47 protein-coding genes (1 of these 47 running past the window's edge) are annotated in these 57,671 nt (G+C 61.1%); 30 read left to right on the top strand and 17 right to left on the bottom strand.

Going from position 1 to position 57,671, the window contains the following annotated elements:
* Together A477_RS0111235 and A477_RS0111230 are read left to right on the top strand one after the other, a co-directional pair.
* Positions 1 to 309, top strand: partial view of a hypothetical protein gene (locus A477_RS0111235; RefSeq protein ID WP_020372817.1) — the final stretch only. Its footprint begins 987 nt before the window's first position; the window shows 309 of its 1,296 coding nt (coding positions 988–1,296); its start codon lies off the left edge, out of view; its stop codon occupies positions 307 to 309.
* Positions 310 to 451: 142 nt separating this feature from the next.
* Positions 452 to 1,699: a glycoside hydrolase family protein gene (locus tag A477_RS0111230; RefSeq protein ID WP_157367079.1), complete on the top strand. Its 1,248-nt coding sequence runs from the start codon at positions 452 to 454 to the stop codon at positions 1,697 to 1,699.
* 69 nt (positions 1,700 to 1,768) lie between these two features.
* Here A477_RS0111230 and A477_RS0111225 read toward each other — a convergent pair whose 3' ends face one another.
* The 3 genes from A477_RS0111225 to A477_RS0111215 form a co-directional block, all read right to left on the bottom strand.
* Entirely contained in the window at positions 1,769 to 2,689 is a 921-nt protein-coding gene (locus A477_RS0111225) for a GGDEF domain-containing response regulator (protein WP_017199087.1), read from the bottom strand.
* On the bottom strand, positions 2,686 to 6,120 hold the full coding sequence (locus tag A477_RS0111220; protein ID WP_017199086.1) for a hybrid sensor histidine kinase/response regulator: 3,435 nt from the start codon (positions 6,118 to 6,120) through the stop codon (positions 2,686 to 2,688). The genes A477_RS0111225 and A477_RS0111220 overlap by 4 nt, the downstream gene beginning before the upstream one ends.
* Positions 6,121 to 6,280: 160 nt before the next feature.
* Positions 6,281 to 7,948: an alkaline phosphatase D family protein gene (locus A477_RS0111215; RefSeq protein ID WP_017199085.1), complete on the bottom strand. Its 1,668-nt coding sequence runs from the start codon at positions 7,946 to 7,948 to the stop codon at positions 6,281 to 6,283.
* Between the two features lie 411 nt (positions 7,949 to 8,359).
* On the opposite strand from A477_RS0111215, the gene A477_RS0111210 reads away from it, so the two are divergent.
* Positions 8,360 to 9,370, top strand: coding sequence for a LysM peptidoglycan-binding domain-containing protein (locus A477_RS0111210; RefSeq protein ID WP_017199084.1), 1,011 nt, complete (start codon positions 8,360 to 8,362; stop codon positions 9,368 to 9,370).
* An 11-nt stretch (positions 9,371 to 9,381) separates the two neighbouring features.
* Here the strand turns inward: A477_RS0111210 and A477_RS0111205 are convergent, their stop codons facing one another.
* Positions 9,382 to 9,978, bottom strand: a complete 597-nt coding sequence (locus A477_RS0111205) for an arsenate reductase/protein-tyrosine-phosphatase family protein (RefSeq protein WP_017199083.1) — start codon at positions 9,976 to 9,978, stop codon at positions 9,382 to 9,384.
* A gap of 200 nt (positions 9,979 to 10,178) precedes the next feature.
* Between A477_RS0111205 and paaA the strand changes: the two genes are divergently transcribed.
* From paaA to A477_RS0111175, 6 genes are read left to right on the top strand one after another with little or no spacing between them, the layout of a single operon-like run.
* Complete coding sequence (gene paaA, locus A477_RS0111200; RefSeq protein ID WP_017199082.1) at positions 10,179 to 11,174, top strand: 1,2-phenylacetyl-CoA epoxidase subunit PaaA; 996 nt, start codon at positions 10,179 to 10,181, stop codon at positions 11,172 to 11,174.
* Positions 11,174 to 11,602, top strand: coding sequence for a 1,2-phenylacetyl-CoA epoxidase subunit PaaB (gene paaB, locus A477_RS0111195; protein ID WP_017199081.1), 429 nt, complete (start codon positions 11,174 to 11,176; stop codon positions 11,600 to 11,602). The genes paaA and paaB overlap by 1 nt, the downstream gene beginning before the upstream one ends.
* A gap of 11 nt (positions 11,603 to 11,613) precedes the next feature.
* Positions 11,614 to 12,531: a 1,2-phenylacetyl-CoA epoxidase subunit PaaC gene (paaC, locus tag A477_RS0111190; protein WP_026005541.1), complete on the top strand. Its 918-nt coding sequence runs from the start codon at positions 11,614 to 11,616 to the stop codon at positions 12,529 to 12,531.
* 5 nt (positions 12,532 to 12,536) lie between these two features.
* On the top strand, positions 12,537 to 13,124 hold the full coding sequence (gene paaD, locus A477_RS0111185) for a 1,2-phenylacetyl-CoA epoxidase subunit PaaD (protein ID WP_192812002.1): 588 nt from the start codon (positions 12,537 to 12,539) through the stop codon (positions 13,122 to 13,124).
* 8 nt (positions 13,125 to 13,132) lie between these two features.
* A complete protein-coding gene (paaE, locus tag A477_RS0111180; protein WP_017199078.1) occupies positions 13,133 to 14,338 on the top strand; it encodes a 1,2-phenylacetyl-CoA epoxidase subunit PaaE in 1,206 nt (401 codons plus the stop codon).
* Between the two features lie 9 nt (positions 14,339 to 14,347).
* A complete protein-coding gene (locus A477_RS0111175; protein ID WP_017199077.1) occupies positions 14,348 to 15,127 on the top strand; it encodes an enoyl-CoA hydratase/isomerase family protein in 780 nt (259 codons plus the stop codon).
* 92 nt (positions 15,128 to 15,219) lie between these two features.
* Here A477_RS0111175 and A477_RS0111170 read toward each other — a convergent pair whose 3' ends face one another.
* The 3 genes from A477_RS0111170 to A477_RS0111155 form a co-directional block, all read right to left on the bottom strand.
* Positions 15,220 to 16,734 carry an outer membrane protein assembly factor BamB family protein gene (locus A477_RS0111170; protein ID WP_237715783.1) on the bottom strand — a complete coding sequence of 505 codons (1,515 nt, stop codon included), beginning with the start codon at positions 16,732 to 16,734 and terminating at the stop codon, positions 15,220 to 15,222.
* A 359-nt stretch (positions 16,735 to 17,093) separates the two neighbouring features.
* Complete coding sequence (locus tag A477_RS0111160) at positions 17,094 to 17,543, bottom strand: hypothetical protein (RefSeq protein ID WP_017199074.1); 450 nt, start codon at positions 17,541 to 17,543, stop codon at positions 17,094 to 17,096.
* Between the two features lie 12 nt (positions 17,544 to 17,555).
* On the bottom strand, positions 17,556 to 19,121 hold the full coding sequence (locus A477_RS0111155) for a chitinase (protein ID WP_017199073.1): 1,566 nt from the start codon (positions 19,119 to 19,121) through the stop codon (positions 17,556 to 17,558).
* A gap of 218 nt (positions 19,122 to 19,339) precedes the next feature.
* Between A477_RS0111155 and A477_RS0111150 the strand changes: the two genes are divergently transcribed.
* Positions 19,340 to 21,700: a glycosyltransferase family 2 protein gene (locus tag A477_RS0111150; RefSeq protein WP_026005538.1), complete on the top strand. Its 2,361-nt coding sequence runs from the start codon at positions 19,340 to 19,342 to the stop codon at positions 21,698 to 21,700.
* 90 nt (positions 21,701 to 21,790) lie between these two features.
* Here the strand turns inward: A477_RS0111150 and A477_RS0111145 are convergent, their stop codons facing one another.
* The 8 genes from A477_RS0111145 to A477_RS0111110 all read right to left on the bottom strand — a co-directional run bounded on the left by A477_RS0111145 (position 21,791) and on the right by A477_RS0111110 (position 35,194).
* Complete coding sequence (locus A477_RS0111145) at positions 21,791 to 24,256, bottom strand: choice-of-anchor L domain-containing protein (RefSeq protein WP_017199071.1); 2,466 nt, start codon at positions 24,254 to 24,256, stop codon at positions 21,791 to 21,793.
* Between the two features lie 436 nt (positions 24,257 to 24,692).
* Entirely contained in the window at positions 24,693 to 26,399 is a 1,707-nt protein-coding gene (locus A477_RS0111140; protein ID WP_044568734.1) for a sigma-70 family RNA polymerase sigma factor, read from the bottom strand.
* 11 nt (positions 26,400 to 26,410) lie between these two features.
* The gene (locus A477_RS0111135) at positions 26,411 to 28,762 is read right to left on the bottom strand and encodes a thiamine pyrophosphate-binding protein (protein ID WP_017199069.1); all 2,352 of its coding nucleotides are present in this window, start codon (positions 28,760 to 28,762) and stop codon (positions 26,411 to 26,413) included.
* Between the two features lie 105 nt (positions 28,763 to 28,867).
* Positions 28,868 to 30,148 carry an amidohydrolase family protein gene (locus A477_RS0111130; RefSeq protein ID WP_017199068.1) on the bottom strand — a complete coding sequence of 427 codons (1,281 nt, stop codon included), beginning with the start codon at positions 30,146 to 30,148 and terminating at the stop codon, positions 28,868 to 28,870.
* 1 nt (position 30,149) lies between these two features.
* Entirely contained in the window at positions 30,150 to 31,244 is a 1,095-nt protein-coding gene (locus A477_RS0111125; protein WP_017199067.1) for a threonine aldolase family protein, read from the bottom strand.
* A complete protein-coding gene (locus tag A477_RS0111120; protein ID WP_017199066.1) occupies positions 31,241 to 32,344 on the bottom strand; it encodes an ABC transporter ATP-binding protein in 1,104 nt (367 codons plus the stop codon). The genes A477_RS0111125 and A477_RS0111120 overlap by 4 nt, the downstream gene beginning before the upstream one ends.
* Entirely contained in the window at positions 32,337 to 34,091 is a 1,755-nt protein-coding gene (locus A477_RS0111115) for an ABC transporter permease (protein WP_017199065.1), read from the bottom strand. The genes A477_RS0111120 and A477_RS0111115 overlap by 8 nt, the downstream gene beginning before the upstream one ends.
* A complete protein-coding gene (locus A477_RS0111110) occupies positions 34,088 to 35,194 on the bottom strand; it encodes an ABC transporter substrate-binding protein (RefSeq protein WP_017199064.1) in 1,107 nt (368 codons plus the stop codon). Before A477_RS0111110 ends, A477_RS0111115 begins: the two co-directional genes overlap by 4 nt.
* Positions 35,195 to 35,569: 375 nt before the next feature.
* Between A477_RS0111110 and A477_RS0111105 the strand changes: the two genes are divergently transcribed.
* From A477_RS0111105 to A477_RS0111015, 18 genes are all read left to right on the top strand, one after another.
* The gene (locus tag A477_RS0111105) at positions 35,570 to 36,745 is read left to right on the top strand and encodes a TetR/AcrR family transcriptional regulator (RefSeq protein ID WP_017199063.1); all 1,176 of its coding nucleotides are present in this window, start codon (positions 35,570 to 35,572) and stop codon (positions 36,743 to 36,745) included.
* 223 nt (positions 36,746 to 36,968) lie between these two features.
* Complete coding sequence (locus A477_RS0111100; protein ID WP_017199062.1) at positions 36,969 to 38,324, top strand: MFS transporter; 1,356 nt, start codon at positions 36,969 to 36,971, stop codon at positions 38,322 to 38,324.
* A 100-nt stretch (positions 38,325 to 38,424) separates the two neighbouring features.
* Complete coding sequence (locus A477_RS0111095) at positions 38,425 to 39,279, top strand: TauD/TfdA dioxygenase family protein (RefSeq protein ID WP_017199061.1); 855 nt, start codon at positions 38,425 to 38,427, stop codon at positions 39,277 to 39,279.
* Between the two features lie 131 nt (positions 39,280 to 39,410).
* Positions 39,411 to 40,298 carry an FAD binding domain-containing protein gene (locus A477_RS23860; protein WP_026005534.1) on the top strand — a complete coding sequence of 296 codons (888 nt, stop codon included), beginning with the start codon at positions 39,411 to 39,413 and terminating at the stop codon, positions 40,296 to 40,298.
* 6 nt (positions 40,299 to 40,304) lie between these two features.
* Positions 40,305 to 40,838, top strand: coding sequence for a (2Fe-2S)-binding protein (locus tag A477_RS0111080; RefSeq protein WP_017199058.1), 534 nt, complete (start codon positions 40,305 to 40,307; stop codon positions 40,836 to 40,838).
* Positions 40,835 to 43,174: a xanthine dehydrogenase family protein molybdopterin-binding subunit gene (locus tag A477_RS0111075; RefSeq protein WP_017199057.1), complete on the top strand. Its 2,340-nt coding sequence runs from the start codon at positions 40,835 to 40,837 to the stop codon at positions 43,172 to 43,174. The genes A477_RS0111080 and A477_RS0111075 overlap by 4 nt, the downstream gene beginning before the upstream one ends.
* Complete coding sequence (locus A477_RS0111070; protein ID WP_017199056.1) at positions 43,167 to 44,321, top strand: XdhC family protein; 1,155 nt, start codon at positions 43,167 to 43,169, stop codon at positions 44,319 to 44,321. Before A477_RS0111075 ends, A477_RS0111070 begins: the two co-directional genes overlap by 8 nt.
* A 146-nt stretch (positions 44,322 to 44,467) precedes the next feature.
* Positions 44,468 to 45,955, top strand: a complete 1,488-nt coding sequence (locus tag A477_RS0111065; protein WP_044568755.1) for an aldehyde dehydrogenase — start codon at positions 44,468 to 44,470, stop codon at positions 45,953 to 45,955.
* 41 nt (positions 45,956 to 45,996) lie between these two features.
* A complete protein-coding gene (locus A477_RS0111060) occupies positions 45,997 to 46,341 on the top strand; it encodes a RidA family protein (RefSeq protein ID WP_026005533.1) in 345 nt (114 codons plus the stop codon).
* 6 nt (positions 46,342 to 46,347) lie between these two features.
* On the top strand, positions 46,348 to 47,349 hold the full coding sequence (locus tag A477_RS0111055) for a PDR/VanB family oxidoreductase (RefSeq protein WP_017199053.1): 1,002 nt from the start codon (positions 46,348 to 46,350) through the stop codon (positions 47,347 to 47,349).
* Positions 47,350 to 47,381: 32 nt separating this feature from the next.
* The gene (locus A477_RS0111050) at positions 47,382 to 48,374 is read left to right on the top strand and encodes a VOC family protein (protein WP_017199052.1); all 993 of its coding nucleotides are present in this window, start codon (positions 47,382 to 47,384) and stop codon (positions 48,372 to 48,374) included.
* A complete protein-coding gene (locus A477_RS0111045; protein WP_017199051.1) occupies positions 48,367 to 49,197 on the top strand; it encodes an alpha/beta fold hydrolase in 831 nt (276 codons plus the stop codon). The genes A477_RS0111050 and A477_RS0111045 overlap by 8 nt, the downstream gene beginning before the upstream one ends.
* Positions 49,194 to 49,937, top strand: a complete 744-nt coding sequence (locus A477_RS0111040) for a 3-oxoacyl-ACP reductase family protein (RefSeq protein WP_017199050.1) — start codon at positions 49,194 to 49,196, stop codon at positions 49,935 to 49,937. Before A477_RS0111045 ends, A477_RS0111040 begins: the two co-directional genes overlap by 4 nt.
* Before the next feature lie 72 nt (positions 49,938 to 50,009).
* Complete coding sequence (locus tag A477_RS0111035; protein WP_017199049.1) at positions 50,010 to 50,798, top strand: SDR family oxidoreductase; 789 nt, start codon at positions 50,010 to 50,012, stop codon at positions 50,796 to 50,798.
* A gap of 33 nt (positions 50,799 to 50,831) precedes the next feature.
* A complete protein-coding gene (locus A477_RS0111030) occupies positions 50,832 to 52,502 on the top strand; it encodes a thiamine pyrophosphate-binding protein (RefSeq protein WP_017199048.1) in 1,671 nt (556 codons plus the stop codon).
* A gap of 16 nt (positions 52,503 to 52,518) precedes the next feature.
* The gene (locus A477_RS22275) at positions 52,519 to 53,145 is read left to right on the top strand and encodes an alpha/beta fold hydrolase (RefSeq protein ID WP_017199047.1); all 627 of its coding nucleotides are present in this window, start codon (positions 52,519 to 52,521) and stop codon (positions 53,143 to 53,145) included.
* Complete coding sequence (locus A477_RS0111020) at positions 53,138 to 53,356, top strand: recombinase-like helix-turn-helix domain-containing protein (RefSeq protein WP_017199046.1); 219 nt, start codon at positions 53,138 to 53,140, stop codon at positions 53,354 to 53,356. The genes A477_RS22275 and A477_RS0111020 overlap by 8 nt, the downstream gene beginning before the upstream one ends.
* A gap of 3 nt (positions 53,357 to 53,359) precedes the next feature.
* Positions 53,360 to 54,460: a Rieske 2Fe-2S domain-containing protein gene (locus A477_RS0111015; RefSeq protein WP_017199045.1), complete on the top strand. Its 1,101-nt coding sequence runs from the start codon at positions 53,360 to 53,362 to the stop codon at positions 54,458 to 54,460.
* Between the two features lie 166 nt (positions 54,461 to 54,626).
* Here A477_RS0111015 and A477_RS0111010 read toward each other — a convergent pair whose 3' ends face one another.
* A complete protein-coding gene (locus A477_RS0111010; protein WP_011774625.1) occupies positions 54,627 to 55,145 on the bottom strand; it encodes a cupin domain-containing protein in 519 nt (172 codons plus the stop codon).
* 198 nt (positions 55,146 to 55,343) lie between these two features.
* Between A477_RS0111010 and A477_RS0111005 the strand changes: the two genes are divergently transcribed.
* On the top strand, positions 55,344 to 55,901 hold the full coding sequence (locus A477_RS0111005; RefSeq protein WP_017199044.1) for a MarR family winged helix-turn-helix transcriptional regulator: 558 nt from the start codon (positions 55,344 to 55,346) through the stop codon (positions 55,899 to 55,901).
* 49 nt (positions 55,902 to 55,950) lie between these two features.
* Positions 55,951 to 56,748 (top strand): aspartate dehydrogenase domain-containing protein, encoded by a 798-nt coding sequence (locus A477_RS0111000; protein ID WP_017199043.1) that lies wholly within the window; start codon positions 55,951 to 55,953, stop codon positions 56,746 to 56,748.
* On the opposite strand, the gene A477_RS22270 is transcribed toward A477_RS0111000, so the two are convergent.
* Positions 56,745 to 57,650 (bottom strand): glucose-6-phosphate dehydrogenase assembly protein OpcA, encoded by a 906-nt coding sequence (locus A477_RS22270; protein WP_044568751.1) that lies wholly within the window; start codon positions 57,648 to 57,650, stop codon positions 56,745 to 56,747. The genes A477_RS0111000 and A477_RS22270 overlap by 4 nt on opposite strands.
* Positions 57,651 to 57,671 lie beyond the last annotated feature (21 nt).

The following is a 57,671-nucleotide window of genomic DNA, read 5'->3' as shown; positions in this document are numbered from 1 at the left end:
ACGGACGACGTATCACAATGGTCCTCCCACAGGTACACGAGCGCCTTGGCTCGGCGAGCAGGGCTGGGACTGGTCGGTGAAAACCCCGGTCCTCCCGAGTCACCTTTCACCGGCGGCTCACCGCAGTCGCACAGCCTTGCCGAACAATTGCGGACTGCTCCGGGGTACGCCTTGGAATGTGGGATGACAATGTTCCTGTTCGGCTTCGAAGAGAACCTCTTTGAGGAGTACGCCAACGTCCTAAACAAAGTCAGCACTGAGGACTACAAAGAAGTCATCCAGCAGCTGCACACGCCACTTTCAGCTTGACACCGACGAACTCAGAAAGAGCTAGACGGCTGCGGCCCCAACAAAGATCCAAAGTAAACGTCACGACCGTCGAGGTGCGCCCACTAAACCAGTGGACGGCCTCATCGCATCCAGCCCGAAAACAAAGAGGAGACTGACACCCTTGACCCACTTCAGCGGCAACCTTAACTTCGGCGCGCCCTCTTCGGACGCTACTCGTCACGCATTGCCCACGGCCGGATATGCAACAGGCGGTGAGCGTCGGAAGGGATCCGCTGCCCGCACCGCTATGGGCAGTGCTGTGGTTGTTCTTTGTGTTCTTGCCTCAACCGCTGCCCCAGCGGCAGCTAGGTCCGCTCAAAATGCCGCAGCCCTTACGGTCACATCGTCGTCGTGTTCAACAAGCGGTGCCACTGGTAGCAGTTCGACCAGCATCTACAACGTCACTGCCATTCCGAACGATTCCATCGACGATACTGCAAGTATCCAAGGCAGGATAAACGCGGCCGGAAATGCTGGCGGCGGAGTGGTAAAAATCCCTGGGGGCACGTTCATTCTTAATGGCAAGCTGCGCATGTTGAGCAATGTAAAGCTTGAAGGTGTTGGCCCTGAAACGATCCTGAAAGCTGGTCCTTCCTTCACGAGTAACACTGGCCCCGCTGGCGGATATCCTATCGTTACGACAGCCGGCGCCGACAATACGACGCTCTCCAACTTCACGGCAGATCAGTCAGGTGACACACTGAACGGCAATGTGCCGGGCCGCTTGAATGAGTACGTGATTGACGTACGCAATTCGATGAATTCGCTAGTACAGGGTGTTCATACTAGGAACCCGTTTACGTACTCAATCGCGTTTGTCGGCGGTGTGAAGTGGTGTGTTAAGGACAGCAGCACAGAGTCGGTAACCAACGGAAAGTACGTGGAACTGGATGGCATCCATGCGATGAACACGAGCAACGGAGACATTGTTGGAAATGTTGTGGACCAGCGCAAAGGTACTGACGGCGACGACGGTATCGCCGTTCACACATACGGCGATGAGGACGTTCACGACATCAGGATTGCCAATAACAATGTGCGCGGAGGCCGTCACGGCGCCGGGATCGACCTTGCGGGAGGATCCGGGGTTGTCTACAACATCGACCTTACCGGTAACACCGTCTGGGGTTCGCCGCGGGGGTTGCACGACGCCTACTACGACGGCACGAAGCAAATCCATCACATCCAGATCGTGGGGAACACCTTCAAAGACAACGACATCAAGACCACGGGCGGGGCAGTCGACTTCGAGCGTCCGGTGACGTATGTGACCATGACAGACAATACGGCATGCAACTCAGGCGATTACCGCCTTCCGGCGGGCATCGGGAATGTAAATGCCCGCAACATTCAGAGCTCAACGTGCTGATACAAGTTTGGCTCTCGGGTGGTGAGCCGGGAAGCTGCTGAAATCACCTTGACCCGTGATGTGGCAAGCTCACTCTGAGCGGAGGGCATCGGCCAGGGTCACCCGGTTCCGGCCGGAGGCTTTCGCTGCGTACAGGGCAAGATCGGCTTCACGCAGGAGTTGCTCGGTTCCTGCACGGCGCCCCTCGGTGAACGCCGAGATGCCCGCACTGATGGTCAGGACGCCGTCGGGATCGCCGGAGTGCTCGATGCGCAGGGACTGCACTGCAGAGCGGACACGCTCCATGACCATACGAGCGCCGGGAGCCTCCTGATCCCGCAGGACCAGCAGGAATTCCTCACCGCCGAACCTGTAGACGGCGTCGGATTTCCTGACTTCGCTAGCCAGCGTCGAGGCGATGGCAACCAATGCGGCGTCGCCCGCCTGATGGCCATAGATGTCGTTGTAGCTTTTGAAGTTGTCCACGTCCACCATGGCCAGGCAGTAGTTGTGCCCGGTCACGCCCCCGCTATGCAGGGCACCCAGGTCTTCGGCCAGTTTCAGGCGGTTGTGGAGTTTTGTCAGGGGGTCGGTACGAGCCTGCTCACTCAGCGCGGAACGGTACCGGGCCAGGTCTGCATGCAAAGAGGTAATGCGTTGGGCAGCCAGGAGCCTGATGTGCAGGCTGAACGGATCCAGGGGCTTGGTGACATAGTCGTCTGCTCCGGCTTCCATTCCGGCCAGTACGTCTTTCCGGGAACCGTGCGAGGTCACCAGGATCACGTAGGTATACCGGTCCTCCTCGGCCGCCCGAATGGCGCGGCAAAGGTCCAGCCCGTTGAGGCCGGGCATCATCAGGTCGGTCACAACAGCTTCCGGGCTGTGCTCCTTATAGAGTTGCCACGCCGAGTCGCCGTCAACTGCCACGATGCACTCATGGCCGGACTGCTCGACGGCGGCCTTGGTGATCATCCGGGAGATCTGGTCGTCGTCGGCGATGAGGATTTTCACGGTGCTCCCGGTGAGTGTGCTTCAGTAAGTGTGCGCTCTAGTGCCTCGTCCACGCGGGCGAGTTCAGTGTGCAATTGGCCCAGCAGCAGTGCTCCGGAAGCTCCCAGTTCGGGTCCTGCATCGCGTCCGAGCCTTTCCAGTTCCTTGCAAAGGCCGGCAGCGCCCACAGCTCCGATATTGGCGGCCGCGCCCGCGAGTTTGTGCGCTGCCGCTTCCAATTCCGCGGCTTGTCCGTTTTCCAGTGCAGCACGCAATGTATCCAAGGCTCCCTGGGAGTCCTGCCGAAAAGCCCTGACGGCTTCGGGCAACAGGCCCAAACCGTCGGCGGGTCCAAGTTCGCGCAGGATCTGCAGCCGCTCGAGTTCAAGAACAACAGAGTTCGACGCCGGTGCTGCCGCCTGCTGTTGCGGGACGTCCGCCGCAGCCGCGGCATCCACCCCGACGTCCGCCGTCGACGTTTGCGGTACCCAGCGCGAGAGGACTTCAGCGAGTGTGGCGAGATCCACGGGCTTGCTGATGTAGTCGTCCATGCCGGCAGCGAAGCAGCGCTCGCGGTCCTCATCCAATGCACCGGCCGTCATGGCGATGATGGGAATCCGGGCGGAGTGGCCGTTGCGGGCTCGGATGGCCCGGGTTGCATCGAAGCCGTCCATGACGGGCATGTGGCAGTCCATGAGCACTGCTGCGTATGTGCCGGTCAGCGCGGCGGAAACGGCCAGTTCGCCGTCGTCCACTATGTGCACTTCATAGCCGAGGCGGTTTGCCATGCCGCGTGCCACCAACTGGTTGACTTCGTTGTCCTCGGCCACCAAGAGCTTGCCGAGCCGCGGCACAGGATCCGCCGCTTCAACCGGGTGGGCCATTGGCGGCGGGGTAGGCATGCCAGCTGTCTTTGTGGCCAGCACACGCAATAGACGGTTGTAGAGTTCGGAGCTGCGGACGGGTTTGGTGAGGTACTCGCGAATTCCCGCCGAGGTGAGGTCGCTCCTTTCCACCTGCATAGTGGAGGTCAGCAGGATGATCCCCGGGCTGCCGGAGCCGTTGCTCTCGTCCCTGATGTTGCGGGCAAGCTGGAGGCCGTCGATATCGGGCATGCACATGTCCACCACCGCGATGTCGTAGGGGTGGCTGGACAGGGCCGCGGACCGGTACTCGTCCAGTGCGGACGCGGCGTCGGCAACCGAAAGGGGAAACATTCCCCAGCTGGCCAGTTGTGTTTCGAGCACCAGGCGGTTGGTTGCGTTGTCGTCCACCACCAATACCCGGCGTCCGGACAGGCTGGCTGGCAAAGATTCCGTGTCCGAGGCTGCCGGGCCAACGGGGAGATCAAGGTCAAACCAGAACCTGCTGCCAACTCCAACCTCGCTGTCCAGGCCGATCCTGCCACCCATGACTTCCGTGAGGCGCCGGGAGATGGCCAAGCCCAGTCCCGTCCCTCCATAGCGGCGTGTGGTGGAGGCGTCCGCTTGGGCGAAGGATTCGAAAAGTCTCTGGTGATTTTCGGCGGTGATGCCAATGCCGGTGTCCCTCACCTCGAAGCGCAACGACGCCTTGCCGGCGTCCTGGGCAAGAACGGAGACCTGGACTTCCACCTCACCGGAGGGAGTGAACTTGACCGCGTTGGAAGAGAGGTTCAGCAGGATTTGGCGGATGCGGCCGGCGTCGCCCAGCAGGCGAGCGGGAACGTCCGGGTGGCAGTAGGAGATGAGCTCCAGGTTCTTCCCCTGCGCAGCTTCCACAACCAGCCCTGCTACTTCTTCCACCAGCGCCCGGGGGTCGAAGACGTTGATGTCCAGGTCTACTTTCCCGGCTTCGAGTTTAGAGAAGTCGAGGATGTCGTTGATGAGGGTCAGCAGTACTTCGCCGGCGCCCTTCACTCCCTGGGCGTACTGCCGCTGGCCCTCGCTCAGGGGCGTGTCCATCATGAGCGAGGTCAGGCCGATCACCGCGTTGAGGGGAGTCCGGATCTCGTGGCTCATGGTAGCCAGGAACTCGGACTTGAGGCGGCTGGCCTCCAGGGCCGCTTCGCGGGCGGCGAGGAGTTCCTTCTCGGCGGCTTTGCGTTCGGTGATGTCGCGGGAGATGGTGGCGACGCCGCGAATGCCGGAGTCACCCCGAACAGGCGAGAGTGTCACGGACACCGGGATAACCTCTCCGTCACCGCGTAGGCGCATGCTTTCGTAGTTCTGTACGTCGCCGCGTTGGGCGGTAACTTCCAACGCCTGGCGTTCGCTGTTCATCAGGTCCGGCGGAACGAAGAAGTCGCCCTTACGGCCAATGGCTTCCGATGCCGGGTAGCCGAAGATGCGTTCAGCGCCAGGGTTCCAGCTGGTGATCACGCCGTCGGGTGTTTCACCGATGATGGCGTCGCCGGAGGAGTTGACGATCGCCCCGAGTCCCTCAAGCTCAGCCGTCCGTTCGGCAACCTTGGACTCAAGTTCGCGGGTCAGCGTGACATTTTCGACGACGATCAGCACCTGCCGCACGATGACGAAAACAATCACCGTCAGGCCGGTGACCAGCAAGATACGGTCTTCGCCGATGGGGCGGCTGCGTGAGAAGAACACAGCACTGAACACAGGCAGGTAGGGGAGGAGCTCCAGGGCCACGGCGTAGGTTCGGCCGTCTTTTTGTGTGGCCCCGGCTTCGGGGAGCAATGGGCTGAGCCCCACCAGCAGGAAAGCGAATACCCAACCAAGGGCCAACGGGGATCCAGTGACACCCGTGATGCCTTGGAGGATGAAGCTCATGTACGCAAGGTCTGTAATGGCGAGGATCCAGAAGCCAAGCCCCAAGCTTAGCCATGGCAGCCGGCGGCCACGGGCTGCGCGCATGGTCAGGACGATCACCACGGAAACCATGAAGACATCTGCGATGGGGTAGGCCATCTGCGTCATGTGCGCAAAGGCGTCCTGGTCCGTAGCTCCTGCCAAGGGGCCCAGCACGGAACTCCATGCGATGAAGAACGTGGCGCTTGCCACCACACCTGCGTCCAGGATGGTGCGGCGCAGTGAAATGCGCAGTCCTTGTCCTTTTGACAGCAGCACTAGTCCGATGGAGGTGGGCAGGGCGTACCAAACGAAGCCGATGTCCGCGAAGGACGGGAACGGGTACTGGTGGTTCAGGGTAATGCCGTTGAAAGTCCACACCGTTTGCCCGGCGCTCCAGATGGCCAGGCCCGCCACAATGAACCAGCGGCCGGGGTTGTTGTCCCGGCGCCGCCGGGCAGCGAGGGTGTGGGTGGTCAGCGCGGTGAGTGCGGCGAGAAGGATGGCTAAGTCACCGGCAAGTTGCGCCGTCGTCGTTCCTACTCCGCTTGCCAGCCCGAAAGCCAGCAGCACCAAACAAACCGCAGCGGACACCAGAAAGAGTGGCCAAACCTTCTGCAACGACGAGCGCTCTGGAAGAACCCCGTGCTTCACTCCTGCCACTGAACCCCTGCCTTCAAAAGTGGCCCCACCCAAAAGCGAACAACGCGTCTAGCCTGCGCTGAGGAGAGCATACGCCGAAACCCAACTAAGTAGCAGTAGATGCCGTTCTGAGGACTCAAAACGGCATTAACTGCGACTCAGTTAAGTACGGCTGCGTGGGTCAGCGCTGCGGAATGAGGGCTTTGGAGTAGATCACCGCTCCCAAGGCGTTGCGCAGGCTCACCGTGAACACCCCGTCCGCGGCGAGGTCCACGTGGCCAAAGTACTGGTTCTCGCCGTCACGCGGCGACTCGCCCGGGAAGCGTCCGGCCTTGGCAAACAGGACCTCGGGTCCGAAAGTTTTGTCCATCTCGCTCGGACCGAAGGAGCCTGCGTTGATGGGGCCGGCAACGAACTCCCAGAAGGGGTCGAAGTCCGTGAAGGACGCCCGCTCGGGAGAATAGTGGTGGGCGGCGCAGTAGTGCACGTCAGCGGTCAGCCACACGGTGTTCTTGACGCCGTACTTCTTGAAGGCGCTGAGCACGCCGGCAATTTCCAGCTCGCGTCCAAGGGGAGCTCCGGGGTCGCGGTTGGCCAGGCTTTCCTGGTTCACGGCGCCATCGGGAACGATGATCCCCAGGGGCAGGTCCGCAGCGATCACCTTCCACGTCGCTTTGGATTTGCGGACTTCCTTGATCAGCCAGTCCACCTGTTCCTGGCCCAGGATGTTGGTGGCGTAGGGTTCCTTGCCGTCGGTGTTGGGGGACTTGAAGGTCCTCATGTCCAGGCAGAAGATGTCCAACTGCGGGCCGCGGGAGATTTTCCGGTAGATGCGCGCGGGCTGGTACTGGCCGGCGTCGTACGTTCCGGGGCGCCAGAGCGCGGCGGCATCGGCGATCGGCATGTTCTCCTGCCATGCCTGCCGGCCTCGCGCTGCCAGGACATTGACGTTCCGTTCGGTGTAGCGGGGGTCGTCCAGGATTTCGCCGGGGTACCAGTTGTTGGTGGTTTCGTGGTCGTCCCACTGCGCAATCACGGGGACATCGGCGAACATGGCCCGCATATTGGCGTCCAGGGAGTTGTAGCGGTGCCGGCCCCGGTACTCCTTCAGGGTTTCGGCCACCTTGGATACTTCCTCGGTGACGATGTTCCGCCACACTTGCCCGTCCTTCTCAGTCACGCTTGCGGCAATGGGGCCGTCAGCGTAAATGGTGTCGCCCGAGTGGATGAAGAAGTCTGGCTTCGTAGCGTGCATGGCTTTGTAGCCTCGCATGCCGCCGAGTTCCTCGTTGATGCCCCAGCCTTGGCCGGCGGTGTCGCCGGTCCACACGAAGGATTGCCCGTTCGACGACGAACTGCCGCCTCCGCGCGCGTCTTCAGTGCCGTCGTCGTGCTTTCCGTTGGTGGAACCCGGCGCTGTGCTGAAGGTGCCGCGAACTGCCTCGCCTGGACCATTCTCGTCCTCGAAGGTCAGTTCCAACGCGAAGCGTGTGCCTGCGGGAAGGCCCTTGGCATGGATTTTGGCGGTGAAGTCGCTGGCGTCCGTGGCCAAGGGGCCGCGGATGGTCCGGCTGAAACCGTAGCGTCCGCGAAGGATCTCACCGGCGCTGTCCACCGCCTGAAGTTGTGCCGTGAGTCGGCCCGGGCCGGAAGCGCGGGACCAGAGAACGGCGGAATCCGTAGTTACGTCGCCGGTGGCAATCCCCGTGGGTAGGGTGAGCCGCTTGCGCACCAGTGGGATGGCAGCTGGGGTAGCGGACGCGGGTGCGGCGGTGCCGGTGGCAACGCCGGCGAGGGCGAGCGTGGCAAGGGAGGTCTTGACGAGTGAGCGGCGCGAGAGGTCAGTCATGGTTCCACAGTGCGTGGCCTGCGTGAACGGAGAGTGAGGGCGAGATGAAGCCCAATTGTCCCGCATTCGCAGCTGCTGCCAGGGCCGGGAAGAGCCACAAATGCCAGCTACTTGGGCGGCTGGCGTGCCCGGGAGCAAGTAGTCCAATTTTGGAAACTGCGTAATGCCCAAGTAACCAATTACGGCACCAGCAGGAAAGTCGAGTAGTTCCTACTCGTGCGGCGGGCATGACCCTATTCCTACCATTGAAATTCCTAGGGTTATAGCAATTCCGTTCCTCCGGCTCAGCGGTGGACCGCACCTCCCATAAATCGTGGGCGGTGCCCCTCCCAATACGTAGCTGCGCTTTCCCACCCAGGTCCGCAGGGGCCTGTTTTGCGCGGTCCAGAGCCATGGAGTCCGGGGTTTCCCATGAACATGAATGACTTAGATCTTCAATCTTCCCTGTCAACCAAGAGCAATGGCGATGTTCGGCGGCCGCACTCCAGTAAATCCAAACTGTTGATTGCCGGCGCGGTGCTCGCGATATTAGCGCTGATCCCACTTCTCTTTGGCGTCGTCAACTGGGCGACGCAACCGGCGGGTGACGCTGACCAAAATGTTTCACAGGAACAAGTGCCTTTTACAAAAGGTGACAGTGCAAAAGCACCCGCAGCTTTGCCGGTCCAGGATGCCGAAGCGGAGGCAGCGCCGGAAGTACAATCAGCTCCGGCAGCTGAAGCGCCGGCAGCTCCCGCTGCCGAAGCACCCGCTCCTGCTCCTGAGCCAGCTGCCGCTCCCGTCGAGGCGGCCCCGCCTGCGCCAGCTGGCGACCCCAATCTCTATACGGTGGCTTCCGGGGACACGGTAGGTGCCATCGCCTCGCGTTTCGGGGTGGATGTCACTGCGATGTTGGCCGCCAACGGCCTTAGTGCCTACTCGGTGATTGTGCCGGGACAGGTTTTGAAGCTCACTGGACCTCCCATTGCTGTGGTCGCTCCCGCACCGGCTCCGGCAGCTCCCGCCGCGCAAGCTGCACCCGTTCAAGCCCCGGCCGCTCCCGCAGCTGCTGCTCCCGCTCCTGCGCCAGCACCGGCACCCGCGCCGGCTCCCGCTGTCCGGACCATTTACGTTGCTGGTGCCGGTGGCCAATCAATGGTGGACGCCTGCATCGGGCCCATCCACTACACGCCTACCAACGCCTACGCAACGTTCATCACGGAGCACGATTTCTGCGGAGGGTGGGGACGGTTCTCGGGAATCGGTGTTGGTGAAACGGTATCGATCCCGGGCTACGGAACATTCACAGCGACAGGCAGGGGCCAGGTACCCAATCCGGGAAGCACCAACGATGTCGCCGCAGTGTTCGGCGGATTCCCTGCAGTTGTCCTGCAGACCTGCATCCCGGGCACCAGCCAGATGCTGGTGATCGCCCTCAACTAAGCAATAAATACCTAGGCCGGCGCCGTCAGGCGCGCGAAACGGAGGATGCCTAGGATGGCCGGGGCCAGCTCATCCTCCATCTGGTGGTAGACCTCTTCCGCTCGTCGGTAGGGGTCTACCACGTCGTTGTCTGCAGGATCGGACGGCAACGCGAGGTGGCGGACTGATGCCGCCCGGGTGGGGAGAGCACGCCAGAATTCCGTGATGTCCCCGGCCGGGGCCGTATCGCCCCGGTTCTCCAGCACGGACAGCATCCGGGCAAATTCCCGCACGGTGAAGGTGCGCTTCAGCAGGGACGCGTCCAGCTGGAGGACTTCGCCGCGGTGCTTGGACGTCATGGCCAGCACCAGGTCGGTTTCCTTGAGAATCCTGGGGGTTAGCTGCCTGGCTGCAAAACCGTCAGGGTTTCCGCGGAAAGTGCTGATGATCCGGGCCGAGAGGGGCTGGATGGGCTCACCCACCATGGCGCGAGTTCCGGCGCTGCGGACTTCGAAGGACCCGGGACTGACCTGATTGAGCCCGGTCTGCAGCAACCGTTCGGCCACAGGGGAGCGGCAGATGTTCCCGGTGCAGACGGTGAGAATCCTGAAGGGCTGGGGCGATTCCACGTGAGGCTCTTTTCTAGCGGTGACTGGGGACAGCTGAGGTCCCACCCCAAGTTAACACGGCGGGCAGCGAGGACCTTGTCAACAACGCAGAGCCACGCAAACAGGTCCGGACGCGTACCTGGGCAAGACACGAACGCTTGACTGAAATCACTCGCTCCGCATATTCTGAACGAACGGTCGGTAATTTATTAGGAGCAACCATGGCATCGCAGAATCTGCAGTCAGTGCCCGCTGAGCTGTCCCCGGAAGAACAGGAGCGGGAGGCGGCCGGACAGGCGTATTTTGATCGCATCATTTCGGAAGACTCGCGCATCGAACCGCGCGACTGGATGCCGGCGGCATACCGCAAGACTTTGCTGCGCCAGATCTCGCAGCACGCGCACTCGGAAATTATCGGCATGCAGCCGGAAGCCAACTGGATCACCAGGGCGCCGAGCCTGAAGCGCAAGTCCATCCTCATGGCCAAGGTCCAGGACGAGGCCGGCCACGGCTTGTACCTTTACTCGGCTGCTGAGACCCTTGGCCAGTCCCGGGACCAGATGATGGAAGACCTGATTGCCGGCAAGGCCCGGTACTCGTCCATCTTCAACTACCCCACGATTTCCTGGGCTGACATGGGAGCCATCGGCTGGCTTGTTGATGGTGCAGCCATCTGCAACCAGGTTCCCCTGTGCCGTGCCTCGTACGGTCCTTACGGTCGCGCAATGGTGCGCATCTGCAAGGAAGAATCATTCCACCAGCGCCAAGGCTTCGAGATCCTGCTGGAGCTTTCCAACGGCACCCCTGAGCAGAAGCAGATGGCCCAGGATGCAGTGAACCGCTGGTACGCGCCGTCGCTGATGATGTTTGGCCCGCCGGACGACGATTCACCCAACTCCAAGCAGTCCATGGCTTGGAACATCAAGCGGTTCAGCAATGACGAGCTGCGTAGCCGGTTCGTCGGCATGATGGTGGAGCAGGTCCGGGTCCTCGGCCTGACCCTGCCCGACAAGGACATCCGTTTCAACGAAGAAACCAAAAAGTGGGAGCACGGACCCCTGGACTGGAACGAGTTCAAGGAAGTCCTGGCCGGCCGCGGTCCCTGCAACTCGCAGCGCGTCGAGCGCCGCCGTGAGGCACACGAAAACGGTGCCTGGGTTCGCGAAGCCGCAGTGGCCTACGCCCGCAAGCAAGCACAGAAAGAGAACGCAGCATAATGGCTCCTCACGGCAACCCGGAAGCACCGGCCAGCGCCGCCAGCGAAATCAACCGCGAGGCCCCCAAGGTTGCGGCAACCAACGCTGAAGGCACGACGACGGCACCCGCCTCAGGCCCGGACGTCGCCTCGCATGGCGCCAAGGAAGAAACACCCTGGTCCCTTTGGGAGGTCTTCGTCCGCTCGAGCCGCGGCCTGTCCCACGTACATGCCGGTTCCTTGCATGCGCCGGATGCTGCCATGGCCCTCCGGAACGCCCGCGATTTGTACACGCGCCGCAACGAAGGCGTCTCCATCTGGGTTGTCCCGGCGGAGGCAATTTCTTCCAGCGATCCCGACTCCAAGGGTTCCTTCTTCGAGTCCCCGCAGGGCAAGGATTACCGCCACGCAACGTATTACACCAAGAGCGAAGGCGTGAAGCACCTGTGACCAGCAAAGATGTGAACACTACAGACACTGATTTCGCCATTGAAGGCCACGGCGACATCTCCGTTGGCGTCCACGGCGCCGGTGCGTCCGGTGACGGCTCGGCCAGCGCCACCCGCATCACGCCGGGCAACGCGCTGCGACCCGAGGACATCGCCCTCGAAATCCAACGAGGCCAGGTCAGGCCCAGCGAGGATGTTGCAGAGTTTGCCCTGCGCATCGGCGACGACGGCCTGATCCTCGCCCAGCGCCTGGGCCACTGGATTTCCCGTGCTCCTGAGCTCGAGGAAGACATCGCCTTGGGCAACATCGCCTTGGACCAGTTAGGGCACGCGCGTTCGTTCCTGACCTACGCCGGTGCCGCTTGGGACAAGTCCGAGGACGACCTCGCCTACTTCCGCCGCGAGCACGAGTTCCGTTCCGCCCACTTGTTTGAGCAGCCCAACGGCGACTTCGCGGTGACCATCGCCAGGCAGTTCATTGTGAGCTTCTACCAGTACGAGCTCTACACCAAGCTCATTGAGTCCACCGACGCCACCATCGCAGCCATCTCCGCGAAGGCCGTCAAGGAAGTCGATTACCACCGCGACCACAGCGCGCAGTGGGTGCTTCGCCTGGCTGGCGGCACTGATGAGTCCCGGGCACGCATCATCCAGGGCTTCAAGCTCGTATGGCCGTACGTGGACGAACTCTTCGAGGACGACGAACTGACCACCCGCCTGGCCGAGGCCGGCGTCACCGTTCAGCCTTCAAGCCTCCGTGCAGAATTCGATCGTCTCACCGGAGAAATCATGGCCGAAGCGGAGCTGGAAATTCCCGGCGTCCCGCAGGCACTGGGCGGCGGACGCAGAGGCAAGCATTCCGAATTCCTGGGATACATCCTTGCTGAAATGCAGGTCCTCGCCCGCGAGCACCCTGGCGCGAGCTGGTGACCAGCATGACCACCTTGGCAAAGACCGCTGAGCAGCGGGCCTGGGACATCGCGTCCACGGTCTGTGATCCGGAGATCCCGGTCCTCACCATCGAGGACCTTGGGATCCTCCGCGGTGTGCGGGTAGTCCCGGCGGTTGCCCAAGCACCCGACTCGACCCAAGCACCCGACTCGACCCAAACAACAGGCCAGCACGACGGCGGCGCCTCAAGTGCCGCCGTCGAGGTCACCATCACGCCCACCTACTCCGGCTGCCCGGCGATGGACGCCATTGGTGACGATCTGCGCAAGGCCTTTGAGAAAGAGGGCTACGCCAGCGTTCACATCAACCTGGTGTTGTCCCCGGCCTGGACCACTGACTGGATGACCGAATCCGGCAAAGCCAAGTTGGAGGAATACGGGATCGCTCCGCCCAGTGGAATGGCTGCCGCAGGTGGCCATTCCGGTCCCGTCCGCCTGAGCCTGGCCGTGAAATGCCCGCAATGTTCGTCGTTGAACACCAAGGAAATCACCCGCTTTGGTTCCACGTCCTGCAAGGCGTTGTTCGTCTGCCAGGACTGCAAGGAACCGTTCGACTACTTCAAAGTCCTCTAAGGAATTCCATGACCACCGAAACCCAGACGGCCAGCCGCCGTCGTGCGTCTTTCCACAATCTGACCGTCTCGGAGGTCCGGCGCCTGACGGACGATGCCATTGAGGTCACGTTCGGGGTTCCCGCCGAGCTTGCCGGGCAGTACGACTACCTGCCCGGCCAGTACGTGGCCCTGCGCACCACGCTTCCGGACGAGCAGGGTGAGCTGCACGAAGTACGCCGCAGTTACTCGATTTGCGCAGAGCCGCGCAGCTTCGCGGACGGCAGCAGCGAGATCCGCGTGGCCATCAAAAAGGACCTTGGTGGCCTCTTCTCCACCTGGGCCAACGCGGAACTGAAAGCCGGAGACGTCCTGGACGTCATGAGCCCGCAGGGTGCGTTCATCTCGCGGCACGGCAAGGACGGTGCGTCGGTTCAACATAACGTCATGAACTCCATGAACCACCCGGAGGAGCTCGCGGGGGAGCCGGGCAACTTCGTGGCGATTGCCGCGGGTTCGGGCATCACGCCTGTCATCGCGATTGCCCGCACGCTGCTGGCGGCTAATCCGGAGACCACCTTTGACTTGGTGTACGCCAACAAAGCTGCCATGGACGTCATGTTCCTGGAAGAGCTGGCGGACCTGAAGGACAAGTACCCGTCGCGCCTGGCGCTGCATCACGTGTTGTCCCGCGAGCAGCGGATCGCTCCGCTGATGACCGGCCGTATCGACTCGGAGAAGCTGCAGGCGCTGCTCAGCAGTGCCATCCGTGCCGAGGACGTGGACGAGTGGTTCCTGTGCGGGCCGTTCGAGCTCGTCCAGCTGTGCCGTGACACCCTGGCTGCACGAGGCGTAGAGCCTGAGCACGTTCGCTTCGAGTTGTTCACCACCGGCCGTCCGGACCGCCCCGAGGGCAACGCCGGCCGACCCGTCGTGGAGGACGAGTCGCAGGACACGTACAAGATCACCTTTACCCTGGATGGTCTCACCGGCGACGTCGCCAGCCCCACCCACGCCCGCGAATCCATCCTCAACGCTGCATTGCGTGTCCGTCCGGACGTTCCCTTTGCGTGCGCCGGTGGTGTCTGTGGCACCTGCCGCGCCAAGCTGATCACCGGTACGGTGACCATGGATGAGAACTACGCCCTTGAACAGGATGAGCTGGACAAAGGCTACGTCCTCACCTGCCAGTCCCACCCCACCAGCGAAGAAGTTACCGTCGACTTCGACGTCTAAGGAGTCCCCATGATCGAGCTCTCCATTGCCAACGGTATTGCCGAAATTGTCCTCAATTACCCCGACAAGCTGAACTCGCTCAACGAGGACGCGCTTGCCGAACTGGACAAAGCGTACGACGACGCTGCTGCCGCCGCCTCACGCGGTGAGGTGCGGGCGCTGCTGCTTCGCGGAGAGGGCCGGGCCTTCTGTGCCGGCCGTGACATCTCGGGAGTGACACCGGAAACAGATGATGCCCAGGCGTACCTTGGCGGACTCGTTGAACCATTGCTGAAGAAGATGGCAGCGTTTCCGGCACCCACCTTTGCTGCCGCCCACGGGGCTTGCCTCGGGGTTGGGCTGGGGCTGTTGTTGGCCACGGACGTTGTGTACGTGGCGGACAACGCCAAGTTCGGCTCGCCCTTCGCCAAGCTGGGTGCCACGTTGGATTCAGGCGGCCACTGGTACTTCACGGAGCGCCTGGGCATGCACCGCACGCTGGACCTGATCTACACTGCCGACCTCATTTCAGGCGCGGAAGCCGTGGAGCAGGGGATGTTCAGCCGGGCAATGCCGGCGGAGTCCCTTTTGCCGGTGACCCGGGAGATCGTTGCCCGCGTGGCGACCGGGGCCACGGGCGCCTTTGTGGCCTCCAAGGAACTGGTGGCCCACATCCGTGACCAGCGCCTGGGCTTGTGGGCATCCATGGCCGAGGAAAACACAGAGCAGGCACGGCTGTGCAAGACCGACGACTACGCCGAAGGTTTCCGTGCCTTCCAGGAAAAGCGGGCGCCGGTTTTCAAGGGCTAGGTTTGTTGCGCAGGCGGGTCCCGCCCTTGTTCGCACCCCTCACCGTTGTACGGCGGGCAGGTCGGACAGAGGCAGGTTACGTTCGGCTCTTTTTAGACGAATTCCTTGAGGAGCTTGTACCCGGCCACTTTTCCCTCCAAGGAGAGGACGGCCATGTCTTGGTCCGGAGTGCTCACATCGGTGAGGGCGCCATAGGTATATGCCGGGGCCGGGGACCCGCTTTTGAGGCATGGAAATGCGACAAGTGAGCCGGCGCCGATGTCGCCGCCAGGTTGGTCCTTGAAGGGCCCGTTCGGCGGCAAGGTGTAGGTGGTTGCTTTCGTGCAAACAAAAGCATCGTCAAAGCTTGCCCCACTGGGCTTGCCGGTGCGGGCGTCCAACAGGGCTGACGAATAGTAGGTGCCGGCAATCACAAAATCACCGTGGCCTGCTGACGGTATAAGGCCGGTGGTATCCCAACTGTGAACTTCCACCGGTTTGCTTTCCCAAGCGGCTTCGCCGGTGATGGGATCGTAGCCCACCACCTTCGAATGTCCGCCCACGTATCTCCCTGAGGGAAATTCAAGGGAGCCATCTACGTACTCGCACCGAACAGGAAAAGCGTCCCCGTCCTCCAGCTTGGAAGAAGCCGTGCCCACGGTCTTGGCGCATTCGAGCTGTGAACCATCAGCAGTCCAGAGAACCCGCCCGCTGGATGCCCGGAAGCCTACCGTTTTGGTGGTTTCCCGGAGGTTCAGGGAAAAGGTTTGTTCCGTAAATTCCTCGGGTGCGAAGTTGGTGGGGTTGATGCCAACGGAGCCAATGTAGAGATCCAATTTTTCCGAGTAGATGAAGTGCCAGCCCATGTCTGTGGTGGCACCCTTCCCGAAAATGCTTTCCGTCTCCACTTCCCACAGGACCTCGCCGTAAGAGACATGGGCCAGCGTTTCAACTCCGCCCGCTAGCACCGAGTACAGTTCTTTTCCGACCGGCCGGAAGTCCCCGCTGAGCGGGTTGATTTCAGGACCGGACAGATCATCGCCGGTTTCCAAGTCCACCCAGTGTTCCACCGTCCCGGACATTTCATCGAAGGCGATAAAGCACATGTCCTGCAACTCGTCGCAAGCAAAGGGACGTGTACTAACTAGTTCTGCCCTCCCGCGGTAGAGCTCATCCCCGGTGCCCAGATCAAAGGCCACCGGGGTAGTCCACCACTCGTAGCCGCTGTTGTTGGGCGGAGGAGCCGTAGCCTGCAGGAAGATGGCGGCACTCTTCCCTGCAGCGGTCATGGTGACAACAGGTTCAAGGGGAACAGAAGGCGCGTCGAGCCCCGGGTGAACAGGCTGGGTCCAGAGCTGTTTCCCATCAGCAACAGAGAACGCATGGGCATTGACACCTGTGGGAGTCGACGCGTAGACGAAGGCAACGCCATCAGCCACCACCGGTTGGCCGATGACATCGAGCGGTACTTCCCATGCCGCCGTCGTGATTTCCGTGCTTCTCTCCACCGGAGAGGGGCTGGGCGGTGGCGTGGTTGCGGCGGGTACCCCCGGAAGGGGAATGATGGTGCACGCGGACAACAGTATGGCAGCACCTACGGCCGCGACGCCGAATCGAGCTGGCTTCAAGCGTCCAAAAAAACGAGCGGATCGGGACTGAATCATGGTTCCCCCAGGAACGTCCATGGTTCAGCACCTGCAGGGCGTAGTTCCAAACCAGAAAAAGGCCAACAGGACGTGGCTCAGATAGAGAATACAAGGCGAGCGGCTTAAAATTAGGCACACGCATGAAACGCGCCTAGCGGGTCAGCGTGCTGAGAACGGAGATTGCCATGCTTCAAATGATCATGTGCAAACTAAACCTCCACCACCACTGGCACGTGGAATCCGCGGAGGATGGCAGCGGTCGATACAGGCGGTGCACCCGCTGCGGCAAATACGACCGCGACTGGGACGGCAGCGGTTTTATGCACTGAGCAGGCGTGGATTCACCATCCAAAGGTGTTTGTCAGGGCGCGGTCGGTCTTGTAGTCGGCCTTATCCGGATATGCCCACCGAAGGATCTTGTACCCGTCTCCCCGCCGTATTGCTTCGATGGCAACAAACTCCTGGTTTCCTGCCCGGTTGAACTCCACTACTATTCCGAGCACTTTTTCTTCTCCGGGCACCAGCTGGTAGATCTTGGGATCCCAGATTATTGGCTGCGGATCGGCTTCCTGCTTTGCCGCCATGTCCGCTTCGCTTTTCTTGCACTCGTCCACGGTTTGTTCACTGGAACTGTCCAGGAGGTCGCAGAATTTGCCGTTGTGACCTGCCAATGAGTAGGCGAAGGTGATTCCGAGGTCACTTGCTTTGGCGTCATCGTGCCCTTGGGCGCATCCGCTCAAGGCCAGCGCGGCTGCTGCAAAGAGTGCCACTGCTGCCAGGTACTTCCTCATGCTGTGCTGCTCCTATTTTGCCGCTTGGCTTGATAGGGCCTTGGTCAGTTCCTCATGGGAGAGTTTCATCCAGGCCGAATCTGTGGACCCCTGCAGCGCGGCTTCCGGACTCTGTGTTTGGACCCACCATTTAGCTTCGAAGACGTACTGACCCAGCATCACGCGGTCGCCCTTGTGATAGACGGCTGTGGCTGACCATACCGGGTATGTTCCGGCGGGAACCGTGACTTCAGGCTTGGGCCGGTCGCCGGGCAGGACAGGGCCGATCAGCTTCCACGGCGCGGCAGCTCTGTCCGGAACGGGATCGTTCGGCACGTCATCCTTGGTCCACCACTTGGCCTCGTAGACGTTGCCCTGCCAAACGATTCTGTCCGACTGCACATACGTGGCCACGGGAGACCAGATGGGGTAAGGGCTGGTAGCGGGGTCGTCCACTACCGGGGTTGCAGTGGTTGTGCCCGTCGGCAGCACCGGAGTGGGGGAGTCCGTGGGTTTGGAGTCAATGTCAGCTCCCAGCACGTCGGAGAAACGTGTGTCACGTTGCGGCACTCCACTGCAAGCGTCGGACACTACGGTCAAAGTGGGATAGTTGGGGCCGCATTCGGCGTCCCGGTTCAAGGACCACATGGACATCCTGCCAATGCCTTTCCCTTGGGCGAAGTCGTGCAATCCTTGGGCGTCGGCGAGGGTGAAGACGTCGGCCACGATGTCGTTCTGGCCGATCATGGGGGTCAAACCAATTTTGCGCCACAGGGTTTGTGCCCCAAGGTTCTGCTGCGCTGCGGAGTAGATTTCACCCAGCTGGGAGTGGGTTGCCTCGGCTGCAGCGATTGACGCCTGCAGCATGGACTGCCCGGCCACGCGGCTTTCGCCGTAGTCCATGGTCATGATGTTCACCCCGGCCAGTTCCACACCGGATGAGAGCATCTGCTCGACGGCGGCCATCCCGTCTGCAGTCAGCCCCGCCGGAGCCACGGGTAGCGTCAGCCAGACGGAGAGGTTCTTGCCCTCGGCCCGCCTTCCTTGCTGCACCGCGACGATCGCTTTGGCTTGACGTGCGATGGCTGCCTTATCCGTCAGGGCGGTTCCCTCGATGTCGAGGTCAATGGTGTTGAGGTCGTAGCGTTCAACCACGCGCGAGTAGGCCTGCTGAAGCCGATCGTCGTCGGTGCACGCGGTGGCGAGTTCCTTGTTCGATAGCCCACCGAAGGAAACGGCGATGTCACCGCCGGTTTGCCGTAGCCTGGCAATGCGCCGGTCCAGATCAAGGTCTGAGGCGGCTGCGTCCATGCTGTAGAAGGAGCCCCAGGATGGTGTGCAACCGTCCTTGGAGTCGGCCACTATGAACGACAAAACCACGGACTTTGCGTTGTCGCTTACCGGTTGCTCGAACGCGTACCGCGGTGTGGCCGTCACATCGACGTACCCTGCGAAGAGTGATGGAGACGCTGCCGCGGCACGGGTATCAGTGTAGTTACGCCAGGAAACGACGCCGGCCCCCGCCACCACCGCTATGACAGCCAGCAGTACGGAGAGCCGAATCCAGGACAGCTTCCGCCCAGGAAAGTGCTTGGACATTAATCCCCCAACATTAAGACCTGAAATTCCAAACGAGCAGACGTAAAGCCCGTGAATGGGGCCAAGAACTGTTCCAACAAATTCCGTGGACCTCACGGGAATCGTAAGGCTCCTGCTATCGATTACTATAAGGGCAATCGGCGAAGCTTTTTTACAGAAGGCGGACGTTCAACCGGCTACAGGGCCGGAAGACGCGGTTCACAGTTTGATGGGGAATAATGACGGACCAGTTGGTTGATTTGTCCGATGTAGAGCGGGATACCAAAGAGCTCCCCGCGGAGCGGCAGGAAAGTACGGGACGAAAGAGACAATGGGGGTCGGAGCGGCGGTCTGAACCGTTGGCCATTGTTCATCCAACGCCGTCATCCCGAAAAATCGTTCTTGGCAGGCTTGCCATGCTCGTGACGGTTGGGGCGTGGCTTTATTACGTTGTCTCCACCATTATTCGGCAGCTTGTTGACAATCCGAACTCAGGATTCCGCTTCGGATTTGAGTCGATTTCGTACCTTATTGTCGTCACGTTCCTGACGTTCTCCGCCCTGATGTACCTTATGGCGCGGCAAGGTGCACTGTACCGGTTCAAGGAACACCGCAGGGTTCCTCGGGGTGAACTTGATAATCACTTCGCCAACTACAAAGAGGCCGTGACGGTGTTGGTTCCGTCCTACGCCGAAGAACCCCAGGTTGTGCGGGGTACATTGTGGTCGGCCGCCCTGCAGGAGTTCCCGGATCTGCGGGTGGTGCTCCTGCTGGACGATCCTCCGTTCCCTACGGAGCCGGAGAAGATTCACCGTCTTGAACAGACCAGGGCGCTGGCGGGCCAAATTGCAGATGCGTTATCAGCTCCCGCAGAGCGCGCCAACAACGCCTTGGCTGCCTTCCGGCAGAGACACGCCTCGCCCCTGACAGCGAAGGCCCCTGCCACGTTCGAAGGGGACGAGCTCCAACTCCTGATCGCTGAGTATGAGGCAGCGGTGGAGTGGCTGGAAGCGATGGCTGAGGCTGAAACCGTGGAAGACCATGTGGACGAATTCTTCGTGGACCTGGTCATCATGGGACTGGCTCGTGAACTGCGCTTGGTTTTGTTGGCGCTGAATGCAGCAGAGGCGCAGAACACGGCCCCAAACCCAGAGCGGATGGAACAGCTTTACCTGAGGCTCACGTGGATTTTCAACGTTCAAACCGAGACTTTTGAGCGTAAGAGGTATGCCAGCCTCTCCCACGAAGCCAACAAGGCCATGAACCTCAACGCCTACATTTCCCTCATGGGCAAACGTTGGCGGCGGGAAGAGACTGCTGGAGGCGCGGTGCTTCGCCCGTCCTTGGTTCCGCGCGATGACGATCTGCTGGTCCCGGATAGTACCTATTTGCTGACCTTGGATGCGGATTCCCTGTTGCTCCGGGACTATTGCCTGCGCTTGGTCTACTTCCTGGAATCCGCGGGCAACGAGCGGGTGGCAGTGACTCAAACGCCGTATTCCTCGTTCCGAGGTGCGCCTACCCGGATTGAGAGGATCGCTGGCGCAACAACGGATATCCAGCACATTCTGCACCAAGGCATGACGTTCTATGGAGCCACATTCTGGGTGGGTGCCAACGCAATTATCCGTAAGCGCGCCCTCGAGGACATTGTTGAAGTTGAGACGGTTGGCGGGTTCGAAATCCGCACTTACATTCAGGACCGCACCGTCATTGAGGATACCGAGTCCAGCATTGACCTGGGCACGCACGGATGGACGCTCGTAAATTATCCGGAGCGCCTGAGTTACAGTGCAACGCCACCGGACTTCGGTTCACTGGTGGTGCAGCGCAGACGCTGGGCCAACGGAGGCTTGCTCATCCTTCCCAAGCTCTGGAACCAACTTTCGCAGCGGCGGAACCAACGGCAACGGATACTCTTCCGTGAAGTTCTCCTTCGTGTGAACTACATGGCGTCGATTACCTGGGCCAGCTTCGGGCTTCTTTTCCTGCTGGCTTATCCCTATGACAGCAGGCTCCTTAGCCCTGCAGTGTTTATAGCTGCCCTGCCGTACTTCCTGTGCATGGGTTCAGACCTTCGCGATTGCGGCCATCGCTTTAGCGACATCTTCCGGATATACGGTTTTAACCTCATCCTGCTGCCGGTCAACCTTGCCGGAGTCCTGAAATCACTCCAGCAGGGCCTGACGGGGGACAAGATCCCCTTTGTCCGAACCCCCAAGGTCAAGGACCGGACAGCCGCCCCCGCGATTTATGTCCTGATTCCTTACGCCATCGTGGCGTTCTCTGTACTGACTGGTTGGAGGGACGCCCAACAGGGCAATTGGGGCAACGTCGCCTTCGCATCACTGAATGCAGTGTTGGCCATGATGTGCATCCAGTCGTACATCGGCTTGTGGAACTCGGTGGTGGATGTCGTCCTGGGGGCAGTCAATTGGCTTTACGTCACACCCAAGCCGAAGGCAAAGCCTGAATCGTTGGTTGTCCCCAAAACGGCCGAGGAAGTCGATTGGGAATCAATCCTCTACCACGGCGACCGCAGGCTCAACCGGGACCTCCGCTGCGGAACCGACCGCCGTCGTCGAATTTCACTTCGCTGATCCTTCCGTTGATCCGCGAACCAAGGCACTGATCAACGAAACAGGGCCCTCCGCCAAGTGGCGGAGGGCCCTGTTTTAATGCTCTAAGCGCTAGTCGGACCAGATGCCTCCGTCGAGCAGCGCTACGGCGCTGTCGAGGATGCCATCACTGGTGTCAGCAACAGCAATTTCCACCGTGACAGGTACGCCCGGCTGCACGGGAACCGAACATGTGAGGGCGGTGGTCATCCCGTCCATGGCGGTGTTGAATCCGTTTGCTCCGGCGGCATTGTCAATGTAATAGCTTTCATTCGTGTGATCGTTAACGCTGTTCACACTGATGGGGCTCTGGGTGCCGGGTACCAACGCGCAGTTGGTTCCGTTGACGAAGACGCCCATGACGTCGTTGTAGGCGCTGCCCACGTATTCGGGGTATTCCTCGCTGGCGAAGAAGTAACGAACATGGAGGGTGTCGCCTGACGGGGTGATTTTGGCCCAGTAGGAGGCTGCATCAAAAGTGGGCAGGCCACCGATGAAGTTGGACAGCGTGGTGTTTCCTGCTGTTCCCAGATCGCTGGAGGCTTCCTGATCGGGTGTGCCTACGGAGTTCTGCATGTTGCCCGTGGACAAGATCCATGCGGCGCCACCCGGACCATAGTCGGTTGCCCTGCCCCACTGGGACGAGTCACCTGCTCCGCCGTCTTCTTGCACGGCGATACCGTCGCCGAATACTTCCTTAGAGACGTCGCCAACGGGTGGTGTGGGCTTGCAGAGGTCACCTTCCCAAAGAACCAGGTTCTTGGTGATCTCCTTCTTCCACTCGTCCGTCAGCTTCATGCCAAAGACCTCGACGCCGGCGATCACACCTATGCGACCAGCCAGGCCTACCTCATGGGCACATGTTTCCGGCCCGGTGGCGTACTTGGCGTATGCATCGAATCCACCCGTAAGGCCCGCGATTCCATACAGCTTTGCGGTCAGCGTCGGCCCGATGGTTACTGAAGATTCGCTGGTCAGCTGAGGGCCTTGGAATGTTGCCTCGGCGTTGCCGCCGTACTCAGCGACGGGCTGGAAGTTGCCGTCTTTGTACGACATGCCAACCGTAGTGGTTGCAGATGCTGCCGCCGTGACGTAAGTATCGGCGGTCCATTCGCTCTTGGCTTTGAGGTCGATCGAGGAAATGAACTGAATGTCCACGGGGACTGGGCCTACTTGGATATGCGCCCAGGTATTCACCGTGCCCAGGTTCTTTTCCGCGGTTCCGGTCAGGGTTCCCGTTGCCCGGGCTGTTGTTTTGGCGGACAAACCAGTGTCCAGTGTGAACTTTGCTTCTTTCAGCGACGCCCAGTGAATATCCACTTCGGCGTTGACAGCAGATTCAACACCGAATTCACTGCTGAGTGCCAGAGTTCCGGTGCCCTCCACATCCACTGTCTTCCATGCCGTTCCTGTTACGGATTTGCTCAGGGTGTCAGAGAATTTGAACGTTTTCTCGAAGACGGGCAGGGACACGTCACTTGGGATGGCCAACTCGTCTGCTGGAATTCGACCGCCATTCCGGTTCAAGGGAGCCGCAGAGGCCTGGCCGTTATCGATGACGTCCACACCATCCGCTGGAATAAACTCCTGCTTGACGATAGTGGTGGTGGGGGTTACCAAGCCGTTGGTGTCGTAAATAGCGTCCGGCAAGGTGGCCTGTTGGACAACAGCTGTCTGTTTACCGTCCGGAGCATTAGTAACCTGCTGAACTCGAACCAACATTCCGTCCGGGGTGAACTCCGAGAATCCGGACACAAGCACGTTGCCGGGGTCGATATCCGGAGCTCCCGCACCCACGGAGTTGAAGGTGATGGTTGTATCGCCCTGAACGTATTCCTGTGCCAAGGCGTTGGTATCGATCACCAGGGTATCCGGTGATGTCACCACACCATCTGCTGCAGGGGGCAAGGATAAACGGTACAAGTATGCCGCCATGGCGTCGCGATTGATGGGTGAGAGCGGGCGGTAGGAAGCAGTGCCGTCTCCGTTATCCCAACCCGTAGCGATTCCCTTCGCATGCAGCCAGGAAATCTCCGTGTAGAACTGCGTTGTGCTGGTGATGTCAGAGAACGGAGGCGTTGCTGGTGCCTGGAAATCAGGCTTGTTTTCAAAGCGGTAGAGGAAGGCCGCCATGGCGTCGCGGTTGATCGGGGCAGTGGGGCGGTACTCCCGTTTTCCGTTTCCTACATCCCACCCGGTGGAGATTTCCTCCTGGTGGAGCCATGCCATTTCCTTGTAGTGCTGCTGGCCGGGACTGACATCCTGGAAGGGCGAAGTGCTCGGTGCCGTGAATTCCGGCGATCCTGCCAGCCGGTAGAGGAACGCGGCCATTGCATCACGATTGATTGCGGTTAAAGGACGGTAGGTTCCGTCGGACCAGCCGGTGGAGATGCCTTCATTTGCCAGCCAGGACATTTCTTTCGCAAACATCATGCCTGCGGGTACATCGGAGAATGTCACCGCATTTTCTGTTTCGCCGGCGGCTGTTGCTGCCGTCTGGCCGGTAAGTACCAAGGACGCACAAAAAATGCCGACCATGACGGTTCGGCTGGATCGGGAAAAGTGGGTCCTTCGGGGGTGCCCCGCTTTGGGGCTGGGCGTGGGTGTATCAGGTGATGTGCTCAAGGGGCGCTCTCTCACGAAACTTGAAGCGGGCAGCCGCCAATTGCCTCATTGGCGGAAGACCAGGGTGCGAACGGAATTATTGCGAGGTATTTACTGCTTCGCGATACTGAGCTATCGCAAAGTAGACAATTTCCTTACTGCTCCAGCAGGCTTCGCATGTTAACGAATTTCGCTGTTGCCGTGATCATAAAGGTCTTTTAGTTATTAAGTCCATATGCACCACGAGTATGAAGCAAGGGGCCTGTCTGTTGCAGTGTCAACCAAGCTGGGGGCACCCGATCACCTCGGTGCGGGCTATGCCGCGCTCGGTGGCCGCAGTCCCGCGGTCCCGCGAAGCCTTGCTGCGGGCTCAGAAGGTGTTGGAGAAGGTGGTTGTGGGCAGTCCCGTTCCTGTGAATTGGTAGTTGAGGGTGGTTGGGGAGGCTGGGTCTTTTCGGGAGATACCCAGCGTGAATTGCAGGTTTCCGGGGTCGACCGTTGTGCTCGTGCAGCGGACTTCTTTTGTGGCGTCGTTCTGTGCTGTGCAGGACCATCCTGGGGGTTGGATGAGTGTTCCCGGGATGAGGCTTGCCGCTTCGGATACGGAGAAGATCACGTCAGCGGTTTCGGTGGCTGTTTGGCCGGCAATGGTGAAGGTGATGGTGGCCTGGAGATCGGCTGCGTTCGAGCCGGCCTCTGTGGTGAGGGTGGCCGTCACCTCCGGTGCTGCGGGCCGGGTCGGGTCCGGGGTGGGGTCCGGCGTCGGGGTTGGTGTCGGGCTCGGGGTGGGGGTTGGTGTTGGGGTGGGGTCCGGGGTGGTTCCCGCCCGGGGTAGTGGCGGCAGGATGTCCAGGGGCTTCGGCTGAGCGGCCGTGGTCGGGGCAGGCAAAGCCACCGGGCGGGGCGGCGGCGCGGGGAAACCCGCGGGGCTGCGTTGGACGCCGTTCAGGGCGGGGAGTTCGGGACCCGCGGTGCGTTCTTCGGGACCCTTGGTGAGTTCTTCAGCGACGTGGCCGGAGGTCCTTGAGGGTTGAGTCGTTGGTGCGGCCGGGGCCGGGTTGATGCCGTTCAGCGGGGACTTCGTGTTCTGGTTCCCGTGGTTGGAAGTCGATACCGGCACCTCACCGGCCCGCGGTGTGCCGGGGTTGTTGGTTCCGGTTCCTGCCAAAGCTATGGTGGCGCCCACAATAATGGCAGCCCCGGTCAAACCCGCCGCCCCGACTTTCACCATCGCAGCCACGGACCGGGGAGCAACCTCGCCGCCGGCACCGGCCCCCACCCCGGCAGTACCCGCGATTCCGGTGATGCCCGCGATTCCAGGGGCGGCCGAGGTCAGTGCCACTCCCGCGACCAGGGGGAAGATGATGGCCCTCATGGCCGACTGCACGTCATGGAGGTCCAGGAGCAGGGCAGTGCATTTTGAGCAGGACTCCAGATGGACCTGGACTTTCTGGTGCGCCCGCCGGCTCAAACCATTGCGCGAGTAGGCCCCCAACTGGTCCGCATACCCTTCGCATTCCTTGCCGGTGGAGCCTTTGATATGGCCCTGCAAATACGCTTGCCGCAGCCCTTCACGGGCCCGGATCGCCAACGACGAAACCCCGTTCGGAGTGATACCCAAAACTTCCGATGCCGCGGCGGGTTTCATTCCCTCAATATCCACATACCACAGCACTTCCTGCCAACGCTCAGGCAAGGACTTGAACGCAGCAGCCACCGTGCTGGACTCAAACCCGACCACCGCCGGGTCCGCAGGATCCTCCACCCGGTCCAGCACAAAACTATCCGAAACCGGCAAGCTACGGGCCGCCATCCGATTATGAGCCTGCGCGATCCGCCGCACCGCCGTCAGCAAATACGCCCTGAAAAAAGTATCAGGACCCTTGCCACGCATCAGAGCCTGATGAATCGAAACAAACGCCTCCGACACAATGTCCTCAATATCGGCCCTGTTATCCACCTGCCCCGCAGCCACATACCGCGCCATATCCCGATGCCGGTCAAAAAGACTCGCAAAAGCCCCCTGATCCCCCGACCGAACCCTCAAGACAAGATCAGCATCACTCACAGTCTCCATCGCCGTTCCTGTCACCGAATCAAGTCCAGGACAGCGCGGACGATGCTGTCGGTGTCCACCCCGTGGTAGCGATAGACGTCGTCGATACCGCCCGCCTGGCCGAAGGTGTCGACGCCGAGGTTTCGGCTTCTGACTTGGTGCACGTTGGCGAGGAACGCCAGTGTGTGGGGGTGGCCGTCCAACACGGTAACCATGGGGACGGCGCGCTCGGAGGGCAGAATTTGATCCAGGATCCAGGACGGTGCGTCCTGGTTCTGTCCATTGCGCCCCTGCAGCGCTTCGTAGAGAAGGCCAGGGCTGGTAACGCAGACGACGTCCACGGGAGCGCCTTGTGCGGCGAGGCGCTCGGAGGCCGCCAGTGCTTCGGGGACCAATGCGCCCATGGCGACGATCGTGGCGTTCGGTGTCGAGGCCGCGCGCAGCATGTAGCCGCCGGCCACCACTTGGCGACGGCGACGCTCACGGGCGGCGGGATCCTCGGGGACCGCGGCCAGTTGTTGGTGGACCGATTTTGTAGAGAGTCGCACGTAGGCGGATTTGCCGTCCGGTCGTCCGAGTTGGGACATGGAGGCGAGCAGCGTCCACTCGACGTCGATGGCGAAGGCAGGTTCGTAGCTGGTGCAGCCGGGCTGTTCCAGGCCGATGGACGGCGTCTTGATGGACTGATGGGCACCGCCTTCGGGTGCCAGCGTCACGCCCGACGGCGTCCCCACCAGGATCGACTGCCCGCCGGCGTAGATGCTATAGGACCATGGTTCCAAGGCTCGCTCGACGAACGGGTCATAGAGCACGCCTATCGGGAACAACGGCTGTCCCCAGCGGCTCCAAGTTGCGCCAAGCTCGCCCAGAAGGCTGACAAGGTTGACCTCGGCTATGCCGAGTTCGATGTGCTGCCCAGTGGGCTTTTCGCGCCAGTGCATGACCGTCTCGGTGTCGTCGCTGAACCAGTTCCGGCGCTCCTCAACTGACCATACGCCCACCTTGTTCAGCCAGCCGGCGAGGTTGGTGCTGGAGCTCACGTCCGGGCTGACGGTGACCAATCGGCGGGCCACCTCGGGCGCCGCACGAGTGAGGTCCAGCAGCGTACGGCCCAGAGCCGCTTGTGTGGTTGCCGTGCCCGAGGGCGTCCTGCCGAAATCTGCCGGTACTGGGGGCGGGGCGACAGCAGGCCGCGCGGAGCGCTGAAGGGTTTCGGCCGTAATTCCCACCAGTTGCCCTTCGGCGCTTGCAGGCTCGAACCGCGTCCAAGGTGCGTCGGGGTTCTCGCCCATTTTGTGGGCGAGTTGGCGGTACTGATCGATAGTCAGCAGCGAGGAATGGTTCTGCGGGTGCCCTTCGGTGGGCAGTCCGTTGCCTTTGACGGTGTAGGCGATGATGACGGTAGGGCGGGTGTCATCGATCTGCGCGTAGGCTTCGCGCAACGCGGCAAGGTCGTGCCCGCCCAGGTTCCTGATGGCCCGGGTCAGGATCTGGTCCTCAACGCCGGCAATAAGTTCCGCGATGGCCGCACCCCCGGCGCCCTCACCCGGGAGCCTGCGGCGCAACTCCTCGGCGGAGCAGCGCAGGAGCCGCTGGTATTCGGGATTGGACATGTCAACAATGCGTTTCCGGAGTGCATCGCCTCCTGGCATCGCCATGAGACTTTCCAAAAGATGGCCGAAACGCACGGTAATGACCTGCCAACCAGCGGCCTGGAAGAGGCGCTCAATCTTGCCCGCGGCAATGTTGGGCACCACCCGGTCAAGGGACTGCCTGTTCAGGTCTACGATCCAGACGATCTCGCCAAGATCCGCAACGTTCGAGTCCAGCACGGCTTCCCAGACGGCGCCCTCGTCCAGTTCGGCGTCGCCGACGAGCGAGTACTGGCGCCCACGGTTCGGTGTGCCGCTCACGGTCTCGATGTAACGCCTCGAGATGGCGCCCCAGATCGGCGCGGTGGCCCCGATCCCGACTGAGCCTGTGGAGTAGTCAACGGGATCCGGATCCTTGGAACGGCTGGGATAGCTCTGCAGCCCGCCGAACTCACGCAGGGTTGTGAGGTACTTTTCATCCAAGCTGCCCAGCAGGTAGTTGATGCTGTGGAGTATGGGTGAGGCGTGAGGCTTCACCGAGACACGGTCCTCGGCGCGAAGCTGCCCGAACCACAGCGAGGTCATGATCGTGGCAATGGAGGCACTCGAAGCCTGGTGCCCGCCCACCTTGATGCCGGATGTGTTGGGCCGCACTTTGTTGGCGTGGTGGATGATGGATGTCGCAAGCCACAGGACACGGCGTTCGATCGCAGCAAGTGCTTCCAGCTGGGGGTCGTCGACGGTCGGGGCGGTCTTCGCCGCCAGGTCATCGCTGACTGGGGTCAGGTTCATTGGATGCCTTAAGGGTGTGTTGGTGGTCATGGGGGGAGGCCCGGATACAGCGGAAATCGGGGCGTGGGTGGGTACTGTGCGCGAGTAGTTATTGGGCGCGAGTAGTTATTGGGCTATTAGTCGTCCGTGCTTGAGGACTCCAAGAGGTGTTGCGAGGGTGCTGATGTCCTGCGTGGGGTCCGCCGCAGTGACGATGAGGTCGGCCCACAGGCCGGGCCGGATGCGGCCCACCTGCGTCTCCAGCCCGAGCATGTCGGCGGCTTCACAGGTGGCAGATTTCAGTGCATGCTGCGCTGCCAGTCCGGCGTCGACATAGCGTTCCAGCTCGCGGGCAAGGAGATCAAAGGTGACGTGGGCAGGGCCCGCATCCGTTCCTGCCACGATTGATACGCCGGAATGGAGGAATTCGGTCACGTTGGTAAACCGCGATTCCAACCGGGCTATCACATTGCTGTCCTGGAGGTTGGACAGTACTGGCTGGCCCTCCCGCAATTGCCGGGAAACGATGTCCGCTGAAATGACGGTGGGCACAACGTGGATCCCGGCATCGGCCGCTCTGCGCAATAGCTCGCGATCGGGAGCGCACTGCTCATCGGGCCCCAGCATGGAGGCGTGCTCCAAGGAGTGCACGCCGGCCTCGATGCACGCGACCATCGAGGAACTGGCGTGGGCATGGGCTGCAGTCCTCATGCCGTAGGCGCGGGCGATGACCACCGCCTCACGGAGCAGGATGGGATCGAATTCAAAGACGCTTGGACTGGTTCCGGGAGTAAATCCGCCGCCGCTGGCCATGAGCTTGATCCAGGTTGCGCCGGCCGCGTGCTGTTCGGCGATGATGGCCTCAACGTCGTGACGGGTGCGTACCTCTCCGCCCATGTCGTGACCGTGCCCGCCCACGCGGCAAACCGGCGCACCGCAATGAACCACTGCGGCGACATCGGACACCATGCCCAGGGCTGCCCTCATGGGAGCAAGCAGGTGCCTGGGTGTCCCGCAGTCCCGCACTGTGGTTATTCCGGCACGAAGCGCAATCCGCGCATTCGCCACAACCTGCGCAACGATCTCGTCATCGCTGCTGCCCTGATAGGTTCCCTTCGGGTCATCACCACCATCGAAGGCCAGATGAACATGGGCATCCATCAGTCCGGGAGCCACGAACCTGCCCTTGAGGTCCAGGACGCTGCCCATGCCCGGTTCAGTGCCGGCAGGAACGATGCGGGAGATCTGCCCTGCCTGTAGCCACACATCGCTCAGGGAACCGGACGTGCCCGACTCGGGATCAACAACACGTGCATTGAGCAGCACGGTGACGTCGTCGCCTGTCCGGGCTGCGCGGCTGACGCTGTACGGTACAGGACGGTCTGTCACATCGAAGGTGATGGTCATGTTAGTTGCTCCTTGTGCGTGCGTGCATCGAGTAGGTTTCGTCCAGCAATTCCCTGAGCGCGTCAGCGGCGAGGCGTACGTCTTCCGTGTCTACGTCCAGATGGGTGACGGCACGAATCGTGGACGGGCCAAAAGCGCCCATCCGGATCCCGCTCTTCTGCAGCAGGCGATCCACCAGCACAGCCGCAATGACAGGGAAGTCGACCAAGTCAAAGAGGACAATATTTGTTTGGACTGACAGCGGATCGATCGAAATATGAGGGTTGACAGCAAGCAGTTCAGCCAGCAGGCGGGCATTCCCATGGTCATCTGCGAGCCTGTCCACGTTGTTTCGGAGGGCAAACGTTCCTGCTGCCGCCACAATGCCTGATTGACGCATGGAGCCACCCCACCGTTGCTTGAGCCGCCAGGCCTCATTGATGAAATCAGCGTCGCCGGCCAGCACTGCCCCGATTGGGGCGCCCAGTCCTTTGCTGAGGTCCAACCAGACTGAGTCAAACGGGGCACAAAAATCGTGGGCAGATACGCCGGTGGCCACCACCGCATTAAGCAGGCGGGCGCCGTCCATGTGGGTTTTGATCTGGTGGGCCCGTGCCACATTCGTCACTGACGTGATGCCCTCCAGCGACCAGCACGTGCCGCCTCCGAGGTTGGATGGCTGCTCTATGGAGAGCACCGCGTTTCGGGCGAAGGACCTGCCCTCAGGGCGGAGCGCCGCTTGAAGCTGGGCAACCGAGAACACGCCACGGTCTGCTTTGATCGGCCTGTAGAAGGCACCGGCCAGGGCGGGCGCCCCGGTTTCCTCATGGCACAGCGAATGCGCGGTCTCATCAACAAGAATCGCGTCTCCAGGGCGGCAGTGCAGAGCATAGGCGATCTGGTTGCACATCGTCCCTGATGGCAGGAAGACAGCCTCCTCTTTGCCCAGGAGCTCTCGTGTCAGGGCAACCAGTTCGTTGGTGGAGGGGTCTTCACCTTTTTGTTCGTCCCCAACTTCGGCGTCTGCCATGGCCTGGCGCATGGCTTTTGTTGGCCGGGTAATAGTGTCGCTGAAGAGGTCGATTCTGATGGGGTGGCTTGATCCGACGGGAATCACTGTGCGGCCTTGGGCGCAGTGGCAGTGCGGGGCCGGAACAACTTGTACCCGTCCCGTGGAATGCCCACGCGCACATGGGAGGAATCCGTGCGCTCACGGGTTTCGACCACGAGGGCCTGCTCGCCGACGCCCACCCTGTACCTGAAATGATGGCCGTGATAGGACCTGTCAAGCACGGGTCCATTGACAGTCATTTCGTAGCCGTCAGTCGACGCATCGTCAGGCAACAACGCCAGCGCTTCCGGACGAACGGCAACCACGACGCCGTCGGAATCAATAGAGGATGGTACGTGGATCGCTTGATCCAACCCGTCGATCTTGATCGTCAGGATCCCGTTTGAGCGGCCAATCACTGTTCCCTCCAGCAGGTTGCTGGTGCCAACAAAATCAGCAACAAAGAGATCGGCAGGATCGTTGTAGATCTGCTCCGGCGTACCAATCTGGCGGACGGTTCCGGTAGACATGACCGCGATTCTGTCGCTCATCGCCAGGGCTTCGTCTTGATCGTGGGTCACAAAAACCGTGGTGACGCCGATCTTGCGTTGCAACTGAAGCAACCAATCGCGGGTACGTTCCCGCAGCTTGGCATCAAGATTCGAGAACGGCTCGTCCAGGAGCAGCAAGCGCGGAGGGAAAGCCAGGGCGCGCGCCAGCGCCACTCGTTGTTGCTGACCGCCGGAGAGCTGATGCGGATAGCGGTCTGCCTGATCAGAGAGGTCAACCAGCTCGAGCACTTCGTCGACGCGTTTGCGTAGTGCCTCGGGCTTGTAGCGTCGAAGCCGCAGAGGGTAGCCCACGTTGTCGCGGACTTTCATGTGCGGCCACACGGCATAGGACTGGAAAACCACGCCGCAGTCGCGGCGTTCCGGCGGCAGGAAGGCGGAGGAATCATGGTTGAACAAGGTCTGGTCGCCCACGACAATGCTGCCGCCGTCCGGCTTGAGCAGTCCCGCGATGGACCAGAGCGTTGTGGATTTGCCGCAGCCGCTTGGCCCCAGCAACGTCAGTATCTGCCCGTCGGAAGCAGTCACTGACACGTTGTCCAGGACCGTCAGACGGCCAAACTTCTTGGTGAGGTTGGTGATGACCAGATCAGACATTGGGGCGAACTCCAAACAGAATGCGTCCTGCGCCCAGGACAGCTGCGGTGATGACGAGTTGGATGACTCCGAGGGCGGCCACGGTGCCGCCGAGGCCATTTGCTGCGATCTGAAGCATGGCCAGTCCCAGAACCTGGGTTTCAGGGGTAACCAGGAAAACTGCGGCGTCGGCTTCATTGAGCATTGCTACAAACAGCAGGACGTATGAAATGCCCATGGCCGGCTTCAGCAGGCTGAGAATGATGGTGCGCATCGCAGTCCACCAATCTGCCCCGGCCGAGCGCGCGGCGCGGTCCAGGTCCGCGCCCAGGGCGGCAAGTGACGGGTAGAACGCGGCGTAACCCATGGCGAGTGCGCGTACCCCGAAGGCGATTCCCACGGCCCAAAGTGTGGCTCTGAAAGTTCCGGACTGGTCCAGGATTGCAAAGGTCCAGAAGAAGGCCATGCCGGTGATCAGGCCCGGGACTGCCCTGGGATAGAGCACGATGTGCTCCAAGGATCCCCGCAACCGAAAGCTGGAACGGTGGGCAACCAAAGCGATGACGGCGATGCAGGCGGTCGCGATAGCGGCGCCAACGGTGGCAATCAGCAGGCTGTTGCCGATAGCTCCGGTGTAGAGCGGGTTGGTCAAAATCGCCGAGAAGTGGTCAAGTGTCAGCAGGCTGAACGGGTTGATCGCCGGGGTCAGAACAGCGGTGAGCGAGGCGAGAACCACCCCGCTGAGCGGAACCAGGGTTGCGCAGCCCAGAACAACTCCGACGCCGGCGGACAGCAGCCAGCCGAAAGGGCCTAATTTGACGACGTTTGCCGGCCTGGATGACTTGCCGCCGGTTGTGGTGAAGCGGGCGAGATCACCTGCCAGGCGGTTGCGCAGCAGCAGCAGCATAGTGACGGCGAGCAACAACATGACGGCACCTGCAGGCAGAACTCCTCCACCGCCGTCGGCGCTTCCGGTCCACTGCCTGTACAGGTAGGTGGACATCATGTCGATGTTCTTTGACGTACCAAGGATGAGGGGAATGCCCAGTGTTTCCAGCGCCAATGCGAAGACCAGCAGCCCGGAATTGAGTAATGCCGGGCGCAGTAGCGGCAGAGTCACCGTGAGCAAGGCACGGAAGGGACCGGCGCCGGCGCAACGGGCGGCTTCCTCAAGTGTCGAATCGCCTGAGGACAGCGTCCCCCGGGCAAAAAGATAGACCACAGGCGAGCCCAGGACCGTACCCATGACCACCATTCCCGCAACACTGTAGAGGTCAAAGGGCACAGTGAACGGAGTGTACTGTTCCAGTAAATGTGTGGCATATCCGTTCTTCGACCACATTGACTGCCACCCGACGATGAGCACTAGTCCAGGCAGGACCAAGGGCAGGACGATCAGTGCTGAGTAGAGCCTCCGCAGCGGGAGGTCGGTGCGGGCTACCAACAAGGCCACTGTGGTTCCAACCAGAACTGACCCGATGGTGGCGAAGACGGCGAACTGCAGGCTGTTGGCGACGGCTGACCACCAGAGTGGATCGGTCGCCAGTTTACGGAAGTTGTCGAGGGTGCCGCTGCCGCCGCCCTCATAGAGCGGAGTGGACCAGAGTGATGACCAGACGATCGGTACGATCGGACCGAGGATCAGCAGGACTGCGAGGATCCAGACACCGTAGTGGATGACCTTCTCCGGCAGCCATGCCCGCTTGATGTTTCCAAACCTCGACGGCGGTGGCGGGGCCTTCGGGTCTGTAAGTGTGGAACTGCTCATCGCCCGAATGCTTCTTTCCACCGGTTCTTGAAGGCCGGTGCATCGTTCACCAAGGCCTCATCCCATGTGGCGATGTTGATGTTCTCCGCGCCCAACTGCTCTGTTACCTTCGCCAGGTTCACCGGGCAGTCCACCCCGTCCAGGTAGGGTGCGAACCCGCCGGCACACCCGGCCGTCTGGCCGGCCTTGTCAATCAGGAAGTTGAGGAACACCTTGGCCGCGTTGGGTGACTTACCCCCGGTTGTTGCTCCGGCACCGCGGGGCATGAAGGGCGTTCCGTCCTTGAAGAACTTGTAGTTCAGCACCTTCGCGGTAGCGCCGGTGAGGAGCGGCCGGGTGGCGCCGGACTGGAAGTAGGACATGGTGTACTCGCCCTGCAGGAGTTTGTTGAACATGGGCCCTGCACTGGCTTCCACCTTGGTGTTCTTGCCTAGCTGATCCAAGACGTTCCATCCGGCCTCTCCCGCCTTGGCTATGTATGCGTGATTAACCGTGTAGCCGAACTCCGTAGTGCCGTCATACGTGACGATCCTGCCTGCGAGCTTGGGGTCGCTGGACATCTTGGCGAGTGCTTCAAGGGAGTCGGGTTGTTCGGATTCAGGCAAGAGGGTGGTGTTGATCAGAGCCATGACCGGGTTCAGTTCCATTGCGAAGACCCCGGGGGCGAGCTTCGCGAAGTCGGGCAGTGGCGCGGCGGCAGGTGGTGTGAAGTCCTGGATGTCACCACGTTTGACCAGATCGAGGAAGTTCGCGCCTTGCAGGCTGACGATGACATCCGCGGTCTTTCCGCCAGTGGCCTTCTCGTTGAGGTAGCGCTGGAAGCTTTCGGTTCCGCCAAGGCTGATGTAACTGGTCTTGATGTCCGGATACTGGTTCTGGAAAGCAGTGAGGACCGGTTTCATGGTGGCCTCATTCGCCTCGCCGTAAACCAGAAGCGAGCCCTCCTTGCGGGCGGCGTCCAGGGTTGCAGGGTCCATTGCTGCTGCCGTCGGAATGTCCGTCTTAACTGCATAGGCGTTGGGGGCGTCATTCCCGGTGCTGCAGCCTGTCAGAGCTGCGAAGCCGCAAAGTGCAGCAACAGCGACTATTGCACGTCGTTTCATGTGGGACTCCTTTGTCACGGCACTGAACTTTGGGTTGGGACGGTGCTTTGGGTTATCGAGTGGATGGGAAACTCGCGGAAGGGGCGCCGCAAGCGCCCAGGAAATCTCGTCCATCGGGGTGTCTCGTTCTTGCGTTGTTTCTCTGGGTCTACGAGCCACCATGGCGTCCCGTAAGTGAATCAGCATCGGCCGCCGAGGTACTCCTGGCCGATGCTTGTGTTGCGGGAACCTTCACGGGTCCGCCGCAGTGAGGCATCACTATCTCGCGTCGACTGGCCTGTTTGTAAGTGAAGTTCAGTGATCCGCGGGTTGTTCTTAAACTTTGGCACGTAGCGGGCTATTGCGCAATAAGTGAATGCGACTAATCTTGAGAACATGAATAAGTCCACCACCGCCCCGGAACGCGGCACTAGGCCGCGGAACCGGCGCGCCTTGATACTTGCTGCGGCAGGTGACCTCTTCGCGCAGAAGGGATACCCCCAAGTCAGCATGACCGACGTGGCCAAGGCGATGGCAGTGCAGCCGTCCGCCCTCTATAGACATTTCCCGGGCAAGGGTGAGCTTCTTCGCGAGGCAGTGGTGGCCAGCCTCCAGCCTGTTTTGGATAGCATCACCCAGACGCCCGACGGCGACCTCGATCAGTTGATCACGTCGCTGGGCCGCGCAATTCTGGTGCATAGGGAGAACGGCGTGCTGTGGGAGCGTGAATCCCGCCATCTCCCGCCTGCAACCCGCTTCGATATTGCCAGTGGTATCAAGTTCGCCATCAGCAGCAAACTGCAGTCCGGCAGCCCCGCGCTGCCCGCTTCCGAGGCCGACTTGCGGGCGTGGGCCATGTTTGCAGCGATGATCAGCGTGTCGTTGGACCCAAATCGGCTTTCGCGTGCGGACGAAGAATCCCAGCTGACCACGCTCGCCCGCACAGTACTGGTCATGCCAATGCCCCCGATTGAAACGGCGACGAATCACCGTAGCGCGGCTATTGACTTGCCGCGCACCCGCCGTGAGGCGTTGCTGGCAGCCTCAATCCGACAGTTCGCGGCGAAAGGCTTTGACGCCGTCAGTCTGGACGACATCGGCGCCGAAGTTGGAGTCGCAGGTCCCAGCATTTACCGCCATTTCGACAGCAAGGCGGAAATGCTTGCCGCTGCACTGCATCGCGCCAAAGAAGTACGGTGGATGGACATGTCGCGGGCCCTCGCTGAAGCCGCTGATGCAGCCGAGGCACTGGAGCGCATCCTTTCCACATACATTGCCTTCTCACTGGGAAGCCCGGAATTCCTGCAATTGGCAGTGTCTGAACGTCCGCACCTTCCCGAGCGGGAGTTGCGGAACTTGATGGAGGCCCAGGGTGACTACATCACCGATGTCGCCTCGCTGGTCCAGGACGTTTACCCCGGCGCGGATCAGGAAGTGGTGAGGACCCGGGTGAAAGCAGCGTTGCATGTGGTCAGCAGCGTTGTCCGCACCCCGTTCCTCCGGGACATCCGTGGCATCCAGGAAATTCTTGAACAGATTGCCAGAGGCCTCATAGCTCCCACGACCCAGTGAGGGGCCGCGCGTCCTCGAGTCCACTGTCTGGCTGAATTTTCCGGCAGCATTCCATGAGAAATGAGATCTTGCGCACAAAGCATCTCAGTCATAAGATAATGACTACTGAAGTAATCTGCATCACTTCACATCTCATTCTGAGACAGGTGCCTTAGGCAGCCCTGATCACCAGGGTCCACGCATAGCGGGGCCGACTGTTCGCAAAATTACCTGGAGGCACAATATGAGTGCAGTGGTCGCACAACCATCGGGCGCGAGTTCTCCGAGGAAGGTCGCCTTCGCGAGCCTCATCGGCACGACTATCGAGTGGTACGACTTCTTTATCTACAGCACCGCAGCGGTGCTCGTTTTTCACCACCTTTTCTTCCCTGGCTTCGACCCGACAACCGGGACCCTGCTTGCATTCTCGACCTTCGCGGCCGGCTTCGTCGCCCGTCCTATCGGGGCCATCGTCTTCGGCCACTTCGGTGACAGGGCAGGCCGGAAGCCGATGATGGTCCTCACCATTTTGATCATGGGCATTGCCACTGTAGCTATTGGACTACTGCCCACATACGACTCGATTGGCGTGTTCGCCCCGATTCTGCTGGTCATACTGCGGCTGACCCAAGGATTCGCACTCGGGGGAGAGTGGGGTGGCGCCGTGCTGATGGCTACCGAACATTCCCCCGAAGGCAAACGAGGCTATTTCGGTAGCTGGCCGCAAGCAGGCGTTGCAGTCGGGCTGATCCTGGCCATGACCTTATACATACCCCTGGAGTCTATGGCGGAGGACGCCTTCATGGCCTGGGGCTGGAGGGTCCCGTTCCTGCTCAGCGCGATACTGGTTATCACTGGCCTTATTATTCGTGTGAAGGTCGCGGAAAGCCCGGAGTTCGATCGCGTCAAGGCTGACCACGGCGTTGTGCGTCTGCCTATAGTCGAGGTGCTCCGGACACACCCCAAGCAAGTGTTCCTGGTAGCCGGCGCCAGTCTGGCACCGGGAATCTTCTTCTACCTGATCACCGTGTACAACTTTGTTTACGCAGGGAAGTCCGGAGACCTGGATTCGACGGCGATGTTGGTCCTGGTGATCGTCACCTCCACGATTGGCTTTGTAGTTACCCCGATCGCCGGTGCGCTCTCAGACAAATTCGGCGGGCAACGGGTGTACTTGTGGGGCCTTGCACTCATCGTCATCGTTGCTTTCCCCCTGTACTTTGCCCTTGATGGGGGCACTTATGGCCTCATCGCCGTGTGCTACGTTGCGGCAACGGTGGCCGTATACATCCCATGGGCACTCTCGCCGGCATACTTCTCCACCGCCTTTGACGCGAAGGTCCGCTATAGCGGGTTGTCCTTGGCTACTACTCTCGGCAATCTCTTCGGCAGCGCAATTGCACCTCTTATTGCCGGTGCCCTCTTTGCTGCGACAAATGCGTCTGTCTCAACCTCGCTTTACGTCTTCGTCGCCGGAACGGTGTCCATCACGTGCGCTGTTTTGCTCGGACGGGTCATACGAAAGAAGGCATTGCGGGTTGGGAGACGCAACGATGCGACCGGGGTTGATGAGGTCCCCGCATCCACCTATTCGGAGTGAGTTGACACAAAGCACTCCTCAGCAGGAACGGCTCGTCTTGATCTGTCACCGATGACAGAGACGGGCGCCATATCAAACGCCACCAAAGGAAGGAACTACCATGAGCGGCAACGATCAACAGTTCAAAACATTCACGCTGGAACGAGCAACACCCACTATCGGGGCGTACATCCATGGACTGGATCTACGTGAAGAGATCACCCCGGAATGCCGGACGGAACTACGGGAAGCTTTCCTCGAGCACCAAGTACTCTTTCTCCGCGATCAGCACATCACGCCGGATGATCAAATCGAATTCGCCAAGGTTTTCGGCGACCCCCAGGAAGTAAGTGCGTTCTTCCCCTCCCTCCCCGACTATCCGCACATTGAGGTGCTGGAGTCGCGTGGCCGGGCTGCGGGGACAGACGTCTGGCACTCGGACTTGACGTGGCAGGCGACACCGAATTCCGCTACATGCCTTCACGCCCAGGAAATTCCGCCGTGCGGCGGGGATACGCTCTGGGCGAGTATGACCGCCGCGTATGACGCTCTGCCAGAGAACGTGAAAAGCGTCATTGACGGTCTTGAGGGAGTGCACGACTGGGAAAAGGAACTCACCGGAGTTGTCCGCCAGGGTCCCGACGGCGACGCGCGCTACGAGGATACCCGGCGGAAGTATCCACCCATGACGCACCCTGTTGTGCGTAAGCATCCGGAAACCGGCCGCAAGCTTGTCTACGTCAATGCGTTGTTCACCACCCGGCTTACGGGTATTTCCACCCAGCTGGGGGACTCGCTGAGAAACATGCTCACCGACCTCGCCAGGACCCCGGAATACCAGGTTCGTTTCCGTTGGGAACCGAACTCCCTGGTGATCTGGGATAACCGATCCACCCAACACTATGCAGTGGGGGACTATCACCCGCACTACCGGCTGATGCACCGGGTCACCTTGAAGGGCGACCGCCCGGCATAGTGCGTGCTGGAACCTTGCCGGGCGGCCTGTTGCGGGTCGCCCGGCTGGTTGTCATGAATCTCAAGGTTTTGCCGGGCAAGGGTGCCGCGGCAGAAAGCCCCTACCGGGCGAAAGCGAAAGAAGGCTGACCAATGCGAGGCCAGAAATTAGGGGCTGGGCTGATAGCCCAGAGCCAGTCCGCCCTTCCACCATTTATATTGCATCGGCCTACTTCGCTCGGAGAAGCTGTGGCTCTAACCCGGCAGCATCCGGAAGCTGTGATTGCGGCGGGTTGTTCGGATCTGGTGGCCCAATTTCGTGAGGGATTGGAGCCGGAGGTTTTGGTTTCCGTGCAACGAATCACGGAGCTGCGGGCAATTTCGAATAATTCCGGGGTTCTGAGCATTGGCTCCGGGGTGAGCCACGCTGAAGGCAGCAGAAGCCCGGAAATAGTATCCACCGTCCCTGCCCTGGCTGCAGCTTGGGGATCAATTGCCACAGTTCGGATCCGCTATCGCGGCACCCTCGGGGGCAATCTCCTTTCACGTCGATATCGATACGAAATGCCTGTCATTCTGTCGGCCTTGGGTGGGCAGATGCAATTTCATGGCGGTGACATTACAGCCCTGCCCGTCTCGTCACTATGGGAGCGGGACTCACTGTGGGACCGCAGCCTTGGCAACGTAGGTATTCTCACCGCCGTCACCGTCGACACTGCGTCCCTGTTGTGGTTCGGCTACGAGCGGTCAATGCGCCCGGTGAGCACCGTGTCCCTCGCGGTACGAAAGAACCCGGTGGCCGGGCTCACCGTTTCTGCCGTCTGTGGCAGTGAATACCGGCAGCCTTTTGTCCTCTCACATGCTGCCGAGGCGACTGACATCACCGAACTCGACCCGGTCTCTGTGGGCCAGGTTCTGGCGGCTCAGCTTCCGGACGAGGCGGGCGACTACGCGGGGTCCATCGACTACCGCCGACACCTGGTGGGCGTTCTTTGCGGCCGTCTTCTTGCCGAAGCCACCGGTAACCAAAGGAAAGGATAGTCGGCCATGAGCCTTGAATCACCGGAATCAAACGAGGAAACACTCACCCACAATGTTGAATTCGAGTTGAACGGAAGCCCGGAGCGGCATTGTGTCCCTACGAGTGCCACGGTCCTGGACTTGCTGCGCAACAGCTGCGGTAAACAAGGGGTGCGCGCGTCGTGTGAACGCAGTGTTTGCGGTGCCTGCACTGTTTTGGTTGACGACCTTCCTGTAGCTGCGTGTTCCACGTTTGCCTTCGACGTTGACGGCGCTCGTGTTGAAACGGTTGAGGGCTTGGCGGCCCAAGACGGTACGTTGAGTGCCCAGCAGCAGGCATTCAGGGAATGTGGCGGCTTCCAATGCGGCTTCTGCACATCCGGCATGCTGATGTTGACCACGGCGCTGCTGCGGCAGAATCCACAACCGGAGCGGGAACAGATCCGCGAGTGGGTCAGTTCGAACACCTGCCGGTGTACGGGCTACGAGATGATTTTGGAATCCGTGGAGCGTGCAGCCGAACTGGCTGGAGCCAAGCAGCAGGATCAGGTTTCGGAATGACCGGGTTCGTGAATCCTCGCACTCCGGATGATGAGCCGATTGTGGGACGCGACCGCCCACGCTTGGACAGCACCATGAAGGTCACCGGCCGTGCGGTCTACACGGTGGACATTGAGAAGCCCGGGATGCTTCACGCGAAGGTCTTGCGAAGCCCGTATGCGCACGCGCGAATTCTGAGCATCGATGCTTCCGCTGCCCGCTCCCTGGCCGGAGTCACCGCCGTGGTCACCCGCGAGGAAATCATTGGACTGCATTCCTACGGAACCTACGTCAAAGACCAGCCGATTGTGGCCACAGAGTCGGTCCGCTATGTTGGCGACGTCGTCGCTGCAGTGGCCGCCGTGGACGAACGCACCGCTTTCGCGGCACTGGATCTGATCCGTGTTGAGTACGAGCAATTGCCGGCTGTCTTTGATGTGAGAGCAGCGATGGAGCCCTCCGCGCCCGCCATTTTTCCCGACCAGCCCTTCGCCGCCTACCCCGAGTACGGCGATGGAGCCTCGGGGGCGGCACACACTGCCCACAACGTGAGTTACGAGTTCCGCTACGAAACGGGAGAGGAGAGCGTCTGGGCGGATTGCGACTACATCTTCGAGGACACCTTTACCTTCTCCCGCATGAACCATATGCACCTGGAGCCCTTTGCCACTGTTGCCGAGGCGACAGCGAACGAAATCGAAGTGTGGACCTCCACTCAAAGCCCTTTCCCAATGCGCAAGGAACTGGCGAGGGTTTTTGGGCTGCCCGAAAACGACATCCGGGTCAACGTCCCGCTCCTGGGCGGCGGCTTTGGTGCCAAGAACGGCCCAAAAACGGAGGCGATCGCCATCCGGCTCTCACAATTGTCGGCTGGGCGGCCGGTGCGTTATTGCATGAGCACAGAAGAAGTCTTCCTGACACTGAGCCAGCATGACGCCATCCTCACGGTGAAATCGGGGCTCAAGGCAGACGGTGAGTTCATGGCGCGCCAGTCACGGGTACTGCTCAACGGTGGGGCTTATGCGGATGCCAGTCCGCTGGTGGCAGAGAAAGCGGGGTATCGGATGCCCGGGGCCTACCGCTGGAAACGGATAGATTCCGTCTGCCAAGCAGTGATCACCAATAGTGTCCCTGCCGGCGCCTACCGTGGTTTCGGCGCAACCCAAGCCACTTGGGCCAGTGAGCGCCAAGTTGACCTGATCGCCGAGCGGCTGGGTTTCGATCCCCTGGAGCTTCGACTAAAGAACACCAAGGAATTGGGGGAGGAGTTCGTACCCGGGGAAACGCCCATCGATTCGGACCTAAAGCATGGACTGATCCTGGTGGCGGACGCCATCGGTTATCGCGATCGTACGCGCTTAAGTAACCGTGGCATGGGAGTTGCCATTGGTATCAAAGATGGCGGTGGCGTCAACAAGCCCGCCCAGGCCCGCGTGAAAGTGACCACCAACGGCGATGTGTTCCTGAATTGCGCCTTGGTGGAAATGGGCCAAGGCGGTCATTCGGCGTTGTGCCAGATCGTGGCGGAGACGCTTGGATGCGATCCGAAGCGGGTGAGGTATGCCGCTATTGACACCGACAACACCCCCTTCGACCAAGGCACCAACGCCTCTTCGGGCATCGCCGTCATGGGTCATGCCGTCCGGCAGGCTGCTGAACGAGTGAAGTGTTCGGTGTTGGACACGGCGGCCGAACACCTGATGCTGGACAGGCAATCGATTCGTCTGGACGACTGGACGATCGTTGATGCTGAAGGCACCACTTATGAGCTCCCACCGCTGATTATGGAGAGATTCGGCGGAACGGGCTTCGAGTTTACGGCGGATGGCTACTACAAGGCCCGTTCCGCCAGCAGCGCGCCCCTGGAAGCACCCTGCATTTTTTGGGAGATCGGTTGGGCGGCTGCCGAAGTGGAGGTTGATCCGGAAACCGGTCGGGTGGAGCTTTTGCAACTGGTGGTGAGTGGAGATGCCGGCAAGGTGGTGAACAAATTGGGTTGCCGCGGCCAGGACGAGGGCGCCGCGGTTTTCGGATTGGCCCAGGCGCTGTTCGAGGAACTGCGGTATGACGACGGTGAGTTGCTGAACGGTGAGGCGCTCCTCTACCGGGTGCCTTTGGCGGAGGACATTCCCCGGCGCTTTTCCTCCATCACCCAGGAGCAGGGCCATGGGGCCGGACCTTTTGGGACCAAGGGGATGGGCGAAGGTGGCATGCTTCCCATTGCTCCAGCGATTGCCCAAGCCATCGCTGACGCAACCGGGGCACAGCTCACATCGTTGCCCATGACGCCTGAACGCGTCTACAACGGCATCCGCGCAGCGCGCGTGCGTCACGGCGGGGCTGACGGAAATGCGTGAGGTGATGGAGACGCTGGAGAACTCGTTGCCGAGCGATCAACATGTCGCCTTGGCAACGGTAGTCCGCACGGAGGGCTCCGCGCCACGGGCAATCGGAACGTCCATGCTTGTCACCGATGACGGATCCCCGGTCGGTTCCGTTTCGGGTGGATGCATTGAGGCAAGTGTGATCGAAGCAGCAGCCGGGGTCCTCGCCAGCGGGGTCCCGGAGCTTCACCGATTTGGCATTTCAGACGACGACGGTTTCGGCATCGGTCTGACGTGCGGTGGCAGCGTTGAGATCTTCATCCAAAAGTACGCTCCGGCCTCCTCCCGGCACTTTGCTTTACTGAAAAAGGCCTTGGAAGAGAAACTGCCATGCGCCATGGTTACTATTTTCGACGGCGTGCCTGGCCTGGTAGGTCGATCTGAACTTGTGCTGCAAGCTGCGGAAATCGAAGAGCTGTTCGTCGGTCAATCCCTTGCCCCGGATGTGGTCCGCGCCGCCGGGGGTGCAGTCCAGGAAGCAATTGCCTCCGGCAGTACGACGTCGGTCACTCTCGTGGCGGATGCCGGAACCGAAGAGTCGCTTTCCGTGCTGATCGATGTCTACCGTCCGGCCCGTAGGCTGCTAATCTTCGGGGCTATAGACTTTTCAGCCTCCCTGGCCCAGCTAGGGGCTTTCCTGGGTTTTCACGTCACCGTTTGCGATGCCCGTGCTGTCTTCGCGACGGCCGAGCGTATTCCCTCAGCCCACGAGATCGTGGTAGATCAACCGGCTCGCTACCTGCAGGCAGAAATCACGCGGGGAAGGCTCGCCTCGGATGCAGCTATCTGTGTGTTGACCCACGATGCCAAGTTCGATGTTCCGGTCCTGGACGTAGCCCTAAGGCATGGTTTTGAGTACATCGGGGCTATGGGCTCACGCCGAACAGCCAGGGACCGCCGGGAGAGGCTGATTAACTTGGGCCACACCGACCGGTCGGTGGCGCCACTCCGCTCGCCGATCGGGCTCGGCCTTTCCGCTTCCACGCCGGCTGAAACAGCAGTCTCCATCATGGCGGAGATCATCGCTACCAGGAACCAGAGCTCAGGGTTGCCCTTGGCGCACACCAGCGAGCCGATCCACAGAGGCGCGCTGGAAAGCGCAGGCTCCAACCAGAAATAACTTCGAACCTAAATATCTTGACAGAAAGTATCTTACTACTGATATTCTTTTTATGACGTAGTTCACAGCATCGGCACACGCTGCCTGTGGGCGGAGCGCATGTTTCACGCCGTGGGCATGACAGAGAGATGAACGGAAGCCTGAAGATGAGTACCGACAGCCTTGATGTAAGGGATGAAATCTTTGTGGGAGGCGTGTGGACCCGAGCCAGCGGCACACTGATCGAATCCGTCAACCCCGCTAACTCAGAGGTGTTCGCCACCCTCCACGGAGCAACAGCCGCGGATGTGGACGCCGCGGTGGCTGCCGGCCTGAAAGCCGTGGAAGAGTCCGGATGGGCAAAGAAGCTCCCTCACGAACGCGCCGCCGTACTCCACCGCATCAGCTCAGCGATTGAGGTCAACGCTGACCGCATTGCCAAACTGCAGACACTGGATACAGGAAAGACACTCGTGGAAACCAAGGCGCTCGCCATGAGCGCGGCAGCCACCTTCCGCTTCACTGCTTCCGCACTGGAAACCATGGAGGACGCACTGACGTCCCCTCGAGGGAACTACCTCAGCATGTCCACATATGAGGCGATCGGCGTAGTAGGGGCCATCACGCCATGGAATTCGCCGATTGCCAGCGACGCACAAAAAGTGGCTCCGGCGCTCGCGGCGGGCAACGCGGTGGTGGTGAAGCCCCCGGTCTGGGCTCCCTGGGTTTCGCTGTTGCTGGCACGGATTTGTGAGGAGGCAGGGCTTCCGGCCGGTCTACTTTCTGTCCTTCCTGGCCCCGGCCGCGTCGTTGGCGATGCGCTTGCCCGGCACCCCGGCATTGGCAAGATCTCCTTCACGGGTGGCACGTCCACAGGGCGCCAGCTGGCACATATTGCGGCCGAGAAAATCATGCCGATTACCTTGGAGCTCGGCGGAAAATCCCCCACCATTATTTTTGCTGATGCGGACTTGGACCAAGCTGTGGCAGGCGTCCTCTATGGCATCTTTTCTTCAAGCGGGCAGAGCTGCATTGCCGGCTCGCGCGTCTTCATCCAGCGTTCGGTCTATGAGGCCGTTGTCGAAAAACTGGTCAAGGGGGCCCAAGCCCTGCGGCTCGGACCTGGAACGGACCCAACCACCCAGGTAGGGCCACTGGTTGCCCACGCCCACCGGGACGCGGTGGCCACGATGGTGGAAGACGCGAGGCTGGCAGGTGCGCAGATCCTCTGCGGTGGCGCTGCCCCCACCGGGTCCCGGTTCCAGGCCGGCGCGTTTTATGAGCCCACCATCATTGCCGGCGTGAGCAACTCCGACGTCATTTGCCAGGAGGAAATCTTTGGGCCCGTGGCGGTGATCCTGCCGTTTGACGACGAAGCCGATCTCATCCTCCAAGCCAACGACAGTATCTTCGGCCTGGCGTGCGGGATCTGGACCTCCGACTACCGCTTGGCCTGGCGAACAGCGAGGTCCGTTTCGGCCGGCACCGTCTGGGTCAACACCTATAAGCAGTTCAGCATCTCCACCCCGTTCAGCGGGCTTAAGGAAAGCGGTCTGGGTACCGAAAAGGGCCGGGACGGCATTCGTTCCTACATGCACCAGAAGAGTATCTACATCGACCTCTCGGGTGCATCCATACCATGGGCCGGCAATTAGCCGGACAGGCTGCCACCATCCTGCTTTCGAAAGGTACCTCAATGAATGCCCACCCCTACAGCCCGGCCTTTGTAGCCGGGGGATTCGGCTTCGTCTCCGGCGCATTGTCGGTGGATGAACGTGGTGTTGCCGTTCCCGGCCGCTCTGAAGCGCTGGTTGCCGCAGCCGCAAGGCTCTCCGAACGATTGGAAACCGTCGGCATGTCCTTGCGGGACGTCATCAAGACCACCTATTTCGTCACGGACGTGACGCTGCGCGACGAAGCCAACGGCCACTATGAGGAGCTTTTCGAGGAGCCGCGTCCAGCACGTTCGTTTGTGGAGGTGGCCGCCTTGCCCTACGGGGCCACGGTGGAAATCGAAGCAATCGCCCACCGGAGGAAGTGAGGACCAATGAGCGTGGAAATTGAGAACCGGGTGAGTGCGGATTCTGCAGCCGCCGAACCCACGACGCTGACACTCAGGGTGCACCAGAAAACCTGGGAAGCCGACGGCGTCATCCGGATCATGTTTATGGACCCCACCGGGGCGGCGCTCCCGGCCTGGCTTCCAGGAGCCCACCTGAGCCTGCACCTCCCCAACGGGCTCACACGCGAATACTCCTTGTGTTCGAACCCGGACGACCTAACAAGCTGGACTGTGGCCGTACTGCGAACCCCCGATTCGCGCGGCGGGAGCAGGCTGATCCATGATGAGCTCCCGGTGGGAACGCTCATTAAGGTTGATGGTCCGCGCAACAACTTCGAGCTTGACCATGCCGAGCGCTACGCCTTGGTAGCAGGCGGTATTGGCATCACCCCCATTATTTCCATGGTGCGGCGGTTGGAATCAGTCGGAGCTGACTGGTCCCTGCTGTATACCGGCCGGTCACGTTCAACCATGGCCTTCCTATCAGAGGTGTATGACCTCCCCAGGCACCGGATAAGTATCCACGCTGCCGACGAAGCCGACGGCAAATTCGCTGATCTCTCCGAGGCAGTCGGCTCGCTCCCGCCTGAAGCACTGGTGTATGCCTGCGGCCCGGAATCATTGATGCAGGCTGTAGCGGGTGCCATGGCAGACGAAACAAGATTGAGGATTGAGCGGTTCAAAGCACCGGACGTTGCGGCCGGACCAGAACTCGATCCGACAAGTTTCGACGTCATCTGCCAGAGCACTGGTCAGCGGATCTCCGTAGGGCCTGATGTTTCGGTCCTGGAGGCCCTCAACGACGCCGGCATCAACGTTCCCAGCTCATGTGCGGAAGGCATCTGCGGAACCTGTGAAACAGGAGTCATCGAAGGCGACGTTGACCACCGCGATTTCCTGCTTTCCCCGGCCGAACGGGCAGAGAACAAATCAATGTTTGTTTGCGTTTCGCGTTGCCGGTCCCGGGACCTGATTTTGGATCTCTAGTACGAACATCACTCGACTGAAGGCTGATTCCCATGAACTATTTCTCAGCAGAGCCTGTCTGCAATCTGCGGTCGCTGCGTTCTGTGTCCCTTAAAGTGCCCGACACCCGGCCGGCCAAGGATTTCTACCATGAAGTCTGGGGCCTTTCCACCGTAGAAGAGGACACAGACAAGTTCTGGCTCCGCGGAACCGGTTCGGAACACCACATCCTGAGGCTGGAAAAGGGCGAGCAGAACGCCCTGGGCGGGGTCTCTTTCGCCTTGGCCACGCCGCAGGACGTTGACCGCGCAGCCACCAAACTCACTGCCTTGGGAATTCCGCTCTTCCGCGAACCCGGACCTTTGGATGATGCTGCCGGTGGCTACGGCCTCCAGCTGGTGGACCCCGAAGGCAGGCTGGTGGAACTTTCCGCCGATGTCCATGCGGTTGTCAGCCAGGAGCCTGCAGGTCGGCGGGCCCTTCCCCGCAAGATCGCCCACGTGGTGCTCAACACCGTGGATATTGACCGTGCCACCGCCTTCTATACGCAGGTGCTGGGGATGCGGATTTCAGATTGGTCCGAGCACCAGATGGCCTTCCTGCGGTGCAACAGCGAGCACCACGCCATCGCGTTCAACCAGGCCCCTTGGACTTCGGTCAACCACGTGGCGTACGAGATGCAGAGCATTGACCACTTCATGCGAGGGATCGGCAATCTGAAACAGCACAATATCGCACCCCAGTGGGGGCCGGGGCGTCACGGCCCGGGCGACAACACGTTTTCCTACTTCACAGACCCCGCAGGACTGGTTTGCGAATATACCTCCGAAGTTGCCCAGGTGGATGAAGACAGTTGGTTGTGCCGCACTTGGAAGCGCACACCCGAACTGTCCGACCAATGGGGAACGGCAGGTCCGCCCACGACCGCGGTCCGCAGCGCCATGGCTGGCATTCCGGACATCGGCTACAGGTCACTGGTGGTCCCCGGACGTGAAGACTACTTCTCCATGCCGGAAACTCCTGCCGCGGAAAAAGCCCATGCGTAGCAGTTCCTTGCCGCCAGCCACCGAAGCAGCGCCGACCGGCACTATTGCCGAAGGCAGGAAAACCGTCCACGGGATCTCCCTGGTTATTCACGGGGAAGGCACGCCCGTCTTCCTCATGCACGGCATCGGAGGCGCCGCGTCATCATGTGGTGCACTGGCCCACTTGCTGAGCGCACGCGGGTACCAGACGTTCTGCTGGGATGCACCCGGTTATGGTGAGTCCGCAGCGCCCCCGGAAGGTTTGGATCACCCTGCTTTGGTGCTGAAGATCCTGGCCGCACTGGATGTTGGCCCGGCCCACCTGATCGGCACGTCCTGGGGTGGAGTGATCGCCACCCGGATAGCTGCCCAAGCACCTGAGGCGGTGCGGTCCATTGTGCTGGCGGACAGCACCCGGGGCTCCGGAATTAATAAAACCGCAGCGCAACGCATGCTTGCGCGCGTTCCCGAGCTGGCCGCCGTCGGTCCTGAAATTATTGCGGCCCGACGAGCCGCAAGGCTGGTATCCCCGTCCGCCCCGGCTTGGGTGGCGGAAGCCGTCCGGGCGGACATGGCCGCCGTACGCCTGTCCGGTTTTGCATCGGCTGCCGCCATGATGGCGCAGTGCGACACCACGGACCTGCTGCCCGGGCTGCGGATCCCGACGCTGGTCTTGGTAGGCCAGGACGACGTGATCACGGGCGTCGCGGAATCCAGGGTCCTTGCGGAGAACATCCCTGGCGCCACGCTGGGCATCATTCCCGGCGCGGGCCACGCCGCTGTGCAGGAAAAGCCGACGGAGATGGCCGCTGCCATCCTCGCTTTCTGGGAGGATCTCCGGTGACGCGCCTGGTAGTAGTTACCGGATCCGGGCGGGGACTTGGCTTCGACATCGCCGAGCGATTGGCAGGCAGCGGAGACCGGATAGTCATTGCCGAGAAGAACAAAGACCTGGCCGGGCAAGCTGCAGCAACACTCCGTGAACAGGGCTTCGACGCCACGTCCGTCGTCACCGACATCGCCGACAAAGCCTCCGTGGCGCACCTGGCCACTGCAGTCCAGCAGTTGGGCGGGGCGGATGCGCTGGTCAACAATGCGGCGCTGGCCGACGGCGTAGGCGGCGACACGTTTTGGGAACTGGACGAGGAGTTCTTCCAGAGGGTGATGACCGTCAACGCCTACGGGACCTGGCTGGTCAGCAAACACCTTTACCCCCAGCTGGCAGAAAGCCGGGCAGCGTCCATCGTCAACATCGCATCGGACGCAGCACTTTACGGCTCTCCCCGGCTGGTCCACTATGTCGGATCAAAAGGGGCAGTCCTGGCAATGACCCGGACCATGGCCCGCGACGCGGGACCAGCCGGAGTCCGGGTCAATGCCGTTGCTCCGGGACTGACCCGGGTAGAAGCCACCGAGTCAGTGCCGGCCTCCCGGTACCGCCTTTATGAAGAGAACCGAGTGTTGCCCAGGGACCAACAACCCCGGGATGTATCAGGCGCCGTCCAGTTCCTGTTGTCCGATGCTGCAGGCTTCATCACCGGTCAAACCATCGTGGTGGATGGCGGCTTCGTCATGGGCCACTGAAGCCGCTGGCCACTGAAATCGCTGAGCCGAACCGCCCCGCAGCGGAGAAAAAACTAACAAGGAGTCCCATACATGGACCTGCAATTGAAGGACCGAACGGTGGTTGTCACCGGGGCGAGCTCCGGCGTCGGCCTTGCCACCGCCCGATACTTGCTGAGCGAAGGTGCCCGGGTTGCTGCCTGTGCGCGTGACGCCGGCAGATTAACCGCCGCGTTCGACGAATTTTCCTGGGCGGACAAGGACGCGATCTACCTTGCGTCGTGCGACGTCACGGACCAGGATGCCACCAACAGATTCATCGCCGGCACCTTGGACCGGTTTGGCGCCGTTGACGGCCTGGTGTGCAACGCGGGCCGTTCCTTGATGGCCACGCTCCAGGACACCACGGACCAGCAGCTGCGTGATGAGTTCAGCCTGAAGATCTTCGGCGTTTTGAATATGGTACGTTCCGCCAGATCTGCCTTGAATGCATCACCGCACGGCTCGGTGGTCAATGTCAACGCGATCCTCTCCCGGCAGCCGGAGTTACGCCTGGCTGCCACCTCAGCTGCCCGCGCCGCACTGTTGAACCTCACCCATTCACTGGCCGAAGACCTGGCCACAGAGGGAACACGGGTGAATTCAGTCCTGCTGGGCCTGGTGGACACCGGCCAGTGGAGGCGGCGCTACGAGGCATCCGACTCCGAGCTCGACTACGAGGCCTGGAGTGCCGAGATCGCTGCCAACCGTGGCATCAAGCTGGGCCGTTTCGGCACGGCTGAGGAGGTGGCCTTCCATATTGTTTCGCTGCTCTCGCCCCTCAGCGGCTACACCACAGGAGCAACCATCGACGTCGGAGGTGGCGTTGGGCGCTATGTCTAGCCAGCGGAACTTCATCACGAAAGAGATCCAGATATGTCAGTGACACAAGCAGCAACGGTCCCGCGGGGGCCAACAGGCGGTGACGTCCTGGTCCGTGTAATGCGTCGGCACGGCATCGATACGGCCTTCGGGGTCATCAGCATCCACAATCTTCCCCTCGTCGAGGCAGTGGACAGGGAGCTGAACTTCGTGGCTGTCCGCCACGAGGCCGCGGCAGTCAACGCAGCTGACGCCTATGCCCGAGCGTCCGGCAAAATCGGAATTGCCCTGACCAGCACCGGTACAGGCGCAGGCAACGCCGCGGGTTCCATGGTGGAGGCGCTCACCGCGGGAAGCCGCGTGCTGCACATTACCGGCCAGATCGACAGCGAGTTCATGGGCAGCAACCGTGGAGTGATCCATGAAGTCCCACGCCAGTTGCAGATGCTCCATGCGGTCTCCGGCTATGCCCGCACCATTTTTAATGGCAAGGATGCGGAGGCTGACCTGGAGGAGGCAATCGCACACCTGCTCTCCTTGCCTCACACGCCGGCCAGCATCGAATGGCCAACGGATTTGCAGTACCTGGCCCACCCGGATGATCAGCGGCCGATCGACGCTCAGGTAAAGCCTTTACCGGATGACGACGCCGATTCCGTCGCGGAAGCGGTCCGGCTCCTGGCAGGTGCCAAGCGCCCGCTTATCTGGGCTGGCGGAGGAGCGGCAGGCGCGGAGAAGGAACTTGCGGCTCTGCTCCACCACCTCGGCGCAGGACTCCTGACCAGCAACTCGGGACGGGGAGTGGTTCCGGAAGATGACCATCTTGTCATCGGGAACTTTGCTACCACTCCCGCCGCCGCCAGGCTGATCGAAAAGTCTGATGTGTTGCTGAGTGTTGGCACGCACTTCCGCTCCAACGAGACGCAGCATTATTCGCTCAAACTGCCGTCCACCCACATCCAGCTGGATCTAAATCCTGAAGCCGTGGGCCGGGTGTATCCGGCCACTGTGGGCTTGGTGGGCGACTCCCGCGCAATTCTTGGGGCGATTGTCAGCCAGTTGGGTAGCCATTCGGTGGACGCCGCGTGGGCGCAGCAGGTGCACGATGTTCGCCTCGAGGTACGGGCCACGCTGACTGAGTACATCGGCGGTTATGCGGAAATCTGCCACAGTCTCAGGGAGCGCCTGGACCGGGAATCCGTGGTTGCGCGTGATGTGACCATCCCCTCCAGCCAGTGGGGTAACCGCCTGCTGGAGATGTACTCCCGCGAAACAAACATCTTTCCGCTGGGTGGCGGCATCGGCCAAGGTTTGGCCATGGGCATTGGGGCGGCCTGCGCCCGCCCGGACGTTCCCACGGTAGTGATTGCCGGCGACGGCGGTCTGGCCGTTCACCTTGGTGAGCTTGCCTCGCTTGCCGGTTCAGGGGTCTGGTGTGTGGTGCTCGTGTTCAATGACGGCGGCTATGGGGTTCTGCGCAACATGCAGAAAGCCAACGGCTTCGCGGAGGCAGGAGTCAACTTGCATACACCGGACTTTGCTTTGCTCGCCCAATCGCTGAACCTGCCGTTCTGGCGGGTGCGCGGCCCCGGCTCCTTTGACGGGGCCTTGGTGGAAGCACTCGCGGTGCGGGGGCCTGCGGTGATCGAGATCGATGTCACCGCTTTGGATCCCGTACCGGGTGCGTTTGTTCCGCCCGTGCATATTCCAACCCCACGTCAGTAGAGGAACAGGAGAGCCCATGAAATCAAGTACGGAAGTAGATCCGCGCTCTGGCCATGAGCCCGGCGATGTGGTGCCACAGCACGACATCGTGTGCTTGCACGGCGGCGGGGGAGCCGCCGAATGGTTTGCCCAGCAGCTTGACGCTTTGGGGGCCCGTGCCTGGGAACCCCGAACCGGCGTTAAGTTCGACGTCACCGGCCCGCCCGGTCAAATGGACGACTGGGTTGAAGCGGCCTCGTCGGCCCTCTACGAGTCAACGGCCGGTCCAGCTCATATCCTTGCCAGCGGAACAGCCGCGTACGGGGCCATCATGCTCGCTGCACACCACCCGGAGCAGATCAAGAGTGTCATCCTGGGCGACCCCCTGGTGGACACGTCGGTTGAGGGATTCGTGGCCACGCTCAGGGGCGTGCGTGCGCCGTCCTTGGTCATTGCCGCCGCCCCTGACCCGGACGCCGATATCTCCATACCGCAAAGCATCGCCGGGGGAATCAGGAACGGGGTTTTTGTCATCATCGACAACACCGCTGTTCCAGCACACCAGAGCCGATCTCACTCATTCAACGAGTGGAGCAGGTCATTCATGAACATCGCTGAGGGTCTGCACACCGTCACCGAAACACAGGAGGAGCACAGTGCCTGAGCAATATCTTGACGCCAACCAGTCCCGGGTGGGTCCGCCCAACCCTTATGAGTTGAAGCTCGCCGGAGCCCTGTCCGAGATTTTCGCCAGTGGTAGCCACGAACTGCCGGCCATCATCTCGGGGCTGAACAATTTGGGCCTGAACGCCCCGGACGGTGAACCGTGGGATGAAACCCGATTCCGTTCCGAAATGCGACGACTGGGAGAGTAGGACATGACAACTGCAACTGCAACGGCAAGCTCCGTCGTCGGAGCCAGGGCCGGCAGGGCCAAGACTAAAACTGTCGTCGGTACCCGGCGCCAACTCGATGCCGCAGAACTGGCCGCGACGGGACTGAGGGATCGCTGGTATCCCATCTACCCGTCGCGGTTCGTGGGTCCCGGCGACATGGTTAAGGTCCGCCGGCTGGGTGTGGATTGGCTCCTTTTCCGCGATGCCAGGGGCCAAATCCGAATGTTGGAGGATCGCTGCCCCCACCGCAGCGCCCCGTTATCCGTGGGCCAACACCTGGGGGACCGGGTGGCATGCAAGTACCACGGCGTTCAGGTGGACGGCCGCGGCACCGTGGTTTCGGTTCCCGGGATGCCCGGCTGCGCGCTTGAGGGTAAGACAGTCACAGCATCGCTGGCTGTGGAGGAAGGCGCTGACATGATCTTTGCCTTCATGCCTTTGACAGAGGACTCTGTGGTGACGGCATTCAAACTGCCCGATCGTCTGGACAACCCTGAGGTTTCCTGGTTCTCAAACTACGCTGAATGGAATAGTCCGTGGCGTTTCTACATGGACAACGTCCTGGACCCGATGCACGGAGCGTTCCTCCACCGTGACTCGCATTCCATGTTTGGCGGTGATACCAGTGCCCGCTTCCGCATCCGCGAGACCGATCGTGGATTCTTCTTCGAGAAAACGGACCAGCGCGGCAAGAACTTCGACTGGGTGGAGTACTGCCGCGAATCCATGGATTACGTGGACCTGGAGATCCCGTATGCCGATTCGGCAGGTCCCGGGGGTTCGTTCGGCATCGTAGGAATGTCCACTCCTATTGATGCCCATACCTCCGCTGTTTTCCACTGGCGTACCCGGACCGTTTCCGACTGGGAACGGGATGTTTGGCGGTTCATGTACAAGACAACCCTTGAAGAAAAACACTGGGTGGTTTTGGAACAGGACCGGGAATTGTTGGAGGCGCTGGCTGCAGACGCGGACAAGGACGAGCACCTGTACCAGCACGATCTTGGAGTAGCCAGAATCCGTAGGGTCCATGACGCCGATGCCCAGAAACAGGCCGCGGTTCTCTCAGGGGGCGACGTTTAGCCGGTCGTTCCTGGCGAACCCTCCGGCCAAGGGATGGGTGGATACGGAAAGAGCCTGCAGCTCGTAACCCTTTGAGCTGCAGGCTCTTTTCGTTGTGCACCCAACCATTCAGCAAAACAAAACCCGGGTACCGGCCATATCGGCCGGTACCCGGGTTCTCGAAGGTCTAGCGGGTCACGCCATACATCTCCGAGGTGGGCGGATAGAACGGGATCTCCGGCTTCTTGGCGCCGATGATCACGCAGATGATTGCGTCAACGTCGCTGACGGTGCGCAAACTCCGGGGAACCCCTGCTGGAACGCGGATCAAATCGCGGTAGCCCAGCACGCGGCTTGCCTTCTTGTTGCCGTCTTCCACGTCGTGCACGCTGAACTCCACCTCTCCTTCGAGGACAAAGAACACCTCTTCGACGTCCGGGTGCGTGTGCTCAGGACCTACGCATCCGGCGGGCAGCACCATGTTGGAAAAGGTGAAATGCTCCGCTTGGAGGATGTTGTTGTCGTCCGAGTGGTCTCCGGTAGCTCCGGAACCGATGTAACGGACCTGCCCGCGTCGGAACTTTTCACCCATTTTGGTCTGGAATTTCAGGGTATTGAAGTCAACAACCCGGCTCTCACGGGAGGCGATGGCCGAATCAATCAGCTCCTCAAGTTCCGGTAACTTGCTTTCGATAACGTCGCTCATGATGGACCTCTCTCGGATTGGTTATTGCCAGAGTTCGCAAAAGTCGGGACAGTTTCAATCTCTCTCGACTCTAACTATCTCAAGACTAAGATATACTGGGACGTGCTGCAAGACCCCGGTGGAAAGTGCTCTTATTTGCCGCCTTCGTTGGGAAGCTCAGTGTTAAGATGCTTAGACCGAATGAAGGAGAAAGTGCGCATGACCACCGAATCGCGGAACACTGACACGGACGCCGTGGACGCCATTATTGAGGACTGGCATCGCGAGCGCCCGGATCTTGATCCCAGGACCATCGGCGTCTTTGGCCGCTTGCAGAGCCTGGTGGCGCGGCAGCGAGCTGTGCAGGATGTGAACTATGAGGAGTACGGGCTCACGTTGGCATCCTTTGATGTATTGGCGAACTTGCGTCGTTCCGGCCCTCCGCACCGGAAGACTGCTGGTGAACTCGCCAGTTCATCCATGCTGACCACGGGCGGCATCACCTTTCGGCTCGACCGTATGGAGGAACAAAACCTCATTGAGCGGGTTCGGTCGAAGGAGGATCGTCGGGTGGTCTACGCCCAGATGACGGACCATGGCAAAGAACTCATTGACGAGGTCATTTCAAAGCATCTGGAAACGCAGCGCAATATGCTCGCCGGCCTCACCGCCAAGGAGATCGACCAACTGGCGGTGCTCCTGAAGAAAACTGAAGCCTCCATCGTCGCCTATGACCCGAAGGCTTCCTCCGCGGACGAACTTACCCTTAACGTCTAGACGATCACGGCGCGGGTTCGTCCATCCACTCCATCAAGCAAGGAATCGAATGAAGCCAGGACCCCGCAGGATCGGAATCATCGGACACGGAGCCATTGGTGCTCGTGTTGCTGCTGACATTGCAGCTGGAAAAGTCGAGGGGGCCACCCTTGAAGGAATCATTAGCCGCAGCGCCATAGACAACGCGCCGGCACCCCAGCTGGAGTTGGAACAAGCGCTGCAGCGCTGCGACCTCCTGGTTGAATGTGCTGGGCAGGAGGTCTTGGTTGAGCATGGCGAGGCTGTGCTTTCTGCGGGCGTAGACCTGCTCGCTACATCACTCGGGGCGCTTGCGGACCCGCACCTCTCACAGCGATTGTCGGAGGCAGGGCCTGGCAGGCTTTTCCTGACCCCGGGCTCCATTGGTGGCCTGGACCTGTTGGCGTCGGGCGCCCGCGCAACGGGCTACGACGCCGTCAGGATAACCACAACCAAGCTCCCGGGTTCCCTGATTCAGCCGTGGATGGACCAGGTTGAGGCCGATCGCATTCGGAATACGGCCCGCCCCATCGAGATCTTTACCGGGTCCGCCGCCCGAGCCACACAATTGTTCCCCAAATCGCTCAACGTGGCAGCCGCCGTCGCCCTGGCGGTAGACGACTGGGACGCTGTGGCTGTGTCTGTGAGGGCCGACCCGGCTGCCGAGCTTACGACACACGTGATCGAGGCTTCCGGAAACAGCGGGAATTACCGCTTTGAAATCTGCAATAAAGTATCGCCACAAAACCCGCGCACCAGCGGCGTTGTGCCGTTCGCTGTGCTCCGGTCCTTGGAACTGATTATCGGCGCGCGTGGCGGGATGATCTAAACACGCCCCATGCCGATCACTTCTCCGAAGACTTCGTCGGGGTCGAGTCGTCGGAGTTCTTCTGCGAGGCAGTCTTTGAGGCTTCTGCGGGGGAGGGTGATGCGTTGTGCGGGTTGCCCCGGCTGGGTCAGAATCACCCCTGAGTGACCCGGCCGGGACAGCTGGACATCTCCGTCATCGCGGCGGAGCCTGATACTTCGGATGCCCATCCCTGGCTCGCCATCCACAATGGTGGTGGGAGCGTTCAGGGAGTTCTTGAGCCACGCTGCCAAGAGGTGGGTGCTGGCTGAATCGGAGGCGCCTTGAACCTCGACGGCGGTCACGGACTGTGCATCGACGTGGTCGAAGACGGCGGCGAGTTGCATGCGCCAGTTGGTCAGGCGGGTCCAGGCGAGGTCGGTGTCGCCGGCTTTGTAGGTGGCCCGGATGTTCTCCAGAGCGAGCCTTGGGTCGGGTTCGTTGGCTGAGTCGGTGATGCGGCGGTGCGCGATCCGGCCGATCGAGGTCTCGCACGCGCTTTCCGGGGCGCCGTGCGGCCACCAGGCCACGATCGGTGCGTCCGGGAGCAGCAGCGCCGCGACCAGGGATTCGCTTTCGTGGGCCATGTGCCCGTGCCCGCGCAGGACGATGACTTCGGAGGCGCCGGCGTCGCCGCCGACACGGATTTGCGCGTCGAGCCGGTCGGGTCCTTCCGCGCCGGCGTCGGCCAGGACGATGATCCGGCAGGGGTGTTCCCGGCTGGCTTCGTTGGCTGCCTCGATGGCGTCTTCTTCCTGCCCGGACTTGGTCACTACCACCAGGGTCAGCACACGACCCAACGCGATGACGCCGCCTTGTTCGCGCAGGGACATGATCTTCTTGGAGATCTTGGAGGTGGTGGTATCGGGAAGATCTACGATCATGGCCTTCTCCAGGTTCGTCCG

It is taken from the genome of Arthrobacter sp. M2012083, from assembly GCF_000281065.1.
Taxonomy (GTDB): Bacteria; Actinomycetota; Actinomycetes; order Actinomycetales; family Micrococcaceae; genus Arthrobacter.
Note: the sequence above shows the minus strand (reverse complement) of the source record. Positions and strands in the feature narration are given on the sequence as shown.

Bases quoted from the DNA above. Each gene is read 5' to 3' on its own strand.
- A477_RS0111215 (WP_017199085.1), bottom strand. From the start codon at position 7,948: ATGACTGACCTCTCGCGCCGCTCACTCGTCAAGACCTCCCTTGCCACG.
- A477_RS0111210 (WP_017199084.1), top strand. From the start codon at position 8,360: ATGAACATGAATGACTTAGATCTTCAATCTTCCCTGTCAACCAAGAGC.
- paaA (WP_017199082.1), top strand. From the start codon at position 10,179: ATGGCATCGCAGAATCTGCAGTCAGTGCCCGCTGAGCTGTCCCCGGAA.
- paaB (WP_017199081.1), top strand. From the start codon at position 11,174: ATGGCTCCTCACGGCAACCCGGAAGCACCGGCCAGCGCCGCCAGCGAA.
- paaD (WP_192812002.1), top strand. From the start codon at position 12,537: ATGACCACCTTGGCAAAGACCGCTGAGCAGCGGGCCTGGGACATCGCG.
- paaE (WP_017199078.1), top strand. From the start codon at position 13,133: ATGACCACCGAAACCCAGACGGCCAGCCGCCGTCGTGCGTCTTTCCAC.
- A477_RS0111175 (WP_017199077.1), top strand. From the start codon at position 14,348: ATGATCGAGCTCTCCATTGCCAACGGTATTGCCGAAATTGTCCTCAAT.
- A477_RS0111160 (WP_017199074.1), bottom strand. From the start codon at position 17,543: ATGAGGAAGTACCTGGCAGCAGTGGCACTCTTTGCAGCAGCCGCGCTG.
- A477_RS0111155 (WP_017199073.1), bottom strand. From the start codon at position 19,121: ATGTCCAAGCACTTTCCTGGGCGGAAGCTGTCCTGGATTCGGCTCTCC.
- A477_RS0111150 (WP_026005538.1), top strand. From the start codon at position 19,340: ATGACGGACCAGTTGGTTGATTTGTCCGATGTAGAGCGGGATACCAAA.
- A477_RS0111145 (WP_017199071.1), bottom strand. From the start codon at position 24,256: ATGGTCGGCATTTTTTGTGCGTCCTTGGTACTTACCGGCCAGACGGCA.
- A477_RS0111140 (WP_044568734.1), bottom strand. From the start codon at position 26,399: ATGGAGACTGTGAGTGATGCTGATCTTGTCTTGAGGGTTCGGTCGGGG.
- A477_RS0111135 (WP_017199069.1), bottom strand. From the start codon at position 28,762: ATGAACCTGACCCCAGTCAGCGATGACCTGGCGGCGAAGACCGCCCCG.
- A477_RS0111130 (WP_017199068.1), bottom strand. From the start codon at position 30,148: ATGACCATCACCTTCGATGTGACAGACCGTCCTGTACCGTACAGCGTC.
- A477_RS0111120 (WP_017199066.1), bottom strand. From the start codon at position 32,344: ATGTCTGATCTGGTCATCACCAACCTCACCAAGAAGTTTGGCCGTCTG.
- A477_RS0111115 (WP_017199065.1), bottom strand. From the start codon at position 34,091: ATGAGCAGTTCCACACTTACAGACCCGAAGGCCCCGCCACCGCCGTCG.
- A477_RS0111110 (WP_017199064.1), bottom strand. From the start codon at position 35,194: ATGAAACGACGTGCAATAGTCGCTGTTGCTGCACTTTGCGGCTTCGCA.
- A477_RS0111105 (WP_017199063.1), top strand. From the start codon at position 35,570: ATGAATAAGTCCACCACCGCCCCGGAACGCGGCACTAGGCCGCGGAAC.
- A477_RS0111100 (WP_017199062.1), top strand. From the start codon at position 36,969: ATGAGTGCAGTGGTCGCACAACCATCGGGCGCGAGTTCTCCGAGGAAG.
- A477_RS0111095 (WP_017199061.1), top strand. From the start codon at position 38,425: ATGAGCGGCAACGATCAACAGTTCAAAACATTCACGCTGGAACGAGCA.
- A477_RS23860 (WP_026005534.1), top strand. From the start codon at position 39,411: ATGCGAGGCCAGAAATTAGGGGCTGGGCTGATAGCCCAGAGCCAGTCC.
- A477_RS0111080 (WP_017199058.1), top strand. From the start codon at position 40,305: ATGAGCCTTGAATCACCGGAATCAAACGAGGAAACACTCACCCACAAT.
- A477_RS0111075 (WP_017199057.1), top strand. From the start codon at position 40,835: ATGACCGGGTTCGTGAATCCTCGCACTCCGGATGATGAGCCGATTGTG.
- A477_RS0111070 (WP_017199056.1), top strand. From the start codon at position 43,167: ATGCGTGAGGTGATGGAGACGCTGGAGAACTCGTTGCCGAGCGATCAA.
- A477_RS0111065 (WP_044568755.1), top strand. From the start codon at position 44,468: ATGAGTACCGACAGCCTTGATGTAAGGGATGAAATCTTTGTGGGAGGC.
- A477_RS0111060 (WP_026005533.1), top strand. From the start codon at position 45,997: ATGAATGCCCACCCCTACAGCCCGGCCTTTGTAGCCGGGGGATTCGGC.
- A477_RS0111055 (WP_017199053.1), top strand. From the start codon at position 46,348: ATGAGCGTGGAAATTGAGAACCGGGTGAGTGCGGATTCTGCAGCCGCC.
- A477_RS0111050 (WP_017199052.1), top strand. From the start codon at position 47,382: ATGAACTATTTCTCAGCAGAGCCTGTCTGCAATCTGCGGTCGCTGCGT.
- A477_RS0111045 (WP_017199051.1), top strand. From the start codon at position 48,367: ATGCGTAGCAGTTCCTTGCCGCCAGCCACCGAAGCAGCGCCGACCGGC.
- A477_RS0111035 (WP_017199049.1), top strand. From the start codon at position 50,010: ATGGACCTGCAATTGAAGGACCGAACGGTGGTTGTCACCGGGGCGAGC.
- A477_RS0111030 (WP_017199048.1), top strand. From the start codon at position 50,832: ATGTCAGTGACACAAGCAGCAACGGTCCCGCGGGGGCCAACAGGCGGT.
- A477_RS22275 (WP_017199047.1), top strand. From the start codon at position 52,519: ATGAAATCAAGTACGGAAGTAGATCCGCGCTCTGGCCATGAGCCCGGC.
- A477_RS0111015 (WP_017199045.1), top strand. From the start codon at position 53,360: ATGACAACTGCAACTGCAACGGCAAGCTCCGTCGTCGGAGCCAGGGCC.
- A477_RS0111010 (WP_011774625.1), bottom strand. From the start codon at position 55,145: ATGAGCGACGTTATCGAAAGCAAGTTACCGGAACTTGAGGAGCTGATT.
- A477_RS0111005 (WP_017199044.1), top strand. From the start codon at position 55,344: ATGACCACCGAATCGCGGAACACTGACACGGACGCCGTGGACGCCATT.
- A477_RS0111000 (WP_017199043.1), top strand. From the start codon at position 55,951: ATGAAGCCAGGACCCCGCAGGATCGGAATCATCGGACACGGAGCCATT.
- A477_RS22270 (WP_044568751.1), bottom strand. From the start codon at position 57,650: ATGATCGTAGATCTTCCCGATACCACCACCTCCAAGATCTCCAAGAAG.